Genomic DNA, 44,160 nt, shown 5'->3' with positions numbered 1-44,160 from the left:
TGGCACGCTGTTGAGTTCTCAAGGAACGGACACTTCCTTCGGACCGCCTTCCAGCGGGCCCTCCGGGCGCTTCGTTCTTTCGTGTTTCCAGCTTATCAGATCCTCGCGGCCGTTCTTACCGGCTTCGTTTCTCCGAATTCCCGCTGGGGGGATTTCCTTCGAACTTCGCTCCGAAGCTTATCAAAGCCTTCGTTGTGCTCAGTCCGCGGGATTTTGCTTCGTCGAAGGATGCGCATTCATAAAACGCGCTCACCTCGATTTGGCGGTGTCGTAGACACTAACGCCCGGGACTGACCGTTGTCCAGTCTGTCCCAACCGTTCAAACCTACTAGCCCACCCTCACCACGTCAATGGTTTGGTCGGGATGCGAGAAGAGTACCAGGTCAGAGGCATGTGGATCACCTCACCTCAGGCCGCGACGGGCTGTAGATCCGCCCGATCCGCCGCGTCCAGATCACCGACTTCGCCGGCCTCGGCGGCCTTTCGGCCCCACACCAGCGCGTAGAGGAGGAATGCCGTCTCGGCCAGCACGCCGATCGAGATGCGTGCCCAGGTGGGCAGCCCGGAAGGGGTGACGAACGCTTCGAGCACACCGGAAACAGCCAGCACCGTCGCGAGGCCGATGGACATGCCGATGATGGAGCGGCCCTGTTCGGCCAGGGCCGTTCCCCGGGTGCGCGGGCCGGGGTCGATGACCGTCCAGCCGAGGCGCAGACCGAGGCCGCCGGCCACGAACACCGCGGTCAGCTCCAGTAGGCCGTGCGGGATGAGCAGGCCGAGGAAGACGTCGAGTCGCCCGGCGGAGGCCATCAGCCCGACGCCGACACCGAGGTTGACCACGTTGGTCCACATCACCCAGAGCACCGGGAGACCCAGCGCGATCCCGAACAGCAGGCACTGCACGGCGATCCACGCGTTGTTCGTCCAGACCTGCGCGGCGAACGAACTCGCCGGGCGGTCCGAGTAGTACGACTCGTACTGCCCGCCGGGGCGGGTCATCTCCCGCAGGTGGTCCGGGGCGACCAGGCTGTTGCGGACCTCGGGGTGGGTGGCCATCCACCAGGCGAGCACCGCGGTGGCCAGCAGCGAGACGATCGCGACCGGCACCCACCAGCGGCGCGCGCGGTAGAGCGCGGCCGGGAAGCTCACCGTGTAGTACCGGGCGACGTCGTGCCAGCCGCTGCTGCGCGATCCGGTCACCGCGCTGCGGGCCCGCGAAACCAGGCCGGTCAGCCGGCTGAGCAGGGCCGGGTCCGGTGCGGCGGCCTGAACCTTGGCCAGGTGGCCGGTGGCGCGCTGGTAGAGGGTGACCAGTTCGTCGGCCTCCTCCCCGCTGAGCCGGCGCCGTCGGGCGAGGGCGTCCAGCCGTGCCCACTCCCCCTGGTGGGTGGCGACGAAGACGTCCAGGTCCATTCGGCGGCTCCATGGTCGGCGGTGGGCCCGAGGGGCCCGGTCGCGGGCGGGTGGACGGGCGGGTACGTACGGACACGCGCGGCCCAGCATGCCAGCAGCGGTGGGCACCCCGGCCGCCGGGATCTCACTTCCCGTGCGGCCACCGGGCGCCGTATGTTTGCGGCTGCGGATCAGACTGCGGAGAGCAGGTCGTGGGGGCCGGTCCGGATCGCGCCCCTCCCCTCGTCCGTGCCGCCCTCGGCGGCCTCCATGAGTGAGCTGTACGGCTCCACGAACGTGAACGGACAGGTGTCTTGAGCGACCTGGTGACGGGTGAGGCGGTCGTCCTCGACCTGCAGACGGCGAAGCTTCCCAGCCGGGCGCTGGCGATCACGCTGGACCTGCTCGTGGAGTTCGCCGCCCTGTTCCTGGTCTCGCTCACCCTGAGCGTCACCCTGATCGGACTGGACGGTGCGGCGCTGGCGGCCACCCTGATCGGGCTGCTGGTGCTCTTCCTGGTGGCCGTGCCGGTGATGGTCGAGACCTTCACCCACGGACGCTCGCTCGGCAAGGCCGCGCTCGGCCTGCGGGTGGTGCGCACCGACGGCGGCCCGGTGCGGTTCCGGCACTCGCTGGTGCGCGGGCTGGTCGGCTTCATGGAACTGGTCGCCATGACCGGCGTGCCGGCGGTGATCACCTCGGCCGTGAACGTGGACGGCAAGCGGCTGGGCGACATCTTCGCCGGGACGGTGGTCGTCCGCGAGCGCACCCCGGGCGGTGGGACGCCACCGCTGCCGCCCGTGCACCCGCACCTGCTCCAGACGATGGGCCGGGAGCTGGTCGCGATGGACCTGTCCGCCGTGCCGGAGCCGCTCTGGCTGGCGATCCGCCAACTGCTGGGTCGCATAGGCCAGTTGGATCCGACGGTGGCACTCCAGATGTCCACCCGGCTGGCCGGCGACCTGGCCGCCCGGACCGGTCACCCGGTGGCGCAGGGGCTGCACCCGGCGGCATACCTGGGCGCGGTGCTCACCGAGCGCCAGCGCCGGGAGTGGACGCGGGCCCAGGCCCAGTGGCAGCGGACCGCGGCACCCGCACCCGTACCCGCCGCGCAGCCGACTCCCGCGCCCCGGCCGGCCGCCCCGTCCTTCGAGAAGCCCGCCCCGCCCACCGCCGACCAGCCGTCCCCCACACCGGCCCCGACACCGGCCCCGTCCTCGACACCGGCCCCCGGCACCGGTTTCGCGCCGCCCGCCTAGGCTCACCGCGCTGCTCCACGGGGCCTACTCCCCGAACTGCGCCGGCCAGGCGTTCGGCGGCGACGCCAGCTCCTCCAGTTCGATCCCGTCGGCCGCCAGCACCACGTCCCCCGCGAGGTGCACGACCTGCTGCTCGCCGGTCTCCAGGTCCGCGACCTGGTACCGCTCGACCAGCAGCGGCCCGGAGTCGGTCTGGTGCGTGTCGACACCCTCCAGCAGCCACCCCTGGTCGAAGGTGCGCGGCGCCAGCACCGGTTCGGTGAACGCGACCAGCCGCACCCGCGCACTCGCCCCCTCCCGCAGCCGCAGCAGCCGGGCGGTGGCGACCAGGAAGGCCGGCGAGCCACCGGTGAACCCGTGCGCCCGGTCGTGCCCCTCCACGCTGTGCTCGCCGCCCGGGTCCGCCGCGTCCGTCCGGACCCAGGCGACGCCGTCCACCGCGCCGCCGCGCACCTGCCAGCCGCCGGCCCGCAGCTCCATCCGCAGCGGGCGGGCCCGCGAGTCCAGGGTGAGGTCGACGCTGCCGATCACCCGCCCGTCCGGCGCGTAGGTCTTGGAGACGTACCGCCAGCCGGCCGCCCCGGGGGCGCAGCTGAAGCGCTCCTCCCCGAGCAGCACGCGGTCGTGACCCAGAGGAGTCATGGCTGTATGGAGCGAGTACCGGCCGTTGGGCATGCCCGAAAGCCTACGTGTGCACTTCGCGTGCAACGTTCGGGACGGGTGCCCGCATCAGGGGGGTGGACGGCGCGCCCGGACGCCACCGACTGGACCACCGACGTCATCGTGCCCTGAACCGCCACCGGCCGACCGAACGCGCCGGTGGCCGGCACCCCCGTGCGGGGGTGCCGGCCACCGGCGTACGGCTCACCGCATCAGTAGCGGTACTGCTCCGCCTTGTACGGGCCCTCGACCGGGACGCCGATGTAGTCGGCCTGGTCCTGGCTCAGGGTGGTCAGCTTCACGCCGAGCGCGTCGAGGTGCAGCCGGGCGACCTTCTCGTCCAGGTGCTTGGGCAGCACGTAGACGCCGATCGGGTACTGCTCGGTCTTCGTGAACAGCTCGATCTGGGCGATCGTCTGGTTCGCGAAGGAGTTGGACATCACGAACGACGGGTGGCCGGTCGCGTTGCCCAGGTTCAGCAGGCGGCCCTCGGAGAGGACGATGATGGTGCGGCCGTCGGCCTTGCGCCACTCGTGGACCTGCGGCTTGACCTCGGTCTTCACCACGCCGGGCAGCTGCGCCAGGCCGGCCATGTCGATCTCGTTGTCGAAGTGGCCGATGTTGCCGACGATGGCCTGGTGCTTCATCCGGGCCATGTGGGAGGCCATGATGATGTCCTTGTTGCCCGTGGTGGTGATGAAGATGTCGGCCGTCTCGACGACGTCCTCCAGGGTGGCGACCTGGTAGCCGTCCATCGCCGCCTGGAGCGCGCAGATCGGGTCGATCTCGGTGACGATGACGCGGGCGCCCTGGCCGCGCAGCGACTCGGCGCAGCCCTTGCCGACGTCGCCGTAGCCGCAGACGAGGGCGACCTTGCCGCCGATCAGGACGTCGGTGGCGCGGTTGATGCCGTCGATGAGCGAGTGGCGGCAGCCGTACTTGTTGTCGAACTTCGACTTGGTGACCGAGTCGTTGACGTTGATCGCCGGGAACAGCAGCTGGCCGTCACGGTGCATCTCGTACAGGCGGTGGACACCGGTGGTGGTCTCCTCGGTCACGCCCTTGATGGTGGCGGCGACCTCGGTCCACTTGTTCGGGGAGTCCTTGAGGGTGCGGTTGAGCAGCTCCAGGATGATCCGGAACTCGTCGTTGTCCGCGGTGGACGGGTCCGGCGCGGCACCGGCCTTCTCGAACTCGACGCCCTTGTGGATCAGCAGGGTGGCGTCGCCGCCGTCGTCCAGGATCATGTTCGGGGTCTTGCCGCCCGGCCAGGTCAGGGCCTGCTCGGTGCACCACCAGTACTCGTCCAGAGTCTCGCCCTTCCAGGCGAAGACCGGCACGCCCTGCGGGTTCTCCGGGGTGCCCTCCGGGCCGACCGCGATGGCGGCGGCCGCGTGGTCCTGGGTGGAGAAGATGTTGCAGGAGCACCAGCGGACCTCGGCGCCCAGGGCGGTCAGGGTCTCGATGAGGACGGCGGTCTGCACGGTCATGTGCAGCGAGCCGGTGATGCGGGCGCCGGTCAGCGGCTTCGACTCGGCGTACTCGGCGCGGATCGACATCAGGCCGGGCATCTCGTGCTCGGCCAGCTGGATCTCCTTGCGGCCGAACGGCGCCAGGGAAAGGTCGGCGACCTTGAAGTCACCGGTGGTGTCGGTCGACATGCGTCTGCTCCTCGCTGATGGGGTGGGCGTGGCCAAGGTCCTGTGTGTGCGGTCGCAGCGGGGGCGGGGCCGTACGGGTGCACGGCTACGCCGGGGCGCCCGGATCCGTGGTGGTGGACCGGTTCCCTGCTGCGCAGCACAAACCGTCGGAGGACCTCTCTCCCTCGACCGGGGCACACCCCACGGGGGCGGACCGCCGATCAACCGCCATCAGCAGCGACGTTCTGGCTCTGGTGACGAATCTACACCGGCGGCCCCACCGGCCGTCCGCCGATGAGCGATTTCGGCCTCGGACCGGACGGGTCCTCAAGCGGATCCCAGCCGGCCCCGGCCAGGGTCGGTCAGCCCCGGCCGGGGTCGGCCCGGCGCCGGTCAGTGCGAGGCGGCGGGCCCGGGCCCGCCGGGGGTGGCCGCCGGGTCCTCGCCCGCGGCGGCCTTCTCGGCGCTGTAGACGTCGGGCTCCAGGTAGATCGCCCGCGCGATCGGGACGGCGGCCCGGACCCGCTCCTCCGCCGCGTCGATCGCCCGCGCGACGCGGGCCGCGCTGTCCTCCGCGTTCACGGCGATCTTGGCGGCGACCAGCAGTTCCTCCGGCCCCAGGTGCAGGGTGCGCATGTGGATCACGCCGGTGACGGCCTCGCCGTCCACCAGCGCCTCGCGGATCCGGCGCACCGAATCCCGGTCGGCGGACTCGCCGAGCAGCAGCGACTTGGTCTCCAGCGCGAGCACCACCGCGATCAGCACCAGCAGGACGCCGATGCCCAGGGTGCCGACGCCGTCCCAGACGCCGTCGCCGGTGATCACGGTGAGCGAGACGCCGAGCAGCGCGAGCACCAGGCCGATCAGCGCGCCGGCGTCCTCCAGCAGCACCACCGGCAGCTCCGGGGCCTTGGCGGTGCGGATGAACTGCACCCAGCCCTGGCCGCCCTTGGCCTTCGCCGACTCGCGCATCGCGGTGAGGAAGGACCAGCCCTCCATCGCGACGGCGAAGATCAGCACGCCGACCGCCCAGCCCCAGGAGTCCAGCTTCTCCGGGTGGTTGACCTTGTGCCAGCCCTCGTAGACCGCGAACAGGCCGCCGACGCTGAAGAGGACGATCGCCACCAGGAAGCCGTAGACGTAGCGCTCGCGGCCGTACCCGAACGGGTGCTCCTCGTCCGCCGCCCGGCGCGCCCGCTTGCCGCCGATCAGCAGCAGCACCTGGTTGCCCGAGTCGGCGACCGAGTGCACGCCCTCGGCCAGCATCGACGAGGAGCCGGTGAAGCCGAAGGCGGTGAACTTGGCCACCGCGATCGCCAGGTTCGCGGACAGTGCCGCGACCAGTGCCTTGGTGCCGCCTTCTGTACTCATGCTCCGGGTCCCTCCGCCGCAGTGGCCGGTCGCGCTGCTCCGTCGAGCGCTTACCGTACCGGCCGTGCGACGCCGACTCAGGACTGCGCGGCGGCGAGCCCGAGGTAGACGGCGGCGAAGTCGGTCAGCGCGACCAGGTCGGCGAGCGCGTGCAGCGGGTCCGGCCGGGTGGTCGCGTACTCGGTCAGCCGGACGTCGTGGGCGCCGGCCAGCCGGTGCGCGCGGGTGACGCCGAAGCTGCGCGGGCCCGCGTCGTCCTCCGGTACCTCGACCGGCCCGTCCACCTCGTCGGGCACACCGGGCACGCCGCCGGGCTGGGCCCCGGGCCGACCGCCGGGCGCCCCCGGGACGTGCCGCAGCAGCAGGACCTGGAGGTGCAGCGGATCCGGCTCGTCGACCCGGTCGCGGAAGAAGTCGTCCGGGTCCGCGCCCGCGCCCAACTGTCCGGTGAACATGCCGCGGTGGGCGGTGAGCACCTGAGGCAGCGGCCCGGCCAACGCCGGACGGCCGGCCCGCTCGGCGAGCTGGGCGGCGAAGCGGGTGGCGACGGCCCCGGCGATCGGGCCCTCGGCCCACAGCAGCGGGACCGTCCCGGCCAGCCGGGCGGCCAGGCCCTTGGCCGGGTTGGTGTACGCGGCGGCGTCGGGGCGGCAGCGGACGGCGGTCGCGTCCAGCAGGTCGGCGACGGCCGGCAGCGCGTCGTACGGCAGCTGGGTGATGCCGATCTTCTGGGCGAGCGCGAGCAGCGGGGTGAGGTGGGACCACAGCGCGGCCGGGTCCTCGGCGGGGAGGTCCGGCTCGGCGGCCGGGCGGGCGGGCGCCTCGTCCTCGGGCAGCACGGAGGTCACGTACGGCAGCGGCAGCGCGCGCACCTGCAACGCGGCCTCGGCCAGCGGGCTGCCCACCGGGGCGGTGACCGCGATCGCGCAGCCGCGCGCGTAGGCCTGCTCGGCGAGGCTGACCAGGCCCGGTTCGCCGCCGTCGGCGGAGCTGACCACCAGGAGGTCCAGCGGGCCGGCCCAGCCGGGCAGTTGCCAGCCGAGCCCGGCGGTGAAGGCCGGCGGCGCGCCGGCCCGGTCGGCGCGCGGGGCGACCGCCTCGGTCGGCGGCAGCGTGGTGATCAGGCCGGCGTTGCCGGCCAGCGCGGTCAGGATCTCGCCCGCCGTCAGGGCGCTGCCGTGGCCCGCGACCAGGACGGCGCGCGGGCGGCCGTCCGGGCGCAGCCGGTCCAGGCCGGCCGCGTCGGCCAGCCGCAGCGCGGTGCGGACCCGCGCGCCGGCACCGGCCAGGGCCAGCAGGGCGCGGTCGCGGTCGGCGCGCTGCAGGGCGGCCGGGTCGTCGAGCAGGGTGTCGTCGAGCATGCGGCGGGCCTCCGGCTGCTGTCCTGTGCGCGCTGGGCTGACGGGGTGGGGGCTTCGCCCCAAGGATCAGGCCGGGCGGCGGGCCTCGTCCACCAGCAGGACCGGAATGCCGTCCCGGACCGGGTAGGCGAGGCCGCAGTCCGCGCCGGTGCAGAGCAGCTCGGGCTGCTCCTCGGTGCCGCCCTCGGTGAGCGCGGCCCGGCACTGCGGGCAGACCAGGATCTCCAGCAGGAAGGATTCGAGCTTCATGGGGCTCTCCAAAAGTCGGGGGGTGGCACGGCGGTGCCCCGGCCGATAGGCAACCCTACCGGCCGGGGCACAGCGGGCCTCGGTCAGGCGCGGACGATGGCGAGCACGCCGTCGCGCAGCTCGGCCATCTTCGCCGGGTCCTTGGCCTCGGCGTTCAGGCGCAGCAGCGGCTCGGTGTTGGAGGCGCGCAGGTTGAACCACCAGTCCGGGCCGGCCACGGTGAGGCCGTCCAGCTCGTCGACGGTGGTGCCCTCCAGGCCGGCGTAGGCGGCACGGACGGCGGCGGTGCTGGCGGCCTGGTCGGCGACGGTGCTGTTGATCTCGCCGGAGGCGGCGTAGCGGTCGTACTCGGCGGTGAGCGCGGACAGCGTGCCGGGCTGCCCGCCGAGCGCGGCCAGCACGTGCAGCGCGGCCAGCATGCCGGTGTCGGCGCGCCAGAAGTCGCGGAAGTAGTAGTGCGCGGAGTGCTCGCCGCCGAAGACGGCGTCGGTGACGGCCATCTCCTGCTTGATGAAGGAGTGGCCGACCCGGGTGCGCACCGGGTTGGCGCCGAGCGCGCGGACCACCTCGGGGACGGTCCAGGAGGTGATCAGGTTGTGGATGACGGTCGGCTCGGCCTCGCCGGCGGCCTGGGCGCGGGCGATCTCGCGGGCGGCGACCAGGGCGGTGATGGCGGACGGGGAGACCGGCTCGCCGCGCTCGTCGACGACGAAGCAGCGGTCGGCGTCGCCGTCGAAGGCCAGGCCGAGGTCGGCGCCGACCTCGCGGACCCTGGCCTGGAGGTCGACGATGTTCTTCGGGTCGAGCGGGTTGGCCTCGTGGTTGGGGAAGGTCCCGTCCAGCTCGAAGTACATCGGGACGAGCTCGATCGGCAGGCCGTCGAAGACGGTCGGCACGGTGTGGCCGCCCATGCCGTTGCCCGCGTCCACGACGACCTTGAGCGGGCGGATCGCGGTGAGGTCGACCAGGCCCAGCAGGTGGTCGGCGTAGCCGCGCAGGGTGTCCTGCTCGGACAGCGCGCCCGGCTTGACGTCCTTCGCCGGGACGGTGACGGTGTCGTCCTCGCCCGTCCAGGACTCGACCAGCTCGCGGATCTCGGCGAGGCCGGTGTCCTGGCCGACCGGGGCGGCGCCGGCCCGGCACAGCTTGATGCCGTTGTACTGGGCCGGGTTGTGGCTGGCGGTGAACATCGCGCCGGGCAGGTCGAGCTTGCCGCTGGCGTAGTAGAGCTGGTCGGTCGAGCAGAGGCCGATCTGGACCACGTCGGCGCCGTAGGCGGCGGCGCCCTCGGCGAACGCCCGGGTGAGCGACGGGGAGGAGGGGCGCATGTCGTGGCCGACGACGATCGCGGACGCGCCGGTGACCTGCACGAACGCGGCGCCGAAGGCCCGGGACAGGTGCTCGTCCCACTGGTCCGGGACGACGCCTCGGACGTCGTAGGCCTTCACGAGCTGCTTGAGGTCGCGCACTGCGGCTCCACCCTGGTCTCTGTACTGGTCGGTGTGCGTGTGATCGGCGGCTGGCCGCCCACGGTCACGATACGTCGGGGTCACCGCCCGTTCGGTCGACGGTCGCGGTGACGGTAGACGGGCAGCGTACCCAAGTCGGACGAACGCCCGGTGCGGGCCCGGGCGGGGTAGGGCGTCGGCGGTGCGGCGTCAGTTGTCCGGCGAGCGCAGGACGCGCAGGTGGCCGCGGCGGCCGCCCTCGGTGGACTCGCCCTCGGACCCGCGGCCCTGACGGGGGGTCTGCGGCCGGGCGGCCTCGCGGACGGCGTTGGCGAGGGCCTCCAGGTCGTCGCTGCTGCGGCGCAGCGGCCCGACCTCGGCGGCCAGCCGGACGACCTCCCAGCCGCGCGGGGCGGTGAGGCGCTCGGCGTGCTCGGCGCACAGGTCGTAGCAGTGCGGCTCGGCGTAGGTGGCGAGCGGGCCCAGGACGGCGGTGGAGTCCGCGTAGACGTACGTCAGCGTCGCGACGGCCGGCCGGCCGCACGCGGTCCGCGAACAACGACGTACAGAGCTCACGAGGGTGGACGGTACCGCACTCCTCGCCGGGGAGCGAAGACCGCCTGTCCGGCGGGTGTGCCGTGTCGCGGTCCGCACGCCGGTCCGCGCCTCCGCCGCCTCGGGCGTTTCCCCGTCGGAGTAGTCCACTTCCGACCGTCCAAGGACTACCCTCGGCAGTGATATGGACAGCTCTGCACCGCAGTCATCGACGGGACCCTCGCGCCGTCCCCGGCATCGCGACCGGCACGGCAGGGGGCTGCGCGGCCCGCTGGCGCCGCCCCAGGTGCCGATCTCGCTCACCCGCTCCGAACTGTTCGACGACTACGTGCGCGAATCGGTGGAGCGTCTTGAACGGCGCTGGCCGCAGTTGATCGAAGTGGAGTTCGCCGTCCAGGAGGTGCCGCTGCACGAGCCCGACACGGCCGACGGCGAGGACGGCGTGCCGCTGGGGCGGGTGTTGCCGGGCAAGCAGGGGCGCAAGAGCCAGATCGTGGTGTACCGGCGGCCGGTGGAGATCCGGGCGAAGACCCGGGAGGACCGCGCGGCGCTGGTGCACGAGATCCTGATCGAGCAGGTGGCGGAGCTGCTGGGGCTCTCCCCGGACGCCATCGACCCGCGCTACGACGAGGACTGAGCACGCGGACGGGGCGGTACCCGGGCCTGCCGGGTACCGCCCCGTCCGACTGGTCAGCGCAGGACGACGCCCGGATCCTGGCCGGCCCGCGGGACCCTGACGGTGCTGTGGTCGTCGCGCAGCGCCTGGATGGTGAACATCGGCACGTCCTTGGCGGGCAGCGAGAGCATCCGGGCGGCCATCACCGGGCCGCCGGCGACGGTCTCGACGGTGAGCGCGAAACCGCCGTTCAGCCCGCCGGGCTCGGGCGCCGGGAGGGCGACCGTGCCGCCGGCCGGCAACTGGACGTCCTTGCTCACCGGGGTGCCGCCGCCGCTGCCGGCCGAGGCGGTGACCCGGACGGTGGCGGCGTCGCCGGCGGAGGTCAGGAACAGCGTGGACGCGCCGGCCCGGTTGTCGGCGACCGTGGCGCGGGCACCGACCGGGCCGGTGCCGGTGAGCCAGGCCGCGTCGCTCTTGCCGCCGCCCCCGGCCCGGTCGACCCGCAGGCCGGCCACGACCCGGGTCGGGTGCTTGTCGTCGGTGGGCGACAGCCGCAGCCCGGCGACCTCGTCGCGGGTGACCTTGCCGAGGTCGACGGCGGCCACCATGCCCGCCTTGATGTGGATGGACTCGTTGCCGGCCGGGGTGAACCAGCCGTTCTTGCCGGACAACTGGATCTTCAGGTCGGCGTCGTCCTCCGGCGGCGCCCAGACCACCAGGTGGGCGGCGGAGGTGTCGGCGGGCAGGCCGGGCAGCACCTGGGTGGCCGCCGGCTCGGCCGAGGCCGGGATCCAGTCGGCGCCCTTGGCACCGTCGGCGGCGTGCAGCGCGGCGCCGACCCGTCCGCTGCGGGCGACCACGTGCACGGCGAGGTCGTTGACCGCGCCCTTGCTGATCGTCGGCAGCAGCACGGACTGGGAGCTGCCGGGGGCGACGGTGATGCCGTTGGCGGCGTCGTTCTCGATCAGGCCCTTGTCGCCGTACAGCTTGATGTCGACCACGGCGGCGGAGGACTCGGTGTTCACCAGGCTGACGTAGTCGACCCGGTCGCCGGCCGTGCTGGCCCCGGCGAACCAGAAGCTGGTCCCGGCGGGGGTGCAGGTGAGGCCGGACAGGCCGAGGCCGCGCTGCTCGGTGACCACGGTGGTCTGGGTGACGGTGAAGCCGGGGGCGAGGGCGCCGGTGGCGACGGCCCCGGTGCCGGGCGCGGTGTCGCCGTTGGCGGCCGGGCCGGCGGCCGGGGTGCCGGGCTTGGCCAGGGTCAGCCGGGCGTCGGCGGGCGCGGCGCCCTTGTCCGGGGCGGCCGGGGCGGCCGAGCCGGACGGCGCGGCGGGAGCGCTGGGGGCCGGGGCGGAGGGGGCGGTGGTCGGCGGGGTCGCGGGCGCGGCGGCGTCGGAGAGCCAGCCGGCCCCGCCGGTGGCGCCGCCCGTCCCGGGCGGGGTGTAGGCGGTGAGCGTGGTCGAGCCGGTCAGGCCCTGGAGCGGCTGCGGGCAGACCGCCGCCGTCCGCTCGACCTGCGCGGTGGTCGGGGCGACGCCGCCGTCCGCCTTGGCGGGGGTGGCCGGCGGGCGCGTCTCGGCGATCCCGAACACCGCCGCGAGCACGACGGCCGCGGCCAGCAGGGACTGCGTGGTCCTGGTGCCCCCGGACCGCCCGGCCGGCCGGGCGGAGGCCGCGGGCTCCGGCGCCTGGACCGGGGCGGGCCCGGACTGCCCCGCCTCGGCGGACTCGGCGGACTCCGTCGGCTCGACGGCCTCGGGCGCGGACTTCTTCCTGAATGCGGGCTTCTTCATCGCGGGTCAGCTCCCCGATCCGTGCTGGTGCGGGTACCGGCCCGTGCCGTTGGGGTCGTTCGGGTCGTTGGGGTCGTAGTAGGGCTCGGCCTGCGGCTGCCCCGGCACCCACGGCTGCTGGTGCTCCGTCTGCTGGTAGGGCTGCTGCTCGTAGCCGTACTGCTGCTCCTGCGGGTACGGCTGCTGCTCGTAGCCCTGCTGCGGGTACGCCTGCGGCTGGTAGCCCTCGTAGCCCTGGCCGTCGTACCCCTGGCCGCCGTACGGCGCGGCCACCGGCTGCTGGGCCGCGTACTGGTCGTAGCTGTACGGGTCGGCCTGCTGGTACGTCTGGTACGGGTCGGTGTACGGCTCGGTCTCCTGGACGGCGGCGGCCGCCTGGACCGCCTCGGCCACCGGCTCGCCGGCGGGCTGCGCCGGGATCGCGCCCGGCGGGCCCTCGTACACCCCGCCGTCCTCGCCGCCCTCGCCGCGCTCGGCCATCCGGCGGGCCCGGCGGCTGCCGGGGGCGGGCGTCTGCGCCTGGGCCGCGGCGGCCAGCGCGGCGGCGGCCACCACCTCCTCGGGCAGGTCGTCGTCCTTGTGGCTGCGGCGTCCGGGCAGGGCCAGCACGAGGATGGTCAGGCCGAGCAGCACCTGGGCCCAGATCCAGCCGGTGTGCGCGAAGCCGTCCTCCCGGGTGACGGTCAGCTTGCCGCCGCCGGCCGGGAGCTTGAAGCCCTGCGCCCAGCCGTCGACCGTGACGGACTCCAGCGCGGTACCGCCCACGGTGGCCTTCCACTCGGGGGCAGCGGACTCGGCGAGCCGCAGCACCCGGCCGTCCGGACCGGCCGGGACGGTGGCGGTGAGGTCGCGGGCCCCGGCCGGGACGACCACCGGGGCGGCGCCCGGGGCGGCGCCCGGGGCGGTGATCACCGCGCGGACGGCGGGGGCGCCGGTGACCTGCCAGAGCGCGGAGTCGCCGTCCTGGTTGGCCTTGACCAGGCCGGGGGTGGTGTCCAGGACGTCCTTGTAGGTGGCGATCACCGACTGCTGGACCAGCACGTAGGCGATGCCGTAGCCGGAGAGCGCACCGGCCTGGTCGGCGCCGGAACCGGCCAGCAGGCTGCCGACCATCTTGTTCAGGCCGTCCTGGGTGCCGGTCGACGGGTCGACGGTGGACTCGGCCTGGCCGAGCGTCAGGCCCGCGCCGCGGACCACGGTGTAGCGGACCGCGCCGCCGCCCGGATCACCGGTGACGACCAGGGTGCGGGACCGGTCGGTGGTGCCGGCCTCCTCCGCGATGAACGCGGGCACCTGGCCGGCCTGGGCCCGGTGCAGCGGCTTGCCGGCGCCGGTGAGCGCCCACCACAGGCCGGTGCCCAGCGGGGCCAGCACCGCGGCGGCCACCACCAGCGCGGCCACCGGCTGGCGCCAGCCGAAGGCGATCCCGGCCACGCGGGCGTTGGCGCCGTCGGCACCGATCGCGGCGGCCGCCAGCAGGGCGATCCCGGCGATCAGCGAGGCCGGGCCGGCCCAGGCGGGCACCGCCGGGCCGCCGGAGGCCGGGGTGACGGAGGTGCCCGCCACCGCGACCGCGAAGACCAGGCCCGCACCGGCCGCACCCCAGGCGGCCAGCACCGCACGGCGGCGGTCGGCGCGCAGCAGTGCGGCGAGCGCGGCGAGCACCACGCCGGCGGACAGCCAGACCGGCGGCACCCCGGCGCCGCCGGGGTTGACCAGCAGCAGGCCGGCCGCGCTCGCACCGGTGCCGTGCAGACCGGGCAGGCCGGCCTCCAGCAGCAGCCACTGCGGGTGCGTCAGCACCGTCAGCGACCACGGCGCCAGCACCAGGACGGGCAGCGCGAGGATCACCAGGACGCGCAGGCCGAGCAGGCGCAGCGCGGCGCCGCCCGAGCCGAAGGCGCCGCCGCGGACCACCGCGACGACCAGCGTCGCCAGGCACAGCGGCAGGGCGAGCGCCCAGGTCAACGGCACGAAGGAGGTGGCCAGGGTGAGCAGCAGGACGGTCATCCAGACCGGCCGCCACCCCGGGCGGGCGCCCTTGGCGGCGCTCTCGTCGCGGATGCCGAGACCGGCCGCGATCGCGGCGGCGCGGGCCAGCGGCGGCAGCAGCACGGCGAGGACGGCGGTGCCGATCCGGCCCTGGGCGAGCGCGCCGGTCGCGGCGGGCAGCAGCGCGTAGGCGGCGCTGGCCCAGGCCCGGACCAGCTTGGAGTCCAGCAGCGGCCGGGACACCAGGTAGGCGCTGACCGCGGACAGCGGCACGGTGAGCACGACCAGCAGGGTGAGCGCGAGGTCGGCGTGGTCGAACAGCACCCAGGACAGCACCGCGAGCACGCCGAGGTACGGCGGCGCGGCGGCGGTGGAGCCGGTGCCGATCGGGTGCCAGGCGTCCGCGTACATCGACCAGAGGCCGCCGGCGCCGTCGGTGGCCGGCAGCAGGGCGCCGCCGAACAGCTCGCCGCTGCCGAACAGGCCGCGGCAGGCGATCAGGGCGAACACCAGCAGGGCCGCGAACAGCACCGGCGCCGGACGCCGGGCCAGCTTCTTGATCAGCGTGAACTGCTCGACGACCAGGTCCTCGTCGTCCTCGCCGCCCGGCCCGGCCTCGACCGAGCCGTGCCGGCCGGTGTCGTCCCCTCCCCCTATGCCGAGGGAGCCGATCACGCCCTCGACGGCGAGCCGGGCGGTGGCGCCGGGCGGCGGGAAGAGCGTGCGGTCGTCCAGGGCGTCGGCGGCCCGGGTGCGGGCGCGCTGCTTGCGCGCGGCCAGCAGCCGGGGGAAGCGGACGAGTTCGTGGCCGAGGCCGGTGAGCTCGTCGAAGGCCTGGCGCGGGTCCTTGCCGAGCAGGTTGGTGACGGCCCGCAGCAGGGTGCCGAGCACCAGCCGCAGCAGGACGTAGGGGAAGAGCGCGCCCTTGCAGTTGGCGAGCAGGGTGTAGACGGCGCCGGCCTTGTCCACCCGGTGCGGGTGGGCGGGGCCGCAGTCGATGGCGCGGCGCTCGCGGCTGGCCGCCTCGGCGTGCCGCAGCACGGCGTCGGGGGCGACCACCACGCGGTGGCCGGCGGCGTTGACCCGCCAGCAGAAGTCGGCGTCGTCGCGCATCAGCGGCAGCGCCTTGTCGAAGCCGCCGAGTTCCTCGAAGACGTCGCGGCGCACCAGCATGCCGGCGCTGGAGACGGCGAGCACCGGGCGGACATGGTCGTGCTGGCCCTGGTCCTGCTCGCGGCGGTCGAGGCCGGTCCAGCGGCGGCCGGAGCGGGCGATGGTGACGCCGACCTCCAGCAGCTGGCGGCGGTCGTACCAGCTGCGCAGCTTGGGGCCGACCACGGCGGCGCTGGGGGTGGAGTCGGCGACCTGGAGCAGCCGGCGCAGCGCGTCGGTCTGCGGCTCGCAGTCGTCGTGCAGCAGCCAGAGCCATTCGACGGGCTGGGTCTCGCGCGGGCCGCCGCGGCCGAGGTCGTCCTCCTGGGCGAGCGGGTCGCCGAAGTCGTCCCAGCCGCCGGTGACCGGGTCGTAGCCGGAGGGGTCGAGCCGGTAGGGCAGGTCCTCCGGGCGCAGCGGCGGGCTACCGAAGACGGCCTCGGCGACGGCGGTGCCGAAGCCCGCCCGGCGGCCGAGGAGCAGCGGGCCGCTCTCGGGCAGCCAGTCGGCGAGGGTGTCCGCCAGCAGTTGCGGAGAGTTGTCGGTGGAACCGGTGTCGACCGCGAGCACCCGCTGGACCTGGCGGTCCTGGCCGAGCAGGCCGGCGAGGGCCTGCGGCAGCCAGCGGGCCCCGTCGTGCGAGACGATCACCGCGGTGACCAGGTGGCGCGGGTAGGCGGGCGGCCTGGCAGCGGTGAAGCCGCTCTGGTGGCTGTAGACGGTCATCGAGTGCGCGGGCCCCAGTTCTCGGTGGACACAGCCGGTGAACGGCAACCGGATGGCGCACCACACTAACGGCTCCGGATGGCGGCTTCGTCCGCGGTGCCGGTGCGGGACCGGTGAAGAGCCGGCAGGGAACACGAAAGCGCCCCACCGCCGCGGTGAGGCGCCCGTACTGCCGTGTGGTTGTCGAAGGGTCAGCGGGGGCCTGCGGCCGCCCCGGTCAGACCGCGCTCTTCTTGAGCCGGCGGCGCTCGCGCTCGGAGAGGCCGCCCCAGATGCCGAACCGCTCGTCATTGGCGAGGGCGTACTCCAGGCATTCCGAACGGACCTCGCAGGCGAGGCAGACCTTCTTGGCCTCGCGCGTGGAGCCGCCCTTCTCGGGGAAGAAGGACTCGGGGTCGGTCTGGGCGCACAACGCGCGCTCCTGCCAGCCGAGTTCCTCTTCCTCCTCCGCGATGCCGTCACCGATCAACAGCTCAAAGAGCTCGCTCATGTGGCGCGCCTCCTCTGCCCCTACTTGGCGTCCCCGTGGTTGCCGTTGCCTCGTGCGGCCGACGACACGAGTGAAATTACAGTTGCGTCACTCTGGCTCAGTCAAGCCGAGCTCTGGTATTGGGGCGAGGATTCACTCCCCGGCACCAAGCCGTTACGAATAGTGTACATATTCGGACACATAGGACCTTCGATCCGAAAGCCCCGAACGGCGTCGAACCAGCCACAACCCTTCGGCGGGTGACGCTCGGTCACCATCACAGGCCGGTCATCGCCCTGCCTTCCCGGCGATCTTCCCATCGAAACATAGAGCGTGATTTATCACCCCATCCGGGCAACTTCTTGGCGTAACCCCCTCGAATGCCACATCTCTGTGTTTGACACCGGCCCCACGGATGCGGTCTCCTTTCCCCTATGTCAGAGTTCGCCAGCCCCCGGAGCGGTTCCACGCTCCGCCGTGCCGTGAACTCTTGTTGTCGCCTCTGTTCCTGCTGTATCTAGGCGCCCGCGTCCCACCGCGCGCCGCCCCCAGGAAGCACAGAGGCCGCCCGCGATTCCCGTCCCAGGACATCCCGGATCCGGCTGATCCCCGACGAACAGCCGCCACTCCGAGGACGACTCCCGTGCGTATGACCCGTATCCGCAAGCGGAACCGCGACCGCAGCAAACTCGCCCGCCGAAGCCCCGCGCCCACCGCGCCCACGGCCCCCACCACGCCCGGCCGGGGCTGGACCGACGGCCTCAGCGACGTCTCCATCGCCGGCGACCCGCTCGCCTTCCCGCACCTGGCCCGCACCGACCTGCCCCGCCACCCCACCACCGTGGCCGGCCACGCCCGGCTGATCCGCGAGATCGCCGCCGACCGCGCCCGCTGGGAACCCCTGGTCCGCTACGACGCGCTCACCCGCTGGTACGCCCGGCTGGAGACCGGCCCCGGCTACGAGGTCTGGCTGCTCAGCTGGCTGCCCGGCCAGAGCAGCGGCTTCCACGACCACGGCGAGTCCTCCGGCGTGATGACCGTCGTCCAGGGCGAGCTGATCGAACGCTCGCTCACCCGCGCCGGCGAGGGAGCCCGCACCCTGCGCCCCGGCGGGCAGCGGGTCTTCTCCTCCGGCTACCTGCACGAGGTGGTCAACGGCACGCTCGAACCCGCCGTCTCCATCCACCTCTACACCCCGGGCCTCACCGAGATGAACCAGTACGGCGGCACCGCCGTCCCCGAGCAGCACCCGCAGGCCCAGGCCGAGGCGCACTGAGCACCCGCCCGCGTCGACCCGGCCGTCGCACCCGCCGGCGGCCGGGCAGGCGACCGGGCTGATGAGCGGGCTGACGGGCAGTCGGACCGTGGCAGGATGAACCCATGCGCATCGTGGCACTGGCAGGCGGAATCGGCGGAGCGCGCTTCCTGCGCGGACTCCTCGCGGCAGTCGGACCGCAGGACGAGATCACCGTCATCGGCAACACCGGCGACGACATCCACCTCTACGGCCTCAAGGTCTGTCCCGACCTCGACACCGTGATGTACACCCTCGGCGGCGGCATCCACGAGGAGCAGGGCTGGGGCCGCACCGACGAGACCTGGTCGATCAAGGCCGAGATGAAGGAGTACGGCGTCGGCCCCGAGTGGTTCGGGCTCGGCGACCGCGACTTCGCCACCCACCTCGTCCGCAGCCAGATGCTCACCGCCGGCTACAGCCTCAGCCAGGTCACCGAGGCGCTGTGCGTGCGCTGGAAGCCCGGCGTACGGCTGCTGCCGATGAGCGACGACCGGGTCGAGACCCACGTGCGGATCACCGACGAGCAGGGCACCCGGGCGATCCACTTCCAGGAGTACTGGGTCAGGCTGCACGCCGCCGTCGACGCCGAGGCGATCATCCCGGTCGGCGCCGACACCGCGAAGCCCGCGCCCGGCGTCCTGGAGGCCCTCGCCGCCGCCGACGTCATCCTCTTCCCGCCGTCCAACCCGGTCGTCTCCATCGGCACCATCCTCGCCGTCCCCGGCATCCGGGAGGCCGTCGCCGCCGCCCCCGCCCCCGTCGTCGGGCTCTCCCCGATCATCGGCGGCGCCCCGGTGCGCGGCATGGCCGACAAGGTGCTCGCCGCCGTCGGCGTCGAGGCCACCGCGGAGGCGGTCGCGCTGAACTACGGCAGCAGGGCAGTGCTGCGAAGCAACTCGGACAAGGGTGGCGGCGGGCGACCGGAGGGCCTGATCGACGGCTGGCTCGTCGACACCGCCGACCAGGCCTCGGTCGCCGCCGTCGAGGCCGCCGGGATCGCCTGCCGGGCCGTCCCGCTGCTGATGACCGACGTCGAGGCCACCGCCGAGATGGCCCGGGCCGCCCTCGCCCTCGCCGAGCAGGTGCGCAAGTGAGCGGGCGCGAGCGCAGCGGGGAGGGCGCATGAGCCTGCGGATCCTGCCGGTCGAGGGGCTGCCGGAGATCGACGCCGGAACCGACCTCGCCGCGCTGCTCGCCAAGGCCGGCGAGTACCAGGACGGCGACATCCTGATCGTCACCTCGAAGGTCGTCAGCAAGGCCGAGGGCCGGCTGCTGTACGCCGCCGACCGCGACGCCGCGATCGAGGCCGAGACCGTCCGGGTGGTCGCCCGGCGCGGCCCCGCCCGGATCGTCGAGAACCGCAACGGCTTCGTCATGGCCGCCGCCGGCGTCGACGCCTCCAATACCGCCCCCGGCACCGTCCTGCTGCTGCCCGAGGACCCGGACGCCTCCGCCCGCGCCCTGCGCGGGCAGCTCCAGCAGCTCACCGGCCGCCGGCTCGCCGTCGTCGTCACCGACACCTTCGGCCGGCCCTGGCGCAGCGGGCTCACCGACGTCGCCATCGGCGCCGCCGGGCTGTCCGTGCTGGAGGACCACCGCGGGCGCACCGACAGCCACGGCAACGAGCTGACGCTCACCGTCACCGCCACCGCCGACGAACTCGCCGCCGCGGCCGACCTGGTGAAGGGCAAGACCAGCGGCGTGCCGGTCGCCGTCGTCCGCGGGCTCGGCCACCTCGTCACCGCCGAGGACGGCGACGGCGCCCGGCCGCTGGTCCGCCGCGCCGTCGACGACATGTTCCGGCTCGGCACCTCCGAGGCGCTGCGCCAGGCCGTCACCCTGCGGCGCACCGTCCGCTCCTTCACCGACGCCCCGGTCGACCCCGGCGCCGTGCGCCGCGCCGTCGCCGCCGCCGTCACCGCGCCCGCCCCGCACCACACCACGCCGTGGCGGTTCGTCCTGCTGGAGACGGCGCGGGCCCGCACCCGGCTGCTCGACGCGATGCTCGCCGCCTGGCAGCGCGACCTGCGCGAACTCGACGGCTGGGACGACGCCCGGATCGCCCGCCGCACCGCCCGCGGCGACGTCCTGCGCGACGCGCCCTACCTGGTGGTGCCCTGCCTCGTCATGGACGGCTCGCACCACTACCCCGACCAGCGGCGCGCCGCCGCCGAACGGGAGATGTTCACCGTCGCCGCCGGCGCCGCCGTGCAGAACCTCCTGGTCGCCCTCACCGGCGAGGGCTACGGCTCCGCCTGGGTGTCGTCCACCATGTTCTGCCGCGACACCGTCCGCGCGGCCCTCGACCTCCCGGACGGCTGGGACCCGATGGGCGCCGTCGCCGTCGGCCGCCCCGCCGAACCCCCGCGCGAACGCCCGGACCGCAGCGCCGACACCTTCATCGAGGTGCGGTAACGGTTCAGAGACCGCGATAGATCTCGCGGCGATTTCCGACGGCCACCACGAGGATCACCAACACGCCGTCGTGGATCTCGTAGGCCACGCGGTAGACGCCGACGCGGAGACGGTAGAGGCCGACGTGACCCGCCAGCTTCTTGACATCCGGGCCATCGACGTACGGGTCCTCACCGAGAACGGTGAGTGCGGTGAGGATCCGCATCGCATCGACCTGGCTGATGTCACGCAGCTGGCGCTTGGCATGCGCGGTGAAGCGGAACGCGTACTTCACGCAGCGCTCCCGGAGGAGTCCCCGGGCGAGTCGAACAGGTCGGCCAGGAGCTCGGCCATGGTCACGGTGGGATCGTTCCGGTGCTGCTCGGCCTCACGGGCGAGCAGTTCGTCCGCGGCATTCTCTATGGCATCGAGGATCTCGATCGGCACGACCGCTCCGACCCGCTCGCCCTTCCGAGTGATCACGGTGATCTCGCCGGCCTCGGCCTGGTTGACCACCTCGGCGATGTTCGCACGCAGTTCCCGGATGCTCAGTGCGTCAGTCATGCATCAAGCGTACACATCGGCGTGTACACCGCACAGCGCTTCCGGCTCATCGCCGCCGGTGGTCGTCGGGGGTGAGGCGGGGGCCGTAGCGGGGGGGGCGTGGGGGGTGGTGGCCAGCAGGAGGCGGCAGAGGCGGTGGCGGTGCGGGCGGTCGCGCCGCGCCGTCGCCGTCGACCGCCCCGCCGAACCCCCGCGCGAACGCCCGGACCGCAGCGCCGACACCTTCATCGAGGTGCGGTGAGGATCAGCCGTCGAGGTCGTCCGGCAGCAGCCGGAAGGCCTTGTGGTTGGTCAGCGGCCTGATCGCACGGAAGTGGCGACGGTCGACGGTCAACACCGCGTCGGTCCTGAACTCCGCGGCCAGCGCGACGTTGATGGCGTCCGTCAGGCCGATGTTCAGGTCCGGGTACTGCCGCATGACCGCCCGCGCGGTGGCAAGGTGCGCACCCACCTCGGGCACCTCGAAGCGGCCGATCGCACATCGGTCGATGATGTCGTCCAGAACGCGCATCGCCATCGCGGCTCCGAGCGTCCGGTGCGCGAGGTAGTCCAGCTCGGCCAGCACCAGGGGCGAGATGACCAGATGGCCGACCGTACGCAAGGCCTTCAGGCAGGCGTCATGGTCGGGTTCCTCACCGGCGTATGCGGCGAGCAGGGCGCCGGTGTCGCCGACCACCGCGACGTCGGTCACCTGCCGAATCCTTCCATGTGCTGGTCGAGGTCGGCCAGAATGCGCCCGCCGCCGCCGGGGATGACCGGCATGTCGTCGAGCTCCTCCCCCATCGGATCGGTCCGGAAGGGGTAGACGGGTGCGGCCAGGCTCGGCGGCAGGATGGTCGCCACATGCCTGCCGTCCTTGGTGACGGTGACGGTCTCGCCCCGCTCGACGGCTCCTATCACCCTGGCCGTCTGCTGGTTCAGCTCCCGCATGGTTGCTTCCATGCGAGGCAGTGTACTACGGCGTAGTTCATCGCCGCCGGTGGTCGTTGGGGGTGAGGCGGGGGCCGTAGCGGGGGGCGTGGGGAGTGGTGGCCAGCAGGAGGCGGCAGAGGCGGTGGCGGTGCGGGCGGTAGGGCTCCAGCAGGGCGAGCATCTGGGCGTCGTCGCTGCGGGGGCGGCCGGCCAGGGCCCAGCCGACCAGGTTGGGCAGGTGGAAGTCGCCGACGGAGACCGCGTCCGGGTCGCCGTTGCTGCGCTGCAGGGTCTCGGCGGCCGTCCAGGGGCCGATCCCCGGGACGGCGGTGAGCCGGGCGAAGGCCTCGGCGTGGTCCATCGCGGCGGCCTCCTCCAGCCGGGGCGCCAGCCGGACGGCGCGCACGACCGTCGCCGAGCGCTTCGGGTCCACCCCCGCGCGGTGCCACTCCCAGCTCGGCACCAGCGCCCACTCGCGGGCCGACGGCGCCACCCGCATACCCTCGGCCGGGCCCGGCGCAGCGGTGCCGAAGTCCCGTAGCAGGGTGCGCCAGGCGCGGTAGGCCTCGTCGGTGGTCACCTTCTGCTCCAGGATCGCCGGGACGAGGGACTCCAGGACCAGCCCGGTGCGGGTGAGGCGGACCGCGGCGGTGCGGCGCTGGGCGTCCCGCAGCGGGCCGGGCGGCAGCACCAGGGCCTGCGGGTCGTCCTGCGCGCCCAGCAGCGCCGGCAGCCGCTCCAGCAGCCACGGCGCGCCCGGCCCCCAGGCGGTCGCCTCCACCTCGCCGGCGGCCGGGCGCGCCAGCACCCGCAGGGTGCCGATCCCGGCCGGGGTCCGGGACGCCCGCCAGAGCGCGCCGTCGCCGGTGGTGCGGTACGCCGGGTCGGCGGGGCCCCGGCGCAGCGGCAGCAGCGTCCGGGCGACGTCCAGCGGGAAACCCGGCCGCCAGCGCCGTACCGACTCGCCCGTCACCGCCCTGCGCCTCCTCCGCTGTCCGGCTCCACCGCCTTCGTCGACCATGGGGATATGAACGATACGCGGCTGCCGGAGCTGTCCTCCGGGGACGAGAGCGCGGTGCGGGCGCTGTACCACCGGGCGCTGGAGGGGTGGAACGAGCGGGACGGTTCGGCCTTCGCCGGGCCGTTCGCCGAGGACGGGGAGGTGATCGGCTTCGACGGCACCCGGCACTGCGGGCGGTCGGTGATCGCCGCCGAACTGGGGCGGCTCTTCGCGGACCACGCGACGCCCGAGTACGTGGCCAGGGTGCGCCGGGTCCGCGCGCTGGGGCCCGGGGTGGCGCAGTTGGACGCCGTCGCGGGGCTGGTGCCGGACGCCGCGGAGGACCTGGACCCGGCGCTCAACGCGGTGCAGACGGTGATCGCGGTGAACGCCGGGGCGGGCTGGCGGATCGGACTGCTGCAGAACACGCCGGCGCGCTACGACCTCCGGCCGGATCTGGCGGCGGCGTTGACGGCGGAGCTGCGGGAGCTGGTCGGGCGGGGGCCCGGGCCGACGTAGGGCGGTGCGGCACCTCAGGGGGTCTGGAGGTGGGCCGCGGCCGTGCGGAGGGCGGGGAGCCGGGCGTAGAGGGCGTTGCCGGGGCATTCGGTGTTGAAGGCGTCGCGGTGGCCGGAGACCGCGTCGAAGTCGACGACGGTGCCCTTGGGGTAGCGGCTGGCGTCGGAGGAGGAGGTCAGCTTGGTGCGGCCGTCGGCGGGGTGGCCGGTGAGGCCGAGCTTCCAGCCGGCGATGGCGGCCAGGCCGTCCAGGAGCGGCTGGGGCGGGGCGTCGCCGACGTAGGTGCCGATGGCGGCGACGCCGGCCGAGTCGGTGTTGAAGCCGAGGGTGTGGGCACCGTGGACGGGCAGGTCGACGCCGCCGGCCCGGCCCTCGTAGACGGTGCCGCAGCGGTCGACCAGGAAGTTGTAGCCGATGTCCCGCCAGCCGCTGCTCTGAACGTGGTACTGGTAGATCGACCTGATCACCCGGGGGGCGTCGGAGCAGGCGTAGTCGGTGGCGGTGGCGGTGTGGTGGATGAACACCTCGTGGACCGGTCCGGTGTACTCGAAGGTCTGGTCGCGCAGGGACTCGTCCGCACCCCAGCCGGCCCGGGTGACGATGGCCGGGCGCGGGGCCTGGGGGCCGTCGGCGGGGTGGCGGGGAACGACCCGGGCGGCGGGCGCGGGCGCGCCCTGGCCGGGGTCGACCAGGTCGATCCGCAGGCCGGGCGGGGGCCCGGCGGGGCCGGGGCGCACCTCGACGGCGACGCCGTCGCTACGTCCCGTCCACAGGGGCGCGGTGGCGCCGCGCGGGGCGAGGTCGGGGCCGTCCTCGGTGTCGGCCTCCAGGTCGTGCCAGTCGCCCCAGCGGCCGGTGGCCGCGTCCCGGGTGCGGACCCGGACGGCGCCGCCGGCCAGCGCGTCCGCCGGGCCGTCCCAGCCGACGCCGAGGAGTTCGAACGGCCGGGTGGTGCGCGGGGCCAGGGCGGGACCGGGGCCGAGCGGCAGTGAGGTGACCGACCCGCCGCCGGCGGAACCGCGGCGCCGGGCGCCGTCGGGGTCGGCCGGGCCGGCGGTGGCGGCGGGCTGGAGGAGCAGGGCGACGGTGCAGCCGACGAGCAGGGCGGCCGGGAGGGAAAGGCGCATAAACCGGATGGTGGCGGCAAATCGGGCCGCTCGCCACGTCGCCTCGCGCCCGGTCCACCACCCCTCCCGACGGCCCACTCGAAGGCCGTAGGCTGGGGCGCACCATGACTGCGCATTTCGCTGCCGATGCCCGCACCCCCGTCGAACTGCTGCACGCGTATCTGCGAGGCGGCACGTCCACGGTCGATCCCGCGGCCCCGCTGGTCACCTTCTACGACGACGCCACCGGCGAACGGGTGGAGCTGTCCGCCCGGACCTTCGACAACTGGGTCGCCAAGACGGCCAACCTCCTCCAGGACGAGTTGAACGCCGGCCCGGGCGACCGGGCCGTGCTGCTGCTCCCCGCCCACTGGCAGAGCGCCGTCTGGCTGCTGGCCTGCTGGTCGGTCGGGGTGACGGCGGTGCCCGGCGGCGACCCGGCCGACGCCGACCTGGTGGTCAGCGGTCCGGACGGACTGGCGGCCGCCCAGGCCTGCGAGGGCGAGCGGGTGGCCCTGGCCCTGCGCCCGCTCGGCGGACGCTTCCCGCAGCGCCCCGACGGCTTCCTCGACTACGCCGCCGAGGTGCCCGGCCAGGGCGACCGCTTCGCGCCGTACTCGCCCGTCGCCCCGGACGGCCACGCGCTGGAGACCGCCGTGGACGGGTTGCCGCTGAAGCTGACCGGCGAGCAGACCGTCGCGCTGGCCCGGGAGGGGGCCGCCCGGCTCGGGCTCAAGCCCGGCGACCGGGTGCTGTCCACCCTCTCGTTCGACGACTGGACCGGCCTGGAGGCCGGCCTGCTGGCGCCGCTGGCGGCCGGCGCCTCGGTGGTGCTGTGCCGCAACTCGCAGGGGCTCGAACCCGAGCAGTGGGAGAAGCGGACCGAATCCGAACGGGTGACACTGCGCCTCGGGTAACCCCCGGGTCGGGCCGGGCGGGTAGGGATCCCTGCCATGGCCGAGGACGACACCGCGCACCCCCCGACCGACCCGCCCCCGACGGATGCGCACCCCTCCGAACCCGAACACCCGCGTCGGCGCCGGCGGTGGCTGATGATCACCGCCGGCGTCGTCGCGTTCCTGCTGGTCGCCACCGGGGCACTGCTCTGGATCGCCTACCGCACGCTGGACGGCAACATCCGCACCGACTCGGCCACCGACCGGCTGCTCGCCCGGCTGGAGGCCGAGCGGCCGAGCCGGACCGCCGGGGCCAAGGGCTCCGAGAACATCCTGCTGATCGGCAGCGACGACCGCTCCGGCACCAATTCCTCGTACGGCGGCGAGCCGGGCACCCAGCGCTCGGACACCACGATCCTGCTGCACCTGGCCGCCGACCGGAAGCACGCGACGGCCGTCTCCATCCCGCGCGACGTCATGGTCACCGTCCCCGCCTGCGAGAAGCCGGACGGCACCCGCAGCAAGGCCGGGCTGATGCAGTTCAACTGGGCGTTCGAGATGGGCGGCGCGGCCTGCTCGATCCGCGCCGTCGAGCAGCTCAGCGGCATCCGGATCGACCACTACGTGATCCTCGACTTCAACGGCTTCAAGACGATGGTGAACGCGATCGGCGGGGTCGAGGTGTGCGTCCCGCAGGCGATCCACGACAAGGACGCCAGACTCGACCTGCCCGCCGGGCGGCAGACCCTGCACGGCGAGCAGGCACTCGGCTACGTCCGGGCCCGGGAGAGCCTGGGCGACGGCAGCGACACCCAGCGCATGGGCCGTCAACAGCAGTTCCTGGCCGCGCTGATCCGCAAGGTGCAGTCGCAGGGCGTACTGCTGAACCCGGCGCGGCTGTGGCCGGTGCTGGACGCGGCCACCTCCTCGGTCAAGGCGGACGGCGGACTGTCCTCGCTCGGGGCGCTGTACGACCTCACCCAGGACCTGCGGGACATCCCCTCGGCGGACGTGGTGCTCCTGACCGCGCCGCGCCGCCCGTACCGGTACGACTCGGACCGGGACGAGTTCGTGCAGCCGCAGACCACCCGGTTGTTCACCGCGCTGCGGGACGACCGGGCGGTCGCCGTCCGGCCGCCCGGTTCGGTGCCGTCCCCGGGCTCCGTCGCCGGGGCGGGGTTCGGGGCGGGCTTCGGGGCGGGCTTCGAGGCTGGGGCGGCTGTCGGTGTCGGGGCGGGTGCGAGCCCGAGCCCGAGTCCGGTGGCGGCGGGCCCGAGCCCGAGCCCGAGTCCGAGTGCGGCGGCGGGCGCGGGCGCGGGGTCGGACAGGGCGGCCGGGGCCGCGGGGGCGTCGGCGAAGGCGTCACCTTCGGCGGACGCCTCGCCCACCTTCGAGGGACGCACCGCCGACGTGGACGCCTGCGCGCAGCACTGATCGCGGCTGCGCCGCAGGTCGGCGCGGGTTTTCCGGAAATCCCGCACACTCAGGGGACTTTACCGGGCCATTACCTGAACATGGCGCAGATCACACCGGAAGGATTCCGCCGTTCGGCTCGTCTAGTGTGTCCGGATCGGCCCGCCGAACGGGCGAGCCTGAGCCGTGACCGGTCGGAGGTAGGGAACCCCCGTGCAGCAGGACAAACCGGAGGTCGATCCCGCCGACCAGTGGACGCGCGACCCGGAAACCGGCCAGTACCGCCTCGACCCGGCCGCCGGAATCCCCGGGCAGCGCCGCCGGACGGCCGAACGGACGGCCGCCGAGGAGATGCCGGCCACCGGGTCCGGGACCGCGGGCACCCCCGGGCCGGGCCGCCGCGACTCCCGGCGCCGGGCGGCCGCCGCCGCCAAGCGGACCCGGCGCCGCCGGGCGCTCAAGTGGACCGCCGGGGCCGGCGCCCTGGTGATGGTCGCGGGCTGCGGCGGGGCGTACTACCTGTACCAGCACTTCAACAGCAACCTGACCTCCGTCAAGGTCCAGCTGGGCAACGAGGAGGAGCGGCCCAAGGCCGCCGGGGACGCGCTCAACATCCTGGTGCTGGGCACCGACAGCCGGCAGGGCCTCGGCCGCGAGTACGGCGACGAGGGCAGCGCCGGGCACGCCGACACCACGCTGCTGTTCCACATCTCCAAGGACCGCTCCAACGCGACCGCGATCAGCATCCCGCGCGACCTGATGGTGCCGATCCCGGAGTGCCAGAGCGGCGACGGCAAGAAGATCCCCGGCTCCGCGCGGGACATGTTCAACAACAGCCTCGGCCAGGAGGGGCGCGACCCGGGCTGCACCTGGAAGACCGTCGAGAAGATGACCGGGATCCGGGTCGACCACTTCGTGCAGGTCAACTTCGAGGCGGTGAAGACGCTGTCCAGCGCCGTCGGCGGGGTCGAGGTCTGCGCGGCCAAGGACATCAACGACACCGACTCGCACCTGAAGATGAGCAAGGGCCGGCACGTGGTCCAGGGCGACGAGGCGCTGGCCTTCGTCCGCACCCGGCACGCCGTCGGCTTCGGCGGCGACCTCACCCGCATCCCGCTCCAGCAGCAGTTCATCAGCTCGATGATCCGCAAGATCAAGAGCGACGACACCCTGACCAGCCCGGGCAAGCTCTACAAGCTCGCCGACGCCGCCACCAAGGCGCTCACCGTGGACTCCGGGATCGGCAGCGTCGACAAGCTCAAGGACCTCGCGCTGGACCTCAGCAAGGTCGACACCAAGAACATCACCTTCGCCACCGTGCCGGTCCTGGACGATCCCAAGGACAAGGACCGGTTGGTGCTCAAGCAGCCGGACGCCGGGCAGCTGTTCTCGATGGTCGCGGGCGACCGCTCGCTGACCGAGACCGCCTCCCCCGCCGACGCCGCCACGGCCGCGCCGGAGACCGCACCGGCGGCCCCGACCACCGCCGCCCCGACGGTGGACCCCAAGGACGTCCGGGTGACGGTGCGCAACGGCAGCGGGACGCGCGGGCAGTCGGGGCCCACCGTGGACAAGCTCCGCGCCAAGGGCTTCGCCAAGGCCGCGACCGCCTCCGACGCCCCCGTCACCGCGACCACCACGGTGTCCTTCCCGACCGGACAGGACGCCGCGGCCGCCTCCCTGGCCGCCGCGCTCGGCCTGCCGGGCGACGCCGTCCGGCCGGACCCGAAGGCGGATCCGAAGGGCCCGCTGGTGCTGGTGCTGGGCAAGGACGTCCTCGCGGCTCCGGCGGCGGCCCCGACCGAGGCGCCGAAGGACCTCCAGCGGGTGCAGGCGGACGACACCGACGCGTGCGCCAAGTAGCCAGGCCCTACTCCGGCGCGAGGGTTCCGCCCGTCTCCCGGTAGTGCTCGCCGGTGCGGGGGCAGCGCCAGCGGCCGTCGCCGGCGGGCTCCAGCGGCTCGCCGGCGCGGCCGACCCAGCCGATCCGGCGGGCCGGGACACCGGCGGCCAGGGCGAAGTCCGGGACGTCCCGGTGAACCACCGCGCCGGCCGCGACCAGCGCCCAGCGGCCGACCGTCACCCCGGCGACCAGGACCGCCCGGCCGCCGATCGAGCATCCATGACGGAGCGTCACTCCTTCGGCGTGCCAGTCCTGTTGACGCTTGGACCGACCGTCCGGGGTCACCGCGCGGGGATGACGGTCATTGGTGAGGACGGCCGCGGGGCCGATGAACACCCCGTCCTCGACCAGTGCGGGCTCGTACACCAGCGCGTGGTTCTGCAGTTTGACCCGGTCCCCGATCCGGACGCCCGGGCCGACGTAGGCGCCGCGGCCGATCACGCACTCGGCGCCGATCACCGCCTCCTCGCGGACCTGGGCGAGGTGCCAGACCGTCGTCCCCGCGCCGATGGCGGCCCGTTCGTCGACGTCCGCGCTCGGTTCGATCCGGGCCGCGCCGGGCCCGCTCTCAACTGTCGCCATGCGCACCGACGATAGCGGTGCGGGCTCGACTCCCAGGATTCGTCCGACCCTTCGCGCGCCCGGCGGAAAGTGTCGGACGAACCTGTCGAGCCGGCGTCAACTCGCCCGGGAGAGGACGTCCTTGGCGGCCGGGCCGACACTGCTTACCACCCGGCGGGCCAGTGAGCGGGGCGAGGTGAGGAAGCCGAAGCCCCAGCTGAGGTGCATGGTGGCGAGCGCCACCGGCAGCATCGCCCTGGCCTTGAAGGACAGGCCGCGGCCGCCGACCAGCCCGCCGCCGAGGATGCCCAGCAGGTACGCGCCGGGCACCGCGAAGAGGGCCGGGTGGACGGCGACGCCCAGCACCAGCCCGAGGGTGACGGCCAGCAGGGCGGTCGGCGGGGCCAGGTAGCGGAGGTTGACCGAGCCGCGGTGGTAGCGGGTGACCACCCGGCGCCAACGGCCGTAGTCCTTGTACTGCTTGGCCAGCGCCTTCACCGACGGCCGGGGCCGGTAGGTCACCTTGAGCTGCGGGGTGAACCAGACCAGCCCGCCGTCCTGGCGGATCCGGTAGTTGAGCTCCCAGTCCTGGGCGCGGATGAACTCCTCGTTGTAGCCGCCGAGCTTCTCCAGCACCTCGCGCCGGAACACCCCGAGGTAGACGGTGTCCGCCGGGCCGGCCAGGCCGCCGGTGTGGAAGGCGGCGTTGCCGACACCGATCTTGGAGGTCATCGCGGCGGCGACCGCGTTCTCCCACTCGGTCTCGCCCTCGGCGTGCATGATGCCGCCGACGTTGGCGGCGTCCATCTCGTCGAGCAGCCGGACCGCGGTGGTGATGTAGCCGGGGGTGAGCAGGCCGTGGCCGTCCACGCGTACCACTATCGGATGGCGCGAGCCCCGGATCGCGGCGTTCAGCCCCGCTGGGGTGCGGCCGGTGGGATTCGGCACGGTCCGTACCCGCGGGTCCTCCGCCACCAGTTCGGCCGCGATCTCCGCGGTCCGGTCGGTGGACGGACCGAGGGCGATCACCACCTCCATCGGCCCGGGGTACTCCTGGTCCAGGATGCGCCGGACCGCCGTCCGCAGGTGTCGTTCCTCGTTGAGCACCGGCATGATCACGGAGACAGCCGGCAGCTCCTCAGCAGCCTTGGTGTTCATCGGGGCCAACCGTACCGGTGCGGACGCGTCTCCGTCTTGTCCCGGTCCGGGCCGCTGCACGCAGCCCGCGGCGCCCGGTTGGGCTCCTTGATCACGACCACCGTACTCCGCTCCCCGTACGGGCCCGCAGCCGGGTCGGAACGGGCGGTTTCCGGAGGAGGGGGCGGAGCCCGGGAGGGCGCCCCCGGCGGGGTTCGGCGGCGGCCGCGCGGGTTCGGTGCAGGTTCGGCGCAGGTTCAGAGCAGGTGGTGAACGATGGTGAAGAGCGCGTAGCCGACCAGCGACAACCGGTTCAGCAGGTGCTGCGGACCGCCCAGCCGGTCCGGCAGCGACCGGTGCGGGCGCAGGTCCGGTCGGTGGGCGGCGGTCGCGACGGCGCGGGCCAGCTCCACCGGGTCGTAGCGGTCCCCGAAGTGTCCGGCCAGCCAGGCGGCCGGGCGGCTGCCGACGGTGACCTCCTCGCCCGAGCGCAGCTGGACGGTGAGCAGGTTGCGGTGGACGGCGGCCGCGTTGATCTCGTGCCACCGGAAGGTCCGGGTGCGCAGCGCGGTGGCCATCCGCAGGCCGTCCCGGTCGGCGACCATCTGCCAGGAGAGGGTGCGGCCGCAGGCGAGGATCGCCACCGTGCCGGTCACGAGCGGGTGGACCAGCCCGCCCCACCAGCCGCTCCGGTCGAGCAGCACGACGAGGCCCGCGAGCAGCAGGGCGGGCACCGGACCGGCCGCCGCCCGTAGCGGCAGCGGCATCTCCCAGCGCCGGGCGGCCACCGGTTCGGCGTCCGGACCGGCCGCGGGGGCGGCGGCCACCGTCTCGGCGGTCAGGGCGGCGACGGACAGCTCCCGCTCCCGGTAGCCCTCGGTGCGCCGGCCCGGCCGCGGGGCCCGGGCGGCGGGGGCGACCACGGCCGCCACCCAGCGCGGGTCGTGGTCCAGCAGTCCGGGGCGGACCAGGAGCTGCTGCTCCGGCCCGTCGGGCCCCCGGTACAGCACGGCCGGCACGCTCCGGCCGGCGCGGGCGAGCCAGGCGGCGGCCTGCTCCGGGGTCAGCCGGTCGAGGACGTCCCCGAGCTCCTCCTCTTCCTCGTCGTAGGAGACCCCGAGATCGAGGTGGTCGGCGTCGTCGTCCTCGGTCTCCAGGTGCTCGGGCACCCAGGCCGGGCCCTCGCCGCCCGGGGCGCCGTAATGGGCCCAGCGGTAGCGGTCGCGCTCGACCAGCCGCCAGAGCGCGGGACCGTCCGGCGGGCCGTCCAGCGGCCGCACCAGCAGGTCGCCCCGGGCGTCGGCGCGGACCCGGACGGCGAGGGCGGGCGCGGAGCCCGCGAAGGAGGGCCGGGAGCGGCGGGCGTTCGCGGTGGCGGCCGAGCCGAGCAGCAGCAGGCCGGGCAGGGCGAGCAGGCCGCCGGCGGTCAGTGCGCCGGTGAGGTCGTAGTCGTCGCCGGCGGCGCGGACGGCGTCGCCGTCCACCAGCAGCGGGACGGCCTCGCCGGGCTGCGGCGACCGGGCCCACCAGACGTCCAGCCGGGCGGTGCGTTCCGGGCCGCCGCCGGGCGGGTGGAAGCGGACGGTCAGGACGCCGGCCTGGTCGGTGTCACCCGCGGTGCCGGTGACCTGGTCGGCCCGTTCGGCGCTCGCCTGCTGCCGGGCCTGCTCCCACAGCCCGTACAGCGGGAACACCAGGGCGGCGGCGAGCAGCAGGCCGCCGAGCGCGCGGCGCAGCACCGGCGGGCCGTCCGGGTGGACGGGCGAGGGCGCCCCGGCGGCGGTCCAGGGGAAGGGGACGGGCGGGGCCATCAGTTCGTCGAGCTGCTGGCGGGCGCGGCGGCGGCCGAGCTCGGCGCCGATCAGCACGGCGGAGAGCAGCAGGTGGACCAGGACGGCCGTCCAGCGGCCGAGCGGGGTGACCAGGCCGTGCGGGGCGTACCAGAGCACCGCGAGGACGGCCGGCGGGACCAGCGCCCGGCCGCGGAACCGGCCGGCCAGCAGGACCACTTCGGCGAGCACCGACCAGGCAGCCAGCGAGGAGCCCCAGGTGTCCCGGCAGACGCCCTGGACGTTGCAGTCACCGGGGGTCGGCTCCACCGCGGTGGCCAGGATGACGAAGGCGGCCGGCAGCAGCGCCAGCCAGCGGCTGTCCAGGCGCCAGGCGGTGCGGGCGGCGCGCCAGCGGGTGGCAGCGGCGGCGGTGAGGGGCGCGGCGCTGGGCAGCGGCGGGGCGTCCGGGGTATCCGGGGCGAACATCGGACGATCATCTCAGTCGGCCAGGGGCGGCCCGTGCCGCAGGGGCCGGGTGCTGCCCGCACCCGGCCCCTGCCCCCCGTTCCCCCTCGGCGGCCCCCCAGCCGCCGGGTCCTGCGGCCCGCGCCGCCCGGTCGGTCCGTCGTCCGGCGCGACGGCCGTGGCCGGTCCGTCGCGCCGGTCCCGGCCCGTCCGGCGCGATGGCCGCGATCAGTCCGTCGCGATGGCCGCGAGGACGTTCATCCGCCCGGCCCGGAAGGCCGGGACGAGGGCGGCGACCAGCCCGATCACCACCGAGGCGACCAGCGTCACCGCGAGCGTGGTGGTCGGGACGGAGAGCGTGGCCAGACCCTGGTCGCGCAGCACCCGCTGGGCGGTGACGCCCCAGGCCAGCCCGAGCCCGGTGCCCAGGACCGCGCCGAACACCGAGATCACCACGGCCTCCAGCCGGATCATCCGGCGCAGCTGGCGACGGGAGAGCCCGATCGCCCGCAGCAGGCCGATCTCCCTGGTCCGCTCGACCACCGACAGCGCCAGGGTGTTGACCACCCCGAGCACGGCGACCGCGATGGAGAGGCCGACCAGGCCGTAGATCAGGTAGAGCAGGGTGTCGACCTGGGACTGCACGACCTCCTTGTAGCCGGCCTGGTCCTTGATGGTCAGCTGCGGGTACTCCTTGAGCGCGCCTTCCAGGGCGGTCAGCGTCTTCGCGACATCGGCTCCGGAGGAGGCCTTGGCGAAGAACGTCCAGACCGGCGGCTGCTCGTCGGCGGGCACGGCCCTGGCCATGGTGTCGAAGTCGACGAAGGAGCCGTCGCCGAACAGCGAGCCCTTCGCGAACACGGCGCCCACCGGCAGCGCCTGGGTGCGGCCCTTGCCGTAGGCGACGGTCACCTGGTCGCCGACCTTCAGGCCGTGGTCCTTCGCGAAGGCCTCGCCGATCCCCAGCTCGCCCCGCCCGATCGCGTCCACCGAACCGGCGGTGACCGGGAGGTGGAAGTCGGTGCCGAAGAAGGCGGGCGGCGCTGCGGTGAGGTTGGTCTTCACGCTCCGGCCGTCCGGCAGCTGGAGCTTGGGGCTGAAGGACTTCTGGGTGGTGACGTGGTCGATGCCCGGGGTCCGGCGGACGGCGTCCAGCATCTCGGGGGTGATCGAGGTGCGGCCGCCCTGGACGATGTAGTCCGCGCCCACCGACCGGTCGATCTGCGCGTTGGCCGAGGTGACCGTCGAGGCGCTGAACACCGAGGAGCCGATCACCAACGCCAGTCCGATCATCAGCGCGGCGGCGGTGGCCCCGGTGCGACGCGGGTTGCGCATCGCGTTGCGCTGGGCGAGCCGGCCGGACGGGCCGAACAGCGCCGGCAGCAGCGCGCCCAGCACCCGCACCACGGCGGTGGCCAGCAGCGGGCCGAGCACCACGAAGCCGACCAGGGTGAGCAGCACGCCGAGACCCAGGTACTGGCCGCCGGTGGCCGCCTTCTCCGCCTGCGCGGCCAGCACCAGCAGACCGCCGCCGCCCGCCGTCAGAACGAGGCCGACCACCGTGCGGACCAGGTTGGCGCGGCCCTCGGCCGGCGTGCCGTGGTCGCGCAGCGCGGCCATCGGCGCGATCCGGCTCGCCCGGCGGGCCGGGACCCAGGCCGCCACCAGGGTCACCACGATGCCCAGGGCGTACCCGGCGAGGAACACCGTCGGACCGATCTCCAGGTCGCCCGCGTCGAGCTTCATGCCGATCGCGTTCATCAGCTTGATCAGGCCGACCGCGAGGCCCAGACCGGCCGCGACCCCGAGGGTCGAGCCGAGCACGCCGAGGATCAGCGCCTCGACCAGGACCGAGCGGTTCACCTGCCGGCGGCTGCCGCCGATGGCGCGCAGCAGGCCGATCTCCCGGGTGCGCTGGGCGACCAGCATCGAGAAGGTGTTGATGATCAGGAAGCAGCCGACGAACGCCGAGATGAGCGAGAAGCCGAGCATCGCGTTCTTCATGAAGCCGAGGCCGCTGCCGATGCTCTTGGTGTTCTCGTCCTTCTGCTCGGCCGCGGTCTTCACCTGGTAACCGGTGCCCAGCTCGGCCAGGGCGTCGGCCTTGAGCCGGTCGTTGCCGCGGCTGCCGTCACCGAACGCCTCGACCGAGGTGTACGCCTGCTCGCCGAGCAGCACCTGCTGGGCCGTCGGGGTGTCCAGGAAGGCCAGCGCCGCACCGGGGTTGGTGGTGGTGAAGGAGGCGATGCCGGAGATCGTGAACTCGTGCCGGCCGTCGGCGTTGTCGACCCGGAGCCTGGCGCCGAGGCCGAGCCCGGCCTTCTTCGCGGTGTCCGCGTCCAGCACCAACTCGCCCGCGCTCCGCGGGGCGTGGCCCTGGGTGAGGTGCACCGCGCTGCGCGGGGTCTGCGTCCAGTTGCCGACCAGGGTCGGCGCGCCGGACGTCGGGCCGACCAGCTTGTCGGTGGCCGGGTCGACCAGGGTCGCGTTCTCGACCATGACCTGACCGACCGCCGACTTCACCCCCGGCACCGCGGCGACCTGCTGCGCGACCGCCACCGGGACGGTCCGCGGCTTGTCGGAGACCTGCTGGTCGTCGTCCTCGGCCGGCTTGGGCGGCTGGACGGAGACGTCGGAGGCGGTCGCGGCGAACAGCTTGTCGAAGGTGCTGGTCGCGGTGTCGGAGAAGACCAGGGTGCCGGAGACGAACGCGACCGACAGCATCACGGCGATCAGGGAGAGCGCCATGCGGCCCTTGTGGGCGAAGAAGCTCCGCAGAGCGGTCTTGAGCAGCATCTGTCCCGTCCCGCCCGCTCAGCTGGTCCGCTTGCCGTCGAAACGGCGCATGCGTTCGAGGACGGAGTCGGCGGTGGGCGCGTGCATCTCGTCGACGATCACGCCGTCGGCGAGGAAGAGCACGCGGTCCGCGTAGCCCGCGGCGACCGGGTCGTGGGTCACCATCACGATGGTCTGGCCCAGTTCGTCGACCGAGCGGCGCAGGAAGGTGAGCACCTCGGCGCCGGCCCGGGAGTCCAGGTTTCCGGTGGGCTCGTCGCCGAAGATGATCTCGGGCCGGGCGGCCAGCGCCCGGGCCACCGCGACGCGCTGCTGCTGGCCACCGGAGAGCTGCGCCGGACGGTGCTTGAGCCGGCCGGCCAGGCCGACGGTCTCCACCACCTGGTCCAGCCAGGCCTGGTCCGGCCGGCGGCCGGCGATGTCCATCGGCAGCGTGATGTTCTCCAGCGCGGACAGGGTCGGGAGCAGGTTGAACGCCTGGAAGATGAAGCCGATCTTGTCCCGGCGCAGCCTGGTCAGCTGCTTGTCCTTGAGGCCGGTGATCTCGGTGTCGCCGATCCAGATCCGCCCGCCGCTGACCGTGTCCAGGCCGGCCAGGCAGTGCATCAGGGTCGACTTCCCGGAGCCCGACGGGCCCATGATCGCGGTGAAGCGGCCCCGCTGGATGTCGACGTCCACCGCGTCGAGCGCGGTGACCCTGGTCTCGCCCGCGCCGTACGCCTTGCTGACCTGGCGGGCCGCGGCGGCGACGGCGGGCGTGCCGCCGGGAAGCTGGGGGTCGTACACGGCTGTGGCTGCCGTCGTCACTGGAGTCTCCTAAGAAGTGGGCCCGACCGTCGACCCCGGCCGGCCCTCCGTGCGCGGGCATGCCGCAGGACGCGGGCATGGCGCAGGAAGGGTCGTCGACCGGGAGTTGACCCCACCCACCGGGCCCGGCGGGCGCCGGTTCCCGGGAGAACCTCGCCCCTCGTCGGCACGAGCGGGGACGTCCACAACGTTATGAGCAACGGCGGGCGCGCTCGTCATCCGCCGGAATGAAGCCGCCGACCAAGGATCTGCGGGGCGCGGCACCCCTCCCCCTAGGGGGTGCCGCGGCCCGTCTCGGGGACGCCCCGTACGGGGCCCGGCCCCGGTTCCTCAGCCGGTCAGCACCGGTGCGGCCAGCCGCTCCAGGGCCTGCGCGAAACCCTCCACGACCGGGGCCAGCAGGGTGTCGGTCTCGCGCTCGACCAGGGTCGTCCCGTCCTCCCCGGTGGTGATGTGGCGGTCGAGCACGAACCAGCCCTGGGTGATGTGGCCGGCGCCCATCGAGCTGAGCACCGGGCGCAGCGCGTAGTCCACCGCCAGCACGTGCGCGGGCGAGCCGCCGGTGGCCAGCGGCAGGACGGCCTTGCCGGCCAGCGCGTACTGCGGGAGCACGTCCAGCAGGGCCTTCAACAGGCCCGAGTAGGCGGCCTTGTAGACGGGGGTGCCGATCACGACGCCGTCCGCCCGGGCGAACAGCTCCGTCACGGCGACGATCTCCGGGTGGTCGAAGTCGCCCGACAGCAGCGCGTGCGCGGGCAGGCTTCGCGCCTCGAACGGGACGACGTGGTGGCCGCGGGCCTCCAGCCCGGCGTCGACGTGGCGCAGCAGGCGGGTGGTGCGGGAGGTGGCGGACGGGGAGCCGGAGACGGACAGGACGGTGGCCATGGGGTTCACCTTTGGCTGGAAGCGGGGGCGGCGCCACGCGGCGCGGGAGGACCGCTGCGGGTCGGAGCCCGGGAAGGTGTTTCGACGTGCTCGACGTGCTCGACGTGCTCGACGTGCTCGACGTGCTCGACGTGCTCGACGTGCTCGACGTGCTCGACGTGCTCGACGTGCTCGACGCGTTCGAGGTGGGGTGCTCGGCGCGGGTGGGGTGACGCCGAGGTGATCCGGTGGGCGCGCTTCAGCCGCGACAGAGCGAACAGGCCACACCACGCCGCAGGTCGACGTGCCGCCGACGCGTGAGTGCCCAACGCTGATCCATACCCGAAATGCAAACACGCTGCGTTCGAACCGGTCAAGAATCGTTTCGCCAGTTGAACGGCGGGTGACGCGACGCGTGGTGACCGGGCTCACGTCGACCCGGCGCCCGCGCCGCCCGCCCCCACCGTCGTACGGCCGCTCGGAAGTTGCGGCGGAACGATCCGACCCGTGCATCAAAACTGCTACAAGCGACCTGGTGAGTACCCCGGGGGGAGTCAGCACGGGCGGGGTCGGGCATCCTCGACGACATGAACACGTGGCAGGAGGGCCGCCCGGGAGGCGGCGGGAACCCGTACCGGGACGGGAACCCGTATGGGGGCGGCGGCAACGGCGGCGCGTACGGGCGCGGCGGGGGCGGCGGGGCGGCCGAGCCGCCGCTGCCGTCGTCGATGAACCCGCGCGGGCCGGGTGCGCCCGCGCCACGACAGCCGGAGCAGTCCCGACTCGGCGGCGTCCCGCCGCAGGGTCCGGGCGGACAACCCGGCGGCCGCCCCGGTGGGCCCGGTGGGCCTGGGGGCCCCGGCGGTCCCGGCGGTCCCGGACGGCCGGGTGGGCCCGGGGGCCCGGGCGGCGCCCAGCCGGGCGGTATACGGACCAGGCGGTGGCCGCGGCGCCGGATCGTCAAGTGGTCGGTCTTCGGCCTCCTGATCGCCGTCATGGTCACCGCCGTCTCGACCTGGTTCTGGGCCGACTCCAAGCTCAACCACGAGAACGTGCTCGCCGACTACCCCGGCCGCCCGCCGGCCGGCAAGGGCACCAACTGGCTGATCGTCGGCTCCGACAGCCGCCAGGGCCTCACCGACTCGGAACAGGACGACCTGCACACCGGTCACGACACCGACGGCAAGCGCAGCGACTCGATGATGATCCTGCACGTCGGGGACAACGGGAACACCCTGATGAGCATCCCGCGCGACTCCTGGGTGCCGATCCCCGAGTACAAGAGCAGCAGCGGCAAGACCCTCAAGGGCACCACCTCGAAGATCAACTCGGCCTTCAGCAACGGCGGCGGCCGCCTCCTCGTCCAGACCGTCGAGCTGAACACCGGCATCCGCCTCGACCACTACGCCGAGATCGGCTTCGCCGGCTTCGTCGGCATCGTCGACTCCATCGGCGGCGTCGAGATGCACATCGACCAGGACCTCAAGGACAAGGACTCCGGCCTCGACCTCAAGGCCGGCGACCAGACCCTCAGCGGCAAGCAGGCCCTCGCCTTCGTCCGCCAGCGCCACCAGATGGCCGACCAGGACCTCGGCCGGATGCGCAACCAGCAGAAGTTCCTCGGCGCCCTCGCCCACCAGGCGGCCTCCCCCGGCACCGTGCTGAACCCGTTCACCTTCTACCCGCTGGTCGACTCCGCCCTCGGCACCCTCATCGTCGACGACGACGCCGGCCTCACCGACCTCGGCTCGCTCTTCCTCGCCATGAAGGACGTCAACGGCGGCGGCGGCAAGACCCTGACCGTCCCGATCGGCAACCCGGACTACCGGACCAAGACCGGGGAGTCGGCGGTGCTGTGGGACGCCACCAAGTCCAAGCAGGTCTTCGACGCCTTCAAGAACGACACCGCGGTACCGGACATCAAGTAACCCGCCGCGACGTGAAGCAGCCCGCCGTGACGTGAAGTAGCCGCGCGGCCGCAACGGGTGGATGCCGCCCGTCCCCGCGCTCGTCCACCGTCTCCTGGGCCACCTGGTCCAGGAGACGGTGGCGCTCCACGGCATGGCGCCCCGGCTCCCGACCGGCCCGCGCCGCGCGCGCCTAACCCGCCTGCGGGAGCAGGCCGGTGCCGCACTCGGGGAAGCGGACCAGCCACTCCCCCTCGCCGCCGGCGGCCTCGGTGGCGCCCGCGTAGCCGTAGTGGATCAGCCGCCCCTCGCCGCCCGCCAGCCAGCGGGCGCCGGTCAGGTGCACGGTCAGGGCCGCCGGGCGGTGCGGGTCGGGCCGCTCCAGCACCAGTTCGTGCTCGGCCTCGCCCGGCCGGAAGGCCACCGCGGTCTCCGTGGTCGGCCGGCGCGGGCTGCCGCCCTCCCGGTACGTCCAGTACGCGGCCACCGTCACGGTGAGCGCGCCGTCCACGCCGCCGGCGCCCGGCCGCACGTACTCCTCGTCCGGCACCCAGCGCGAGTGGTGGCGGATCTCCTCCGGCCCCCAGCGCTCGTCCCAGCGCACCCAGTAGCCCGCCACCCGCTTGACCGTCATGACCTCGCAGGCGACCCGCACCGCGATCCGCGCCGGATTGACCGGCTCGCACGAGGCGAGCGAGACCACCGTCACCTGCTCGTACGTCACCGCGCCGTCGTCGGCGTCCTGTTCCATCGGTGAACCACCTTGCCGGAGTGTCGAGTTCGCTGCGGCTCCGACCGCGCACGGAGAGCCTAGAGCGACCGCTCCGGCGCACGCCGGGATTGCCCGGTTCCGCCCCGTCCGCCCGGTGACCCGACTATCCTGCCCCCGGACACGCCACCGCCCCGGAGTAGGAGGTCGGCTGATCCGACTTCCCCTGCCGGGGCGGTGTGCGGTACCGGTTCTCGCGAACCGGTGACTACTCGACGATGCCGGACTTGGCGATGGTGACCTTCGCCGAGGTGCGGCCGCTCTGCGAGCCGAGCTTCTCGACCGCCGTCACGACGTCCATGCCCTCGACGACCTCGCCGAAGACGACGTGCTTGCCGTCCAGCCAGTCGGTGACGATGGTGGTGATGAAGAACTGCGAGCCGTTGGTGTTGCGGCCGGCGTTGGCCATCGACAGCAGGCCCGGGCGGGTGTGCTTGATCTGGAAGTTCTCGTCGGCGAACTTCTCGCCGTAGATGCTCTTGCCGCCGGTGCCGTTGTGGTTGGTGAAGTCGCCACCCTGCAGCATGAACTGCGGGATCACGCGGTGGAAGCCGGAGCCCTCGTAGCCGAAGCCGTTCTGGCCGGTCGCGAGCTCGCGGAAGTTGCGGGCGGTCTGGGGGACGACGTCGTCGTACAGCTTGAAGACGATGCGGCCCGACGGAGCGCCGTCGATCTCGATGTCGAAGAAAACGTTGGAAGCCATGCAGGGATCATGGCACGACCCGTCGGCCGACGCGCGGCGCCCCCGGCCCGGCGCCGGGTGTCGGCCCCGTGTTATCCGGTCGGTGCGAGGGCCGGGGAAACTACCATCGGCGTCAGGTTCAGGCGTTCGGTCACGACGACGGGGTGGGCGGCATGCGGATCGGTGAACTGGCCCGACGGACGGGCGTGAGCGAGCGCTCGCTGCGCTACTACGAGCAGCAGGGCCTGTTGGCCGCCCGGCGGACCGAGGGCGGGCACCGGGAGTACCCGGAGCCGGCGGTGGATCGGGTCGTGCTGATCCAGGAACTGTTCGCGGCCGGGCTGCACAGCCGCACGATCTACAGGATCCTCCCCTGCATGCGCGACTCCGACGGCGGCCCGAACGAGATCGCCACCCCGCTGCTGGTCGAGGAGTTGGCCTCCGAACGGGACCGGATCGACCGGATGATCACCGACCTGCTCCGCTCCCGCGAGGTACTGGACGAGGTGATCGCGACCGCCTCCGGCCGACCGCGGGCCGGAGCGGCGGAGGCCGGCGCGGTGTAGCCGAGACGGCGGAGGCCCGGGGTGGCGGAGGCTCAGAGCTCAGGGCTCAGGGCTCAGGCCTTCAGCTTGCGCCAGACCGCTTCCAGGGCCGCGATGTCGCCCTCGTCGAGCCGGTCGGTGAAGACCGGCGCGAGGACGGCCCGCCGGGTGGCGTCGGCCTCGGCGAAGGCGGCGCGGCCCTGCCCGGTCAGTTCGATCCGCACCGACCGGGCGTCGGAGGCGGAGGGCGTGCGGGCGACCAGGCCGCGTGCGGCCAGGGCGTCGACCACCCGGGAGACCTGGCTGCGGCTGAGCATCGTCTTCGCGCCCAGGTCGGAGGCGGCGACCGGCTCCTGCTGCCCGTTGAGCCAGAGCATCACCTCGAACCAGGACAGCGACAGCCCGTGCACCCGGGTGAGCTCGCGGTCCACCTGGGCGGCGAGGGTGGTGCCGGCCCAGACCAGGCCGTAGAAGGCGTGGTCCCGCTCGGACAGCGGGCCCAGGGAGAGGTCGGCACGGTTCATGACGTTCATCGTACCGAGGTGCGTGCGCGTGCACGGACTCCGCGCACGCGCACGACCAGGGCGGGCCGGGCGACGCGGCCCGCAGGGCCTAGAACGCCTGGTGGTCCGGCTCGCAGACCGTGCCGGGCGGCGGGAGCTCCCCGCTGACCAGGTACCGCTGCTCGCGGTCCCAGGCGCAGGCGCTCGGGTTGCCCAGCGCCGTGTGGCCGTAGCCGTGGACGGTCAGCAGGCGGCCGCGGGCGAGGGTGTCGGCCAGCGCGCGGGAGCCTTCGTAGGGCCAGGCCGGGTCGCCGGTGAGGGCCACGACCAGGATCGGCGCGGAGGTCGGCCGGTTCCACGGGCCGGTGTAGCGGTCCCGGGCGGCCTCGGTCGGCCAGGCCGCGCAGCGCTGGTTCTGCCAGACCAGGTACGGGCCGGTGGCGCCCGCGCGGGCCCGGGCGAGGGCGGACAGCCCCGGGTACGTGGTGTCGGCGGCCGGGTCGGCACCGGAGACGGGCGGGTTGACGGTGTCGGCGCAGAGCGCCCCGAGGGTCTGCGCCTGCTTGGGCTGGCCGCCGGTCGGCAGCGGCGCCGAGGCGTCCGGGGCGGCGGTCCACAGCTGCTGGAGCAGCCCGCCCAGCGCCGGCCAGCCGGTGCCGGGAACGTTCGGCACCGGAGCGGCGGCGTAGAGCATCGGCAGGACGGTGGAGGCGGTGGAGGCCTGGTCGAAGGTGACCGCCGCCGGCGGAGTGCCGAGCGTCACCGGCGTCCGGCCGAGCCGGTCGAGCAGTTCGGCGAACTTGGCGCGGGTGGCGTCCCGGTCCGCCGCCGCGAAGGCGCAGGCGGCGGGGCCGGCGTCGGTGCACTGGTCGAGGAAGGCGTCGAGGGTGCGGGCGCCGGCGAGGTCGCTGCCGGTGCGCAGGAACGGCGGCAGGGCGCGCTGCTGCGGCGAGCGCCCGGTGGACCAGGCGACCGGGTCGGGGGCGCTGTCCAGCACCATCGCGCGCACCCGGGTCGGGAAGAGGTTGGCGTAGGTGGCGCCCAGGTAGCTGCCGTACGAGGTGCCGAGGTAGCTCAGCCGGCGGTCGCCGACGGCGGCGCGCAGCAGGTCCAGGTCACGGGCCGTGTCGGCGGTGGACAGGTGGGCGAGCAGGCCGGTCCGCTCGTTGTCGGCGCACTGGCGGCCGAAGCGCGCGTACGTCGTCGCCCAGGCCGACTCCTGGGCGGCGCCGACCGGGTAGCCGGCCGGCAGCCCGGCGAGCAGGCCCTGCTCGGCCGCCGCGTCCGGGAAGCACTGCGGCAGGGTGGAGTCACCGACGCCGCGCGGGTCGAAGCTGACCAGGTCGAAGCGCTCCCGCACCTGCGCCGGGAGCATCCCGTACACGGCGGGCAGCGCCTGGGTGCCGGGCACGCCCGGGCCGCCGGGGTTGAAGAACAGCGAGCCGATCCGGTGCGCCGGGTCGGTCGCGGGGTGCCGGATGACGGCGAGCTCGACGGTGCGCCCGGCCGGGTCGCGGTAGTCCATCGGCACCGTCGCGCGGGCGCAGTCGAAGTCCGGCACGCAGGACCGCCAGTCCAGCCGGGGCACCGGCGCCGCGGGGGCGGCCGCCGCCGAGGCGGCCGGGGCGAGACCGGCCAGCAGCAGCCCGGCGGCCGCGGCGGCACCGGTTCTGAGCGCGGAGGTGAGGCGGGGTCGGGGCATGGGCAGGGCCTCCCGTTCGGTGAACTGACGTGCGATCACCAAGGCTCGGGGCACCCGCTGTCAGACCTCTCACACCCCACCGGCACCGCTGTCATGCTGCTGTCACCACCACCCCGGGCGGCTCAGGCGGGCTTGCGGGCGAGCAGGTAGGCCTGCGGGGTCGGCTGCACGCCCTCCTCCGGCTCGCGGAGCGTGCGGGAGATGAGCCGCAGGCCGGCCGCGCGGACCAACTCCGCGATCCGGTCGGGCTGCTGGCGGCGGAAGTCCAGCGTCACCGGGTGGCCGAAGGGCTGGTCGATCCGCAGCGGCTCGTCCCCGACCTGGAAGGCGAGCAGCAGGAGGCCGCCCGGGGCGAGCACCCGCGCGAACTCGGCGAACACCTCCGGCAGGCGCTCCGCCGGGGTGTGGATGATCGAGTACCAGGCGACCGCGCCGGCCAACTCGCCGTCGCACAGCGGGAGGTCGAACAGCGAACCCTCGGCGAAGTCCAGCCCGGGGTACGTCGCACGGGCCAGCTCGACCATCCGCGGCGACAGGTCGATGCCGCGGACGTCGAGGCCGAGGCCGTGCAGGTGGTGCGTCACCCGGCCGGGGCCGCAGCCCAGTTCGGCCACCGGGCCGTCGGCGCGCCCGGTACGGACCGACTCGGCGCGGACCAGATCGGCGAAGGCCGCGAGCATCGCCCGGGACAGCGGCTCGCCGGCCAGTTCGTCGCGGAAGCGGTCGGCGTAGTCGACGGCGATGGCGTCGTAGAACGCCCTGGTCGTGGTGAGGAAGTCCGGCTCGGTCATGGTCCGGCACCCTACTCGTCACCGCCGGGCGCGGTCGGGGCCGCGGTGCGGCCGGGACCGAGGCGCCGTCCGGCTACGGCAGGTTGCGGGCCATGACGATGCGCTGGACCTGGTTGGTCCCCTCGTAGATCTGGGTGATCTTCGCGTCCCGCATCATCCGCTCCACCGG

General features: G+C 74.0%; 41 protein-coding genes. 12 read left to right on the top strand and 29 right to left on the bottom strand.

The window, feature by feature from the left end; all coding sequences use genetic code 11:
- Positions 1 to 408: 408 nt before the first annotated feature.
- The gene (locus tag ACIQVZ_RS37345) at positions 409 to 1,413 is read right to left on the bottom strand and encodes a stage II sporulation protein M (RefSeq protein ID WP_350886468.1); all 1,005 of its coding nucleotides are present in this window, start codon (positions 1,411 to 1,413) and stop codon (positions 409 to 411) included.
- A gap of 293 nt (positions 1,414 to 1,706) precedes the next feature.
- On the opposite strand from ACIQVZ_RS37345, the gene ACIQVZ_RS37340 reads away from it, so the two are divergent.
- On the top strand, positions 1,707 to 2,651 hold the full coding sequence (locus tag ACIQVZ_RS37340; protein ID WP_402456385.1) for an RDD family protein: 945 nt from the start codon (positions 1,707 to 1,709) through the stop codon (positions 2,649 to 2,651).
- Positions 2,652 to 2,675: 24 nt separating this feature from the next.
- Here ACIQVZ_RS37340 and ACIQVZ_RS37335 read toward each other — a convergent pair whose 3' ends face one another.
- The 7 genes from ACIQVZ_RS37335 to ACIQVZ_RS37305 form a co-directional block, all read right to left on the bottom strand.
- On the bottom strand, positions 2,676 to 3,326 hold the full coding sequence (locus ACIQVZ_RS37335; RefSeq protein WP_350886472.1) for a hypothetical protein: 651 nt from the start codon (positions 3,324 to 3,326) through the stop codon (positions 2,676 to 2,678).
- 197 nt (positions 3,327 to 3,523) lie between these two features.
- Positions 3,524 to 4,972 carry an adenosylhomocysteinase gene (ahcY, locus tag ACIQVZ_RS37330; protein WP_350886474.1) on the bottom strand — a complete coding sequence of 483 codons (1,449 nt, stop codon included), beginning with the start codon at positions 4,970 to 4,972 and terminating at the stop codon, positions 3,524 to 3,526.
- Positions 4,973 to 5,344: 372 nt separating this feature from the next.
- On the bottom strand, positions 5,345 to 6,322 hold the full coding sequence (locus ACIQVZ_RS37325) for a cation diffusion facilitator family transporter (RefSeq protein WP_402456383.1): 978 nt from the start codon (positions 6,320 to 6,322) through the stop codon (positions 5,345 to 5,347).
- A 77-nt stretch (positions 6,323 to 6,399) separates the two neighbouring features.
- Positions 6,400 to 7,683, bottom strand: coding sequence for an SIS domain-containing protein (locus ACIQVZ_RS37320; RefSeq protein ID WP_402456381.1), 1,284 nt, complete (start codon positions 7,681 to 7,683; stop codon positions 6,400 to 6,402).
- A 66-nt stretch (positions 7,684 to 7,749) separates the two neighbouring features.
- Positions 7,750 to 7,932 carry a Trm112 family protein gene (locus ACIQVZ_RS37315; protein ID WP_063349138.1) on the bottom strand — a complete coding sequence of 61 codons (183 nt, stop codon included), beginning with the start codon at positions 7,930 to 7,932 and terminating at the stop codon, positions 7,750 to 7,752.
- Positions 7,933 to 8,015: 83 nt separating this feature from the next.
- Positions 8,016 to 9,401, bottom strand: coding sequence for a phosphomannomutase/phosphoglucomutase (locus tag ACIQVZ_RS37310; RefSeq protein WP_350886480.1), 1,386 nt, complete (start codon positions 9,399 to 9,401; stop codon positions 8,016 to 8,018).
- Between the two features lie 189 nt (positions 9,402 to 9,590).
- Complete coding sequence (locus ACIQVZ_RS37305; protein WP_402456388.1) at positions 9,591 to 10,034, bottom strand: DUF3499 domain-containing protein; 444 nt, start codon at positions 10,032 to 10,034, stop codon at positions 9,591 to 9,593.
- A gap of 85 nt (positions 10,035 to 10,119) precedes the next feature.
- Between ACIQVZ_RS37305 and ACIQVZ_RS37300 the strand changes: the two genes are divergently transcribed.
- On the top strand, positions 10,120 to 10,572 hold the full coding sequence (locus tag ACIQVZ_RS37300; protein WP_402456379.1) for a metallopeptidase family protein: 453 nt from the start codon (positions 10,120 to 10,122) through the stop codon (positions 10,570 to 10,572).
- Positions 10,573 to 10,625: 53 nt separating this feature from the next.
- On the opposite strand, the gene ACIQVZ_RS37295 is transcribed toward ACIQVZ_RS37300, so the two are convergent.
- The 3 genes from ACIQVZ_RS37295 to ACIQVZ_RS37285 all read right to left on the bottom strand — a co-directional run bounded on the left by ACIQVZ_RS37295 (position 10,626) and on the right by ACIQVZ_RS37285 (position 16,707).
- On the bottom strand, positions 10,626 to 12,347 hold the full coding sequence (locus ACIQVZ_RS37295) for a DUF5719 family protein (RefSeq protein WP_402456377.1): 1,722 nt from the start codon (positions 12,345 to 12,347) through the stop codon (positions 10,626 to 10,628).
- Between the two features lie 6 nt (positions 12,348 to 12,353).
- Positions 12,354 to 16,217 (bottom strand): glycosyltransferase family 2 protein, encoded by a 3,864-nt coding sequence (locus ACIQVZ_RS37290; RefSeq protein ID WP_402456375.1) that lies wholly within the window; start codon positions 16,215 to 16,217, stop codon positions 12,354 to 12,356.
- A 217-nt stretch (positions 16,218 to 16,434) separates the two neighbouring features.
- Complete coding sequence (locus ACIQVZ_RS37285) at positions 16,435 to 16,707, bottom strand: WhiB family transcriptional regulator (protein ID WP_063349134.1); 273 nt, start codon at positions 16,705 to 16,707, stop codon at positions 16,435 to 16,437.
- Between the two features lie 628 nt (positions 16,708 to 17,335).
- Between ACIQVZ_RS37285 and ACIQVZ_RS37280 the strand changes: the two genes are divergently transcribed.
- The 3 genes from ACIQVZ_RS37280 (at position 17,336) to ACIQVZ_RS37270 (ending at position 20,398) form a co-directional block, all read left to right on the top strand.
- Positions 17,336 to 17,962, top strand: coding sequence for a cysteine dioxygenase (locus ACIQVZ_RS37280; RefSeq protein WP_402456387.1), 627 nt, complete (start codon positions 17,336 to 17,338; stop codon positions 17,960 to 17,962).
- Between the two features lie 104 nt (positions 17,963 to 18,066).
- On the top strand, positions 18,067 to 19,077 hold the full coding sequence (gene cofD, locus ACIQVZ_RS37275; RefSeq protein WP_402456373.1) for a 2-phospho-L-lactate transferase: 1,011 nt from the start codon (positions 18,067 to 18,069) through the stop codon (positions 19,075 to 19,077).
- A gap of 28 nt (positions 19,078 to 19,105) precedes the next feature.
- A complete protein-coding gene (locus tag ACIQVZ_RS37270; RefSeq protein WP_402456372.1) occupies positions 19,106 to 20,398 on the top strand; it encodes a coenzyme F420-0:L-glutamate ligase in 1,293 nt (430 codons plus the stop codon).
- Between the two features lie 4 nt (positions 20,399 to 20,402).
- Here ACIQVZ_RS37270 and ACIQVZ_RS37265 read toward each other — a convergent pair whose 3' ends face one another.
- From ACIQVZ_RS37265 to ACIQVZ_RS37245, 5 genes are all read right to left on the bottom strand, one after another.
- On the bottom strand, positions 20,403 to 20,672 hold the full coding sequence (locus ACIQVZ_RS37265; protein WP_350886490.1) for a type II toxin-antitoxin system RelE/ParE family toxin: 270 nt from the start codon (positions 20,670 to 20,672) through the stop codon (positions 20,403 to 20,405).
- Positions 20,669 to 20,941, bottom strand: coding sequence for a type II toxin-antitoxin system Phd/YefM family antitoxin (locus ACIQVZ_RS37260; protein ID WP_402456370.1), 273 nt, complete (start codon positions 20,939 to 20,941; stop codon positions 20,669 to 20,671). The genes ACIQVZ_RS37265 and ACIQVZ_RS37260 overlap by 4 nt, the downstream gene beginning before the upstream one ends.
- Positions 20,942 to 21,185: 244 nt before the next feature.
- Positions 21,186 to 21,632: a PIN domain-containing protein gene (locus ACIQVZ_RS37255; RefSeq protein ID WP_402456368.1), complete on the bottom strand. Its 447-nt coding sequence runs from the start codon at positions 21,630 to 21,632 to the stop codon at positions 21,186 to 21,188.
- Positions 21,629 to 21,883: a type II toxin-antitoxin system Phd/YefM family antitoxin gene (locus ACIQVZ_RS37250; RefSeq protein WP_063349128.1), complete on the bottom strand. Its 255-nt coding sequence runs from the start codon at positions 21,881 to 21,883 to the stop codon at positions 21,629 to 21,631. The genes ACIQVZ_RS37255 and ACIQVZ_RS37250 overlap by 4 nt, the downstream gene beginning before the upstream one ends.
- Positions 21,884 to 21,908: 25 nt before the next feature.
- Complete coding sequence (locus ACIQVZ_RS37245; protein ID WP_402456366.1) at positions 21,909 to 22,874, bottom strand: DNA-3-methyladenine glycosylase family protein; 966 nt, start codon at positions 22,872 to 22,874, stop codon at positions 21,909 to 21,911.
- A 6-nt stretch (positions 22,875 to 22,880) separates the two neighbouring features.
- Here ACIQVZ_RS37245 and ACIQVZ_RS37240 point away from each other — a divergent pair, with 6 nt between their 5' ends.
- Entirely contained in the window at positions 22,881 to 23,372 is a 492-nt protein-coding gene (locus ACIQVZ_RS37240; RefSeq protein ID WP_402456365.1) for an SgcJ/EcaC family oxidoreductase, read from the top strand.
- A gap of 14 nt (positions 23,373 to 23,386) precedes the next feature.
- Here the strand turns inward: ACIQVZ_RS37240 and ACIQVZ_RS37235 are convergent, their stop codons facing one another.
- Complete coding sequence (locus ACIQVZ_RS37235; RefSeq protein ID WP_402456364.1) at positions 23,387 to 24,499, bottom strand: peptidoglycan recognition protein; 1,113 nt, start codon at positions 24,497 to 24,499, stop codon at positions 23,387 to 23,389.
- 104 nt (positions 24,500 to 24,603) lie between these two features.
- Between ACIQVZ_RS37235 and ACIQVZ_RS37230 the strand changes: the two genes are divergently transcribed.
- The 3 genes from ACIQVZ_RS37230 (at position 24,604) to ACIQVZ_RS37220 (ending at position 28,650) form a co-directional block, all read left to right on the top strand.
- Positions 24,604 to 25,395, top strand: a complete 792-nt coding sequence (locus ACIQVZ_RS37230; RefSeq protein ID WP_402456363.1) for a TIGR03089 family protein — start codon at positions 24,604 to 24,606, stop codon at positions 25,393 to 25,395.
- A 36-nt stretch (positions 25,396 to 25,431) separates the two neighbouring features.
- The gene (locus tag ACIQVZ_RS37225; protein ID WP_402456362.1) at positions 25,432 to 26,808 is read left to right on the top strand and encodes an LCP family protein; all 1,377 of its coding nucleotides are present in this window, start codon (positions 25,432 to 25,434) and stop codon (positions 26,806 to 26,808) included.
- Positions 26,809 to 27,000: 192 nt separating this feature from the next.
- Positions 27,001 to 28,650, top strand: coding sequence for an LCP family protein (locus tag ACIQVZ_RS37220; RefSeq protein ID WP_402456360.1), 1,650 nt, complete (start codon positions 27,001 to 27,003; stop codon positions 28,648 to 28,650).
- Between the two features lie 7 nt (positions 28,651 to 28,657).
- Here ACIQVZ_RS37220 and ACIQVZ_RS37215 read toward each other — a convergent pair whose 3' ends face one another.
- From ACIQVZ_RS37215 to ssuE, 6 genes are all read right to left on the bottom strand, one after another.
- Complete coding sequence (locus ACIQVZ_RS37215) at positions 28,658 to 29,272, bottom strand: acyltransferase (protein WP_402456358.1); 615 nt, start codon at positions 29,270 to 29,272, stop codon at positions 28,658 to 28,660.
- Positions 29,273 to 29,368: 96 nt separating this feature from the next.
- Positions 29,369 to 30,409 carry a glycosyltransferase family 2 protein gene (locus ACIQVZ_RS37210; protein WP_402456357.1) on the bottom strand — a complete coding sequence of 347 codons (1,041 nt, stop codon included), beginning with the start codon at positions 30,407 to 30,409 and terminating at the stop codon, positions 29,369 to 29,371.
- 236 nt (positions 30,410 to 30,645) lie between these two features.
- Positions 30,646 to 32,646, bottom strand: a complete 2,001-nt coding sequence (locus ACIQVZ_RS37205) for a hypothetical protein (RefSeq protein WP_402456355.1) — start codon at positions 32,644 to 32,646, stop codon at positions 30,646 to 30,648.
- 207 nt (positions 32,647 to 32,853) lie between these two features.
- The gene (locus ACIQVZ_RS37200; RefSeq protein ID WP_402456353.1) at positions 32,854 to 35,421 is read right to left on the bottom strand and encodes an ABC transporter permease; all 2,568 of its coding nucleotides are present in this window, start codon (positions 35,419 to 35,421) and stop codon (positions 32,854 to 32,856) included.
- Positions 35,422 to 35,439: 18 nt separating this feature from the next.
- Positions 35,440 to 36,228, bottom strand: coding sequence for an ABC transporter ATP-binding protein (locus ACIQVZ_RS37195; RefSeq protein ID WP_402456351.1), 789 nt, complete (start codon positions 36,226 to 36,228; stop codon positions 35,440 to 35,442).
- 330 nt (positions 36,229 to 36,558) lie between these two features.
- The gene (ssuE, locus tag ACIQVZ_RS37190) at positions 36,559 to 37,113 is read right to left on the bottom strand and encodes an NADPH-dependent FMN reductase (RefSeq protein WP_350886527.1); all 555 of its coding nucleotides are present in this window, start codon (positions 37,111 to 37,113) and stop codon (positions 36,559 to 36,561) included.
- Positions 37,114 to 37,199: 86 nt separating this feature from the next.
- On the opposite strand from ssuE, the gene ACIQVZ_RS37185 reads away from it, so the two are divergent.
- Positions 37,200 to 37,325, top strand: a complete 126-nt coding sequence (locus tag ACIQVZ_RS37185) for a hypothetical protein (RefSeq protein WP_402456349.1) — start codon at positions 37,200 to 37,202, stop codon at positions 37,323 to 37,325.
- Between the two features lie 762 nt (positions 37,326 to 38,087).
- Positions 38,088 to 39,020, top strand: coding sequence for an LCP family protein (locus ACIQVZ_RS37180; protein ID WP_350886530.1), 933 nt, complete (start codon positions 38,088 to 38,090; stop codon positions 39,018 to 39,020).
- A gap of 172 nt (positions 39,021 to 39,192) precedes the next feature.
- Here the strand turns inward: ACIQVZ_RS37180 and ACIQVZ_RS37175 are convergent, their stop codons facing one another.
- Together ACIQVZ_RS37175 and ACIQVZ_RS37170 are read right to left on the bottom strand one after the other, a co-directional pair.
- Complete coding sequence (locus ACIQVZ_RS37175) at positions 39,193 to 39,750, bottom strand: hypothetical protein (RefSeq protein ID WP_063349113.1); 558 nt, start codon at positions 39,748 to 39,750, stop codon at positions 39,193 to 39,195.
- Positions 39,751 to 39,976: 226 nt separating this feature from the next.
- Complete coding sequence (locus ACIQVZ_RS37170) at positions 39,977 to 40,471, bottom strand: peptidylprolyl isomerase (RefSeq protein WP_350886533.1); 495 nt, start codon at positions 40,469 to 40,471, stop codon at positions 39,977 to 39,979.
- Between the two features lie 152 nt (positions 40,472 to 40,623).
- Between ACIQVZ_RS37170 and ACIQVZ_RS37165 the strand changes: the two genes are divergently transcribed.
- Positions 40,624 to 41,016 (top strand): MerR family transcriptional regulator, encoded by a 393-nt coding sequence (locus ACIQVZ_RS37165; RefSeq protein WP_402456346.1) that lies wholly within the window; start codon positions 40,624 to 40,626, stop codon positions 41,014 to 41,016.
- 53 nt (positions 41,017 to 41,069) lie between these two features.
- On the opposite strand, the gene ACIQVZ_RS37160 is transcribed toward ACIQVZ_RS37165, so the two are convergent.
- The 4 genes from ACIQVZ_RS37160 to ACIQVZ_RS37145 form a co-directional block, all read right to left on the bottom strand.
- Entirely contained in the window at positions 41,070 to 41,519 is a 450-nt protein-coding gene (locus ACIQVZ_RS37160) for a MarR family winged helix-turn-helix transcriptional regulator (RefSeq protein WP_063349108.1), read from the bottom strand.
- 88 nt (positions 41,520 to 41,607) lie between these two features.
- A complete protein-coding gene (locus ACIQVZ_RS37155) occupies positions 41,608 to 43,200 on the bottom strand; it encodes an alpha/beta hydrolase (protein ID WP_402456344.1) in 1,593 nt (530 codons plus the stop codon).
- 122 nt (positions 43,201 to 43,322) lie between these two features.
- Positions 43,323 to 43,991: a class I SAM-dependent methyltransferase gene (locus tag ACIQVZ_RS37150; RefSeq protein ID WP_402456342.1), complete on the bottom strand. Its 669-nt coding sequence runs from the start codon at positions 43,989 to 43,991 to the stop codon at positions 43,323 to 43,325.
- A gap of 73 nt (positions 43,992 to 44,064) precedes the next feature.
- On the bottom strand, positions 44,065 to 44,160 hold a 96-nt coding region (locus ACIQVZ_RS37145; RefSeq protein WP_157849844.1), incomplete at its 5' end, for an acyl-CoA dehydrogenase family protein.

The organism is Kitasatospora sp. NPDC098663 (genome assembly GCF_044760075.1).
Classification (GTDB): domain Bacteria; phylum Actinomycetota; class Actinomycetes; order Streptomycetales; family Streptomycetaceae; genus Kitasatospora.
The sequence above is the reverse complement of the archived record's forward strand: the minus strand, read 5'-3'. Positions and strand labels throughout refer to the sequence as shown.

What these genes read in the sequence shown, in the direction of transcription:
- ACIQVZ_RS37345 (WP_350886468.1), bottom strand. Translation starts at nt 1,413, where the DNA reads ATGGACCTGGACGTCTTCGTCGCCACCCACCAGGGGGAGTGGGCACGG.
- ACIQVZ_RS37335 (WP_350886472.1), bottom strand. Translation starts at nt 3,326, where the DNA reads ATGCCCAACGGCCGGTACTCGCTCCATACAGCCATGACTCCTCTGGGT.
- ahcY (WP_350886474.1), bottom strand. Translation starts at nt 4,972, where the DNA reads ATGTCGACCGACACCACCGGTGACTTCAAGGTCGCCGACCTTTCCCTG.
- ACIQVZ_RS37325 (WP_402456383.1), bottom strand. Translation starts at nt 6,322, where the DNA reads ATGAGTACAGAAGGCGGCACCAAGGCACTGGTCGCGGCACTGTCCGCG.
- ACIQVZ_RS37320 (WP_402456381.1), bottom strand. Translation starts at nt 7,683, where the DNA reads ATGCTCGACGACACCCTGCTCGACGACCCGGCCGCCCTGCAGCGCGCC.
- ACIQVZ_RS37315 (WP_063349138.1), bottom strand. Translation starts at nt 7,932, where the DNA reads ATGAAGCTCGAATCCTTCCTGCTGGAGATCCTGGTCTGCCCGCAGTGC.
- ACIQVZ_RS37300 (WP_402456379.1), top strand. Translation starts at nt 10,120, where the DNA reads ATGGACAGCTCTGCACCGCAGTCATCGACGGGACCCTCGCGCCGTCCC.
- ACIQVZ_RS37295 (WP_402456377.1), bottom strand. Translation starts at nt 12,347, where the DNA reads ATGAAGAAGCCCGCATTCAGGAAGAAGTCCGCGCCCGAGGCCGTCGAG.
- ACIQVZ_RS37290 (WP_402456375.1), bottom strand. Translation starts at nt 16,217, where the DNA reads ATGACCGTCTACAGCCACCAGAGCGGCTTCACCGCTGCCAGGCCGCCC.
- ACIQVZ_RS37285 (WP_063349134.1), bottom strand. Translation starts at nt 16,707, where the DNA reads ATGAGCGAGCTCTTTGAGCTGTTGATCGGTGACGGCATCGCGGAGGAG.
- ACIQVZ_RS37280 (WP_402456387.1), top strand. Translation starts at nt 17,336, where the DNA reads ATGACCCGTATCCGCAAGCGGAACCGCGACCGCAGCAAACTCGCCCGC.
- cofD (WP_402456373.1), top strand. Translation starts at nt 18,067, where the DNA reads ATGCGCATCGTGGCACTGGCAGGCGGAATCGGCGGAGCGCGCTTCCTG.
- ACIQVZ_RS37270 (WP_402456372.1), top strand. Translation starts at nt 19,106, where the DNA reads ATGAGCCTGCGGATCCTGCCGGTCGAGGGGCTGCCGGAGATCGACGCC.
- ACIQVZ_RS37260 (WP_402456370.1), bottom strand. Translation starts at nt 20,941, where the DNA reads ATGACTGACGCACTGAGCATCCGGGAACTGCGTGCGAACATCGCCGAG.
- ACIQVZ_RS37250 (WP_063349128.1), bottom strand. Translation starts at nt 21,883, where the DNA reads ATGGAAGCAACCATGCGGGAGCTGAACCAGCAGACGGCCAGGGTGATA.
- ACIQVZ_RS37245 (WP_402456366.1), bottom strand. Translation starts at nt 22,874, where the DNA reads ATGGTCGACGAAGGCGGTGGAGCCGGACAGCGGAGGAGGCGCAGGGCG.
- ACIQVZ_RS37240 (WP_402456365.1), top strand. Translation starts at nt 22,881, where the DNA reads ATGAACGATACGCGGCTGCCGGAGCTGTCCTCCGGGGACGAGAGCGCG.
- ACIQVZ_RS37235 (WP_402456364.1), bottom strand. Translation starts at nt 24,499, where the DNA reads ATGCGCCTTTCCCTCCCGGCCGCCCTGCTCGTCGGCTGCACCGTCGCC.
- ACIQVZ_RS37230 (WP_402456363.1), top strand. Translation starts at nt 24,604, where the DNA reads ATGACTGCGCATTTCGCTGCCGATGCCCGCACCCCCGTCGAACTGCTG.
- ACIQVZ_RS37225 (WP_402456362.1), top strand. Translation starts at nt 25,432, where the DNA reads ATGGCCGAGGACGACACCGCGCACCCCCCGACCGACCCGCCCCCGACG.
- ACIQVZ_RS37215 (WP_402456358.1), bottom strand. Translation starts at nt 29,272, where the DNA reads ATGGCGACAGTTGAGAGCGGGCCCGGCGCGGCCCGGATCGAACCGAGC.
- ACIQVZ_RS37210 (WP_402456357.1), bottom strand. Translation starts at nt 30,409, where the DNA reads ATGAACACCAAGGCTGCTGAGGAGCTGCCGGCTGTCTCCGTGATCATG.
- ACIQVZ_RS37205 (WP_402456355.1), bottom strand. Translation starts at nt 32,646, where the DNA reads ATGTTCGCCCCGGATACCCCGGACGCCCCGCCGCTGCCCAGCGCCGCG.
- ACIQVZ_RS37200 (WP_402456353.1), bottom strand. Translation starts at nt 35,421, where the DNA reads ATGCTGCTCAAGACCGCTCTGCGGAGCTTCTTCGCCCACAAGGGCCGC.
- ssuE (WP_350886527.1), bottom strand. Translation starts at nt 37,113, where the DNA reads ATGGCCACCGTCCTGTCCGTCTCCGGCTCCCCGTCCGCCACCTCCCGC.
- ACIQVZ_RS37180 (WP_350886530.1), top strand. Translation starts at nt 38,088, where the DNA reads ATGGTCACCGCCGTCTCGACCTGGTTCTGGGCCGACTCCAAGCTCAAC.
- ACIQVZ_RS37175 (WP_063349113.1), bottom strand. Translation starts at nt 39,750, where the DNA reads ATGGAACAGGACGCCGACGACGGCGCGGTGACGTACGAGCAGGTGACG.
- ACIQVZ_RS37170 (WP_350886533.1), bottom strand. Translation starts at nt 40,471, where the DNA reads ATGGCTTCCAACGTTTTCTTCGACATCGAGATCGACGGCGCTCCGTCG.
- ACIQVZ_RS37165 (WP_402456346.1), top strand. Translation starts at nt 40,624, where the DNA reads ATGCGGATCGGTGAACTGGCCCGACGGACGGGCGTGAGCGAGCGCTCG.
- ACIQVZ_RS37160 (WP_063349108.1), bottom strand. Translation starts at nt 41,519, where the DNA reads ATGAACCGTGCCGACCTCTCCCTGGGCCCGCTGTCCGAGCGGGACCAC.
- ACIQVZ_RS37155 (WP_402456344.1), bottom strand. Translation starts at nt 43,200, where the DNA reads ATGCCCCGACCCCGCCTCACCTCCGCGCTCAGAACCGGTGCCGCCGCG.
- ACIQVZ_RS37150 (WP_402456342.1), bottom strand. Translation starts at nt 43,991, where the DNA reads ATGACCGAGCCGGACTTCCTCACCACGACCAGGGCGTTCTACGACGCC.